General features: G+C 33.1%; 47 protein-coding genes, 1 tRNA gene, 1 other RNA gene and 1 pseudogene (1 of these 50 running past the window's edge). 17 read left to right on the top strand and 33 right to left on the bottom strand.

From position 1 onward, the window contains the following. Positions 1 to 100 (top strand): annotated as a pseudogene (locus AC1DCD_RS02075) (IS256 family transposase, variant Zn-binding type); the annotation flags it as partial. A gap of 409 nt (positions 101 to 509) precedes the next feature. Here the strand turns inward: AC1DCD_RS02075 and AC1DCD_RS02080 are convergent. The 3 genes from AC1DCD_RS02080 to hemW all read right to left on the bottom strand — a co-directional run bounded on the left by AC1DCD_RS02080 (position 510) and on the right by hemW (position 2,604). Beyond that, positions 510 to 896, bottom strand: coding sequence for a DUF1573 domain-containing protein (locus AC1DCD_RS02080; protein ID WP_060932393.1), 387 nt, complete (start codon positions 894 to 896; stop codon positions 510 to 512). 195 nt (positions 897 to 1,091) lie between these two features. Beyond that, positions 1,092 to 1,424, bottom strand: a complete 333-nt coding sequence (locus AC1DCD_RS02085; RefSeq protein ID WP_019035518.1) for a positive regulator of sigma(E), RseC/MucC domain protein — start codon at positions 1,422 to 1,424, stop codon at positions 1,092 to 1,094. A 34-nt stretch (positions 1,425 to 1,458) separates the two neighbouring features. Beyond that, on the bottom strand, positions 1,459 to 2,604 hold the full coding sequence (hemW, locus tag AC1DCD_RS02090) for a radical SAM family heme chaperone HemW (protein ID WP_464640040.1): 1,146 nt from the start codon (positions 2,602 to 2,604) through the stop codon (positions 1,459 to 1,461). A 216-nt stretch (positions 2,605 to 2,820) separates the two neighbouring features. On the opposite strand from hemW, the gene AC1DCD_RS02095 reads away from it, so the two are divergent. Further along, positions 2,821 to 4,977 (top strand): elongation factor G, encoded by a 2,157-nt coding sequence (locus AC1DCD_RS02095; protein ID WP_464640038.1) that lies wholly within the window; start codon positions 2,821 to 2,823, stop codon positions 4,975 to 4,977. Between the two features lie 112 nt (positions 4,978 to 5,089). On the opposite strand, the gene AC1DCD_RS02100 is transcribed toward AC1DCD_RS02095, so the two are convergent. Beyond that, on the bottom strand, positions 5,090 to 6,127 hold the full coding sequence (locus AC1DCD_RS02100; protein ID WP_464640036.1) for an asparaginase: 1,038 nt from the start codon (positions 6,125 to 6,127) through the stop codon (positions 5,090 to 5,092). 153 nt (positions 6,128 to 6,280) lie between these two features. Between AC1DCD_RS02100 and AC1DCD_RS02105 the strand changes: the two genes are divergently transcribed. From AC1DCD_RS02105 to carB, 5 genes are read left to right on the top strand one after another with little or no spacing between them, the layout of a single operon-like run. Next, positions 6,281 to 7,066 carry a polysaccharide biosynthesis/export family protein gene (locus AC1DCD_RS02105; protein ID WP_464640034.1) on the top strand — a complete coding sequence of 262 codons (786 nt, stop codon included), beginning with the start codon at positions 6,281 to 6,283 and terminating at the stop codon, positions 7,064 to 7,066. A 23-nt stretch (positions 7,067 to 7,089) separates the two neighbouring features. Continuing rightward, a complete protein-coding gene (glmS, locus tag AC1DCD_RS02110; RefSeq protein ID WP_464640032.1) occupies positions 7,090 to 8,937 on the top strand; it encodes a glutamine--fructose-6-phosphate transaminase (isomerizing) in 1,848 nt (615 codons plus the stop codon). A gap of 57 nt (positions 8,938 to 8,994) precedes the next feature. Then, positions 8,995 to 10,908, top strand: a complete 1,914-nt coding sequence (locus AC1DCD_RS02115) for an amidophosphoribosyltransferase (RefSeq protein ID WP_008448616.1) — start codon at positions 8,995 to 8,997, stop codon at positions 10,906 to 10,908. 29 nt (positions 10,909 to 10,937) lie between these two features. Beyond that, positions 10,938 to 12,014 carry a glutamine-hydrolyzing carbamoyl-phosphate synthase small subunit gene (carA, locus tag AC1DCD_RS02120; RefSeq protein ID WP_008448807.1) on the top strand — a complete coding sequence of 359 codons (1,077 nt, stop codon included), beginning with the start codon at positions 10,938 to 10,940 and terminating at the stop codon, positions 12,012 to 12,014. Continuing rightward, the gene (carB, locus tag AC1DCD_RS02125; RefSeq protein WP_464640030.1) at positions 12,014 to 15,238 is read left to right on the top strand and encodes a carbamoyl-phosphate synthase (glutamine-hydrolyzing) large subunit; all 3,225 of its coding nucleotides are present in this window, start codon (positions 12,014 to 12,016) and stop codon (positions 15,236 to 15,238) included. Before carA ends, carB begins: the two co-directional genes overlap by 1 nt. A 239-nt stretch (positions 15,239 to 15,477) precedes the next feature. Here the strand turns inward: carB and AC1DCD_RS02130 are convergent, their stop codons facing one another. The 11 genes from AC1DCD_RS02130 to AC1DCD_RS02180 form a co-directional block, all read right to left on the bottom strand. After that, on the bottom strand, positions 15,478 to 15,993 hold the full coding sequence (locus AC1DCD_RS02130; protein WP_008448773.1) for a 30S ribosomal protein S16: 516 nt from the start codon (positions 15,991 to 15,993) through the stop codon (positions 15,478 to 15,480). 128 nt (positions 15,994 to 16,121) lie between these two features. After that, positions 16,122 to 16,709: an aminotransferase class IV gene (locus AC1DCD_RS02135; protein ID WP_008448671.1), complete on the bottom strand. Its 588-nt coding sequence runs from the start codon at positions 16,707 to 16,709 to the stop codon at positions 16,122 to 16,124. 22 nt (positions 16,710 to 16,731) lie between these two features. After that, positions 16,732 to 17,208, bottom strand: a complete 477-nt coding sequence (locus AC1DCD_RS02140) for a hypothetical protein (RefSeq protein ID WP_008448829.1) — start codon at positions 17,206 to 17,208, stop codon at positions 16,732 to 16,734. A 53-nt stretch (positions 17,209 to 17,261) separates the two neighbouring features. Then, positions 17,262 to 19,028, bottom strand: coding sequence for an AAA family ATPase (locus tag AC1DCD_RS02145; protein WP_464640027.1), 1,767 nt, complete (start codon positions 19,026 to 19,028; stop codon positions 17,262 to 17,264). Positions 19,029 to 19,205: 177 nt separating this feature from the next. Next, positions 19,206 to 21,734 (bottom strand): transglycosylase domain-containing protein, encoded by a 2,529-nt coding sequence (locus AC1DCD_RS02150; protein WP_464640025.1) that lies wholly within the window; start codon positions 21,732 to 21,734, stop codon positions 19,206 to 19,208. A gap of 46 nt (positions 21,735 to 21,780) precedes the next feature. Beyond that, positions 21,781 to 22,689, bottom strand: coding sequence for a tRNA (adenosine(37)-N6)-dimethylallyltransferase MiaA (gene miaA, locus AC1DCD_RS02155; protein ID WP_464640023.1), 909 nt, complete (start codon positions 22,687 to 22,689; stop codon positions 21,781 to 21,783). Positions 22,690 to 22,693: 4 nt separating this feature from the next. After that, positions 22,694 to 23,467: an acyl-ACP--UDP-N-acetylglucosamine O-acyltransferase gene (lpxA, locus tag AC1DCD_RS02160; protein ID WP_353586936.1), complete on the bottom strand. Its 774-nt coding sequence runs from the start codon at positions 23,465 to 23,467 to the stop codon at positions 22,694 to 22,696. Between the two features lie 20 nt (positions 23,468 to 23,487). Then, the gene (locus AC1DCD_RS02165; protein ID WP_008448831.1) at positions 23,488 to 24,873 is read right to left on the bottom strand and encodes a bifunctional UDP-3-O-[3-hydroxymyristoyl] N-acetylglucosamine deacetylase/3-hydroxyacyl-ACP dehydratase; all 1,386 of its coding nucleotides are present in this window, start codon (positions 24,871 to 24,873) and stop codon (positions 23,488 to 23,490) included. Positions 24,874 to 24,884: 11 nt separating this feature from the next. Continuing rightward, a complete protein-coding gene (gene lpxD, locus AC1DCD_RS02170; protein ID WP_464640020.1) occupies positions 24,885 to 25,925 on the bottom strand; it encodes a UDP-3-O-(3-hydroxymyristoyl)glucosamine N-acyltransferase in 1,041 nt (346 codons plus the stop codon). A 241-nt stretch (positions 25,926 to 26,166) separates the two neighbouring features. Continuing rightward, positions 26,167 to 26,724: a hypothetical protein gene (locus AC1DCD_RS02175; protein ID WP_464640018.1), complete on the bottom strand. Its 558-nt coding sequence runs from the start codon at positions 26,722 to 26,724 to the stop codon at positions 26,167 to 26,169. Between the two features lie 275 nt (positions 26,725 to 26,999). Continuing rightward, complete coding sequence (locus tag AC1DCD_RS02180) at positions 27,000 to 27,938, bottom strand: ribose-phosphate pyrophosphokinase (protein ID WP_019035501.1); 939 nt, start codon at positions 27,936 to 27,938, stop codon at positions 27,000 to 27,002. 335 nt (positions 27,939 to 28,273) lie between these two features. Between AC1DCD_RS02180 and nspC the strand changes: the two genes are divergently transcribed. Continuing rightward, complete coding sequence (gene nspC, locus AC1DCD_RS02185; RefSeq protein ID WP_019035500.1) at positions 28,274 to 29,440, top strand: carboxynorspermidine decarboxylase; 1,167 nt, start codon at positions 28,274 to 28,276, stop codon at positions 29,438 to 29,440. A 58-nt stretch (positions 29,441 to 29,498) separates the two neighbouring features. Continuing rightward, positions 29,499 to 30,203: a DnaJ domain-containing protein gene (locus tag AC1DCD_RS02190; protein WP_464640015.1), complete on the top strand. Its 705-nt coding sequence runs from the start codon at positions 29,499 to 29,501 to the stop codon at positions 30,201 to 30,203. A 158-nt stretch (positions 30,204 to 30,361) separates the two neighbouring features. Here the strand turns inward: AC1DCD_RS02190 and AC1DCD_RS02195 are convergent, their stop codons facing one another. From AC1DCD_RS02195 to gmd, 4 genes are read right to left on the bottom strand one after another with little or no spacing between them, the layout of a single operon-like run. Beyond that, positions 30,362 to 31,144 carry a YaaA family protein gene (locus AC1DCD_RS02195; RefSeq protein WP_464640013.1) on the bottom strand — a complete coding sequence of 261 codons (783 nt, stop codon included), beginning with the start codon at positions 31,142 to 31,144 and terminating at the stop codon, positions 30,362 to 30,364. A 7-nt stretch (positions 31,145 to 31,151) separates the two neighbouring features. Next, on the bottom strand, positions 31,152 to 33,269 hold the full coding sequence (locus tag AC1DCD_RS02200; protein ID WP_464640011.1) for a prolyl oligopeptidase family serine peptidase: 2,118 nt from the start codon (positions 33,267 to 33,269) through the stop codon (positions 31,152 to 31,154). Continuing rightward, the gene (locus AC1DCD_RS02205; protein WP_008448750.1) at positions 33,266 to 34,477 is read right to left on the bottom strand and encodes a GDP-L-fucose synthase family protein; all 1,212 of its coding nucleotides are present in this window, start codon (positions 34,475 to 34,477) and stop codon (positions 33,266 to 33,268) included. The genes AC1DCD_RS02200 and AC1DCD_RS02205 overlap by 4 nt, the downstream gene beginning before the upstream one ends. 10 nt (positions 34,478 to 34,487) lie before the next feature. Continuing rightward, complete coding sequence (gene gmd / locus AC1DCD_RS02210) at positions 34,488 to 35,579, bottom strand: GDP-mannose 4,6-dehydratase (RefSeq protein WP_052044950.1); 1,092 nt, start codon at positions 35,577 to 35,579, stop codon at positions 34,488 to 34,490. 359 nt (positions 35,580 to 35,938) lie between these two features. On the opposite strand from gmd, the gene AC1DCD_RS02215 reads away from it, so the two are divergent. After that, positions 35,939 to 37,147 (top strand): L-serine ammonia-lyase, iron-sulfur-dependent, subunit alpha, encoded by a 1,209-nt coding sequence (locus AC1DCD_RS02215; RefSeq protein ID WP_024992710.1) that lies wholly within the window; start codon positions 35,939 to 35,941, stop codon positions 37,145 to 37,147. A 134-nt stretch (positions 37,148 to 37,281) separates the two neighbouring features. Here AC1DCD_RS02215 and AC1DCD_RS02220 read toward each other — a convergent pair whose 3' ends face one another. The 9 genes from AC1DCD_RS02220 to AC1DCD_RS02260 all read right to left on the bottom strand — a co-directional run bounded on the left by AC1DCD_RS02220 (position 37,282) and on the right by AC1DCD_RS02260 (position 45,959). Beyond that, complete coding sequence (locus AC1DCD_RS02220) at positions 37,282 to 38,922, bottom strand: S41 family peptidase (protein ID WP_464640008.1); 1,641 nt, start codon at positions 38,920 to 38,922, stop codon at positions 37,282 to 37,284. 29 nt (positions 38,923 to 38,951) lie between these two features. Next, entirely contained in the window at positions 38,952 to 39,389 is a 438-nt protein-coding gene (locus AC1DCD_RS02225) for a deoxycytidylate deaminase (protein WP_019035495.1), read from the bottom strand. 46 nt (positions 39,390 to 39,435) lie between these two features. Then, positions 39,436 to 41,526, bottom strand: a complete 2,091-nt coding sequence (locus AC1DCD_RS02230; RefSeq protein WP_464640006.1) for a M3 family metallopeptidase — start codon at positions 41,524 to 41,526, stop codon at positions 39,436 to 39,438. A gap of 76 nt (positions 41,527 to 41,602) precedes the next feature. Next, on the bottom strand, positions 41,603 to 42,265 hold the full coding sequence (locus AC1DCD_RS02235; RefSeq protein ID WP_060932414.1) for a Crp/Fnr family transcriptional regulator: 663 nt from the start codon (positions 42,263 to 42,265) through the stop codon (positions 41,603 to 41,605). Between the two features lie 2 nt (positions 42,266 to 42,267). Beyond that, positions 42,268 to 43,284, bottom strand: a complete 1,017-nt coding sequence (locus AC1DCD_RS02240) for an FAD:protein FMN transferase (RefSeq protein WP_464640004.1) — start codon at positions 43,282 to 43,284, stop codon at positions 42,268 to 42,270. A 19-nt stretch (positions 43,285 to 43,303) separates the two neighbouring features. Beyond that, positions 43,304 to 43,990, bottom strand: coding sequence for a DUF6048 family protein (locus tag AC1DCD_RS02245; protein ID WP_464640002.1), 687 nt, complete (start codon positions 43,988 to 43,990; stop codon positions 43,304 to 43,306). Next, a complete protein-coding gene (locus AC1DCD_RS02250) occupies positions 43,947 to 44,435 on the bottom strand; it encodes a DUF6452 family protein (protein WP_008448605.1) in 489 nt (162 codons plus the stop codon). Before AC1DCD_RS02250 ends, AC1DCD_RS02245 begins: the two co-directional genes overlap by 44 nt. 8 nt (positions 44,436 to 44,443) lie before the next feature. Then, positions 44,444 to 45,400, bottom strand: coding sequence for a glycosyltransferase family 2 protein (locus tag AC1DCD_RS02255; protein WP_008448721.1), 957 nt, complete (start codon positions 45,398 to 45,400; stop codon positions 44,444 to 44,446). 19 nt (positions 45,401 to 45,419) lie between these two features. Then, entirely contained in the window at positions 45,420 to 45,959 is a 540-nt protein-coding gene (locus AC1DCD_RS02260) for a DUF4199 domain-containing protein (RefSeq protein WP_036854005.1), read from the bottom strand. A 162-nt stretch (positions 45,960 to 46,121) separates the two neighbouring features. On the opposite strand from AC1DCD_RS02260, the gene ffs reads away from it, so the two are divergent. The 3 genes from ffs to AC1DCD_RS02275 all read left to right on the top strand — a co-directional run bounded on the left by ffs (position 46,122) and on the right by AC1DCD_RS02275 (position 47,064). After that, positions 46,122 to 46,219: signal recognition particle sRNA small type (ffs, locus tag AC1DCD_RS02265), an RNA gene on the top strand. A 2-nt stretch (positions 46,220 to 46,221) separates the two neighbouring features. Then, positions 46,222 to 46,295: transfer RNA gene (locus tag AC1DCD_RS02270), tRNA-Thr, on the top strand. A gap of 124 nt (positions 46,296 to 46,419) precedes the next feature. Next, entirely contained in the window at positions 46,420 to 47,064 is a 645-nt protein-coding gene (locus tag AC1DCD_RS02275) for a LuxR C-terminal-related transcriptional regulator (protein WP_464639999.1), read from the top strand. 528 nt (positions 47,065 to 47,592) lie between these two features. Here AC1DCD_RS02275 and AC1DCD_RS02280 read toward each other — a convergent pair. After that, a complete protein-coding gene (locus AC1DCD_RS02280) occupies positions 47,593 to 49,728 on the bottom strand; it encodes a TonB-dependent receptor (RefSeq protein WP_464639997.1) in 2,136 nt (711 codons plus the stop codon). A gap of 305 nt (positions 49,729 to 50,033) precedes the next feature. Here AC1DCD_RS02280 and crcB point away from each other — a divergent pair, with 305 nt between their 5' ends. Further along, positions 50,034 to 50,411, top strand: a complete 378-nt coding sequence (gene crcB, locus AC1DCD_RS02285; protein WP_464639995.1) for a fluoride efflux transporter CrcB — start codon at positions 50,034 to 50,036, stop codon at positions 50,409 to 50,411. Between the two features lie 86 nt (positions 50,412 to 50,497). Here crcB and purT read toward each other — a convergent pair whose 3' ends face one another. From purT to AC1DCD_RS02305, 4 genes are all read right to left on the bottom strand, one after another. Beyond that, the gene (gene purT / locus AC1DCD_RS02290) at positions 50,498 to 51,679 is read right to left on the bottom strand and encodes a formate-dependent phosphoribosylglycinamide formyltransferase (RefSeq protein ID WP_464639993.1); all 1,182 of its coding nucleotides are present in this window, start codon (positions 51,677 to 51,679) and stop codon (positions 50,498 to 50,500) included. A gap of 99 nt (positions 51,680 to 51,778) precedes the next feature. After that, on the bottom strand, positions 51,779 to 52,933 hold the full coding sequence (rfbB, locus tag AC1DCD_RS02295) for a dTDP-glucose 4,6-dehydratase (RefSeq protein ID WP_036854031.1): 1,155 nt from the start codon (positions 52,931 to 52,933) through the stop codon (positions 51,779 to 51,781). Positions 52,934 to 52,995: 62 nt separating this feature from the next. Further along, complete coding sequence (locus AC1DCD_RS02300; protein ID WP_036854033.1) at positions 52,996 to 53,619, bottom strand: cytidylate kinase-like family protein; 624 nt, start codon at positions 53,617 to 53,619, stop codon at positions 52,996 to 52,998. A 17-nt stretch (positions 53,620 to 53,636) separates the two neighbouring features. Continuing rightward, positions 53,637 to 55,007, bottom strand: coding sequence for an MATE family efflux transporter (locus AC1DCD_RS02305; RefSeq protein ID WP_464639990.1), 1,371 nt, complete (start codon positions 55,005 to 55,007; stop codon positions 53,637 to 53,639). A gap of 169 nt (positions 55,008 to 55,176) precedes the next feature. On the opposite strand from AC1DCD_RS02305, the gene xseA reads away from it, so the two are divergent. The 3 genes in view from xseA to AC1DCD_RS02320 are tightly spaced (at most 42 nt apart) and all read left to right on the top strand, a layout consistent with a single transcriptional unit that may run on beyond the window. Further along, positions 55,177 to 56,490 (top strand): exodeoxyribonuclease VII large subunit, encoded by a 1,314-nt coding sequence (gene xseA, locus AC1DCD_RS02310; protein ID WP_464639988.1) that lies wholly within the window; start codon positions 55,177 to 55,179, stop codon positions 56,488 to 56,490. Further along, a complete protein-coding gene (xseB, locus tag AC1DCD_RS02315; RefSeq protein ID WP_353586896.1) occupies positions 56,491 to 56,679 on the top strand; it encodes an exodeoxyribonuclease VII small subunit in 189 nt (62 codons plus the stop codon). A gap of 42 nt (positions 56,680 to 56,721) precedes the next feature. Further along, a protein-coding gene (locus AC1DCD_RS02320) for a ComEC/Rec2 family competence protein (RefSeq protein ID WP_353586894.1) crosses the window boundary here: on the top strand, positions 56,722 to 57,671 show its 5' portion. 622 nt of this gene lie beyond the right edge of the window; the window shows 950 of its 1,572 coding nt (coding positions 1-950); its start codon is at positions 56,722 to 56,724; its stop codon lies off the right edge, out of view.

The raw sequence follows: 57,671 nt of genomic DNA on the forward strand, positions 1-57,671 counted from the left end.
CCACAGTGGACTAACAATGGAGAACCGCAAGCGGTTCATTTCTGGGTTTTTCTTGGCATTAGCAGAATCTCTAAGTATGAAAAATCAGGAGCCGCGTTGATAGCAACTCCTGCCCATACTTGTCAATCTGCGCAGTTCTATTCCTTATGAAGTTGCTCCCCAGCAGAGCTTCACTACGCTTCAAACTGCAAACCAAAGGTACAATATGTAAGCTGCTTCAACGAAGAAACATCGGAAAAAATCATCCTGCAATTTGAGCTATAGGATACATACTTCTCAAAATCATCCTGCAAAATGAGCTATACGCCTCTTTTTACATATAAAGAGTAGCCTTTTATAAACATAAAAATAATATATTACTTCTTAAAATAACAGCTTAGGTTAGCTTTTTTAGCGTGCATCTTTTTAAAAAAGTTATTAAAGCTATTATACTTTATTAGCTACAAAAAAAGGACACAGCTAAAAAAGCTATGCCCTAAAAATGTAATTCTTAAACAAATCTTTAAATATCAGTCTCTCATAACGCCTTCTATATAAAGGCGAACCATTTCAGTTTTACCATTGGTACGTACAGTAATACTCTTTTTAAACTTACCCGGGAACCTGTCTTTACCATTATAAATAACATCTATAGTACCTTTCTGACCTGGAGCTATAGGGCGTTTGTCATATTTTGGTATAGTGCAACCACAGCTTGCAACAACCTGATTAATAACTAAAGGAGCTGTACCTACGTTAGTAAACCTAAAAGTGGTTTTATGAATAGGAACACTTGTAGCAAAAGTTCCAAAGTTATGTGAAAGCTCTTCAAACTTTATTTCAGCTTGATTTTGTTGTGCCATAGCTGCGGAGATACCTAAGACAGCAAATAGCATCATAAGGATAATTTTCTTCATTTCTATTTTCCTTTCTTAATAGATTGATAAAACTTCTCTCTTTTATTTCTTAATATGATACAAAAGTATATATAAAGTTTAGTTCTCTGCAATATTTTTACATTAATTAGTAGAAATGTGCAATTAAAGACTTAAGCCTTTATTTATTTTTAATTATTAAACATACTGATAATAAAATTATTATATCTGTTTATATTAGTCGCTATAATGCAAAGTCTTTTTATATCTTTCTTTTAGCTCTGCATCTATATCTTCTAATGTTTTGCTATTAGTAAATCTCGATTTTAAAAACCTCCATAATACCCATATAATTATCATTCCTATTATAGCAAGCAGATATTGTAATATAATGGATTTTATTATTTTATTAAATAGTGTTTCGCATATTACAAAACCTCCAATAAGCAAGGCGTAATCTATTAAACCCCAGCTATAATAAGACTTCTTAACAGCCTGATACTCTTCACTATTTAGGCGTATATGCTCTTTGTTTTCTTCCCAAAGCTTTTCAAATTCTTCTCTTGTCATTATCTTTATTTTTTAAAGGTAGTATTCTCTTATCTCATACCATAATAAGATCAGTCATTATAGCATCACTTATATATAATCCTTTTCGAGTTATAAAATAGTTATTATCATGTTTTCCCATATTACCATTTTCTATATATGGAGCAGCGTTTGTTAAGAAATATGTTTTATATTTTTCATCAAAGCCATCTATATTTAGTCCCTCTTTAGTACGTAAAGCAGTTACGATAGAGTCGTTATAATGAGTATTATCATCTATAATTTCCTCTTCATAAGCATGATTGTCATGCTCTATGGCATTAACATATTTATTAATGTCGGCATAGTTCCAGCGCCGGCATCTAAGGTTATATGAGTGGGCAGCAGCTCCAACACCAATATATGGTACATTATGCCAATAAGAGCTATTGTGTAGAGAGCGAAAACCATGTTTTGCAAAGTTGCTTATTTCATATTGCTCGTACCCAGCTATTTCTAACCTGTCTATAAGCTCTTCGTACATATTTCTATATTGTTCTTCTCCTATTTGTGTTATCTTATGGTGTTTCAGCATAGCATAAAGCGGCGTACCTTCTTCGTACATCAAGCTATAAGCCGATATATGTTCTACGTTAAGAGATATAGCTTTCTTAATATCATCTATCCATTCTTCTTGCGTTTGCTTAGGAAATCCAAACATAAGATCTATAGAGATATTATTTATTCCTATATTTCTTAACAACCTGACAGCTTCTAATATTTTGTTAGAACTATGCCTTCGGTGAATAAATTTTAACCTTTCATCATTAAAAGTTTGCACTCCCATAGATATTCTGTTTACAGGCAAGGTGCTAAGAGCCTGTACAAAATTCGGGGTAACATCTTCAGGATTACATTCTATGGTAATTTCTTTTGGCAGCGAGGGGCGTACTTCTGGTTGTTGTAAGAAAGTTTTATTTATTTGGTTAAATATCTGATTAAGCTCTTCAGGTGATAGTTGCGATGGTGTGCCACCACCTAAATAAATAGTATTTAGTATTGCCTTATGCTTACTAATTTCTTTACATACAGCATTAATATATCTTTGCCTTATTGTTTTACCATGTTCTATCTTGTTGGCATTCTGTGTAAGTGAGGAATAGAAGCCACAATATATACATCTGCTCTCACAAAAAGGTATATGGATATAAAGCCCTGTCATTTATTTCTTTTCTATATATAATATGTAATAAAGTAAGTGTTTTTGCAAATTTACTAAATTGCATTAAATTTTTATTATTTATTTCTTTTATTTTTTGGTTCTTTCATGTAAAATGTATAATTTAGACGGCGGGTATATTTTAGATTTACAATATGTAGATTTTATATATAAAACCTGATAATTTAACATTTTACTAACTACTTAAACCAATCTTTTATGCGTATTTATCAAACAAACGAAATTAAAAACATTGCTCTTGTTGGCAGTGCGGGTAGCGGCAAGACTACACTTGCCGAGAGTATGTTATTTGAGGCTTCTATTATTAAGCGTCGTGGCACTATAGAGGGCAAAAATACTGTTAGCGATTATTTTCCTGTAGAGCAGGAGTATGGATACTCTGTGTTTCCTACGATACTTCATGCAGAATGGAATAATAAGAAGCTAAATATAATAGACTGTCCGGGTAGCGACGATTTTATAGGTGGTGCTATAACAGCTTTAAACGTAACAGACGAAGCTGTTATTCTCATTAATGGGCAGTATGGCCCTGAGGTGGGTACGCAAAACATCTTCCGTTACACAGAGAAGCTAAAAAAGCCTGTAATCTTTTTGATTAATCACTTAGATTCTGATAAGTGCAACTTTGATAATATTATTACTACTATGCGTGATATTTATGGCTCAAAGTGTGTACAGATACAGTATCCAATAGAGACTGGAGATAATTTTAATAGTCTTATTGATGTGCTTACTATGAAGAGATATACTTGGAAGGCAGAAGGTGGCGAACCTACTATAGATGATATTCCTAAAGAGGAGCTGGACAAGGCATTAGAACTGCACAAGATATTAGTAGAAGCAGCTGCAGAGAATGATGAACATTTAATGGAAAAATTCTTTGAAGAAGAACAGCTTTCAGAGGACGATCTTCGTACAGGTATTCGCAAGGGGCTGGTAACACGTTCTATCTTCCCTGTTTTTTGTGTATGTGCAGGTAAGGATATGGGTGTAAGAAGACTTATGGAGTTTTTAGGCAACGTAGTACCTTTTGTAGATGAGATGCCTAAGATTCATAACACACGAGGTGAGGAAGTGCAGCCTAATTCAGCTAATGCCACCTCTATTTATTTCTTTAAAACAGGTATGGAACCTCATATTGGCGAGGTGTCTTATTTTAAAGTTATGAGTGGAAGTGTTAAGGCTGGCGACGATTTAATAAATGCTGATCGTGGTTCTAAAGAGCGTTTAGGTCAGATATATGTTTGTGCAGGAGCTAATCGTGTTGCGGTAGATAAGCTAAATGCTGGAGATATAGGTTGTACTGTAAAGCTGAAAGATGTTAAGACAGGTAACACCTTAAATGGTAAGGGCTGTGATTATCGTTTCGATTTTATTAAGTATCCTAACTCTAAATACTCTCGTGCTATAGAGGCTAAAAACTCTTCCGATACAGAGAAGCTTATGGCAGCTTTGATAAAGATGCATCAAGAAGATCCTACATGGGTAGTAGAGCAGAGCAAGGAGCTACGACAGGTTATAGTACATGGGCAAGGAGAATTTCATCTACGCACGTTAAAGTGGCGATTAGAAAATAATGAGAAGCTACATGTCGATTATAAGGAGCCACGCATTCCTTATCGTGAAACGATAACTAAGCAGGCTAAGGCTGAATATAGGCACAAGAAGCAAAGTGGTGGAGCAGGGCAGTTTGGTGAGGTTCATTTAATAATAGAGCCTTATGCTGAAGGTATGCCAGAGCCAACGGGTTATAAGTTTGACGGGCAAGAGTTTAAGCTTAATATAAAAAGTAAAGAAGAAAAGACTTTACCTTGGGGAGGAAAACTTGTCTTTATCAATTCTGTTGTAGGTGGTGCTATTGATACTCGCTTTATGCCTGCGATATTAAAAGGTGTTATGGACTGTATGGAAAAAGGTCCTTTAACAGGTAGCTATGCGCGCGATGTTCGCGTTGTAGTATATGATGGCAAGATGCACCCAGTTGATTCTAATGAGCTTTCATTTACATTAGCTGCTAAACATGCCTTTTCAGATGCCTTTAAATGTGCAGGACCTAAGATCTTAGAGCCTATAAACGATTTAGAAGTGTTTGTTCCTGACGATTATCTTGGTGATGTTATGAGCGATCTTCAAAGTCGCCGTGCTCTCATTATGGGAATGGATTCGGAGGCTGGCTATCAGAAATTGCAAGCAAAGATACCTTTAAAGGAGTTGTCTTCTTATAGCACCACGTTAAGTTCTATTACAGGAGGGCGTGCAAGTTTTATTACAAAATTCTCCAGTTACGAGCTTGTTCCTAATGACATTCAGGAACGTTTAATTTCAGCTCATGCAAAAGAAGAGTCGGAAGAATAAGACAAATATCATTAATCTTATAACTTAAAAAATAATTATAAAAAGGGTTGGATTCTTTTAATGGTAATCCAACCCTTATATAAAAATGGAAAAGAATACTTTATTCTTAAAGTTAAGGTATAGTAATTTCTCCTGCTATCGACTTGTTCATATATGCTCTTATTGTTTCTGTATCGGTACATGTTGCATATAAAAACATTAGTTTTGTCAAAGCTGCTTCCACAGTACTATCATAACCACTTATTACGCCTGCATCTTTTAGCTGATAGCCAGTATCATAACGACTCATCTCTACCTGTCCGCTAATACATTGACTGATGTTAACTATAGTAACACCTCTTGCTGTAGCTTTTTTAAAAAGTTTTATTAACCATGGCTGTTGTGGAGCATTACCACTTCCATAAGATCTCATTACTATACCATGAAGGCAAGGTAAGTCAAGAATATGATCGAAAATACCTTCTTTTATACCAGGAAATAAAGACAGAATAATAACATTATTATCTAATGTGGTATGTGGCGACATAGGTAGGTCGTAATCAGGGGTAAGAATATTATGTGTGTTGAATTTAAATTTTACTCCTGCTTCACATAGGTGTGGATAATTAAAAGAATTGAAAGCATTAAATTCTTCAGCATTTTGCTTGGTAGATCTGTTGCCACGAAGAAGATGCCCACTAAAGTATATAGCTACCTCTGGCACTATAGGTCTGCCATTAGGATAATAAGAAGATGCAAGCTCTATACTTGTCATGAGGTTTTCTTTTCCATCAGTTCTTAATTGTCCTATAGGCAATTGTGAGCCTGTTAGAATGATAGGTTTAGTAAGATTTTCAAACATATATGAAAGTGCAGATGCTGTGTATGACATTGTGTCTGTACCATGCAAGATAACAAAGCCATCATACATTTCATATTTTGTAGCAATAATACTTACCAATTTCCCCCAAAAAGCAGGATTCATATCAGAAGAGTCTATGACAGGGACAAATTGATAGGTATCAATTTCAGTAGATATTTGCTCAAATTCAGGTAAGTTTTCTACCAGATGGTTAAAGTCAAGTGGCTCTAAAGCTCCAGTTTTGGGGTTCATTCCCATTCCTATCGTTCCACCAGTGTAGATTAGTAATACTTTATTTGTCCTTTGCATAATCTTATAGTTTGTTTCTGCAAAAGTAATAATTTATTCTATAATAACATGATGAGAAGTATAAAAGTACTTTGTTAGCTTGTGGTTATGGAAAATTAATAGTATTTTTGCAACGAATTATGATTTGATATTAGATTTTGTACTACTATTAATATGAAAAAAATTATTTATACTTTAGTAATGGTTGCTGTTATTGCAATTATGTATAGTTGCGGATCGAGTAAAGGTGTAACATATTTAACTAATATAGATTCTATAAGTTTGGCACCATCAAGAGGTCTTTATGATGCAAAGATAATGCCAAAAGACTTATTATCTATAGGAGTCTTTACTATAAATCCTGCGGCTTCAGCTCCTTTTAATATAAGTGGACAGCAGGGTACGGGTAGTTTAGGCTCTTCTTCTAATAAGGGTTCTTATTTGGTAAGTAATGAAGGCTTTATTAATTTTCCTATTATAGGCAAAGTGCATGTTTCAGGCCTCACTAAGACGGAGTGTGAAGATCTTCTTAAAAGCAAGATACAGCCTTATTTAGCTCGTACAGAGAATCCTGTAGTTACGGTAATGATGGCAAGTTATCATGTTACAGTAACAGGAGAAGTTGGTAGTCCGGGTGTTATTCCTGTTGCAACAGAAAAGATAAATATAATGGAAGCATTGGCTCAAGCTGGCGATTTAACATTATATGGCAAGCGCGATAATATTATGCTTATTCGTGAAGATGCTGCTGGTGAAAAGCATGTGGTACGTTTAAATTTGAATGATGCTAATATTATAAACTCTCCTTATTATTATCTTCAGCAAAATGATATTGTTTATGTAGAGCCAAATAAGGCTAAGGCTAAGGGGTCTAACCAAGGTCCTACATCAAAGGAATGGATGACATATACGGGTTTTGGTTTAGGTCTGCTAACAACGGTTATAGCTTTACTAAAATAAATAATTATATTTAGAATAATTTTATGTGTGGTATTGTAGGATACTTAGGGAAAAAACGCGAGGCATATCCTATCCTTATAAAGGGTTTAAAAAGGTTAGAATATAGAGGATATGATAGTGCAGGTGTAGCTTTGATAAATAGTCATGATGATCTTAATGTTTTTAAAACAAAAGGAAAGGTATCTGATCTTGAAGCGTTTTGTGAGGATAAGGATATTTCAGGTTCTATAGGTATTGCTCATACTCGTTGGGCTACTCATGGCGAGCCGTCTTCTAAAAATGCACACCCACATTATTCCCAATCGAAAAATTTGGCTATTATTCATAATGGAATCATTGAAAATTATGCAGAGATAAAGCACAATCTTCAAGATAAAGGTGTAAAGTTTCGCTCAGATACTGATACGGAAGTGCTTATACAGCTTATAGAGTACATTCAGATAAAAAAGAAGTTAGATCTTCTTACTTCAGTACAAATAGCTTTACGTCAGGTAATAGGCGCATATGCTATAGCTATTATAGACAAATCGCATCCAGATGTTATTATAGCTGCTCGCAAACAAAGTCCTTTAGTAATAGGAATGGGTGAAGACGAGTTCTTTTTAGGTTCTGATGCCAGTCCTATAATAGAGTATACCGACAAGGTTGTCTACCTTGATGATGAGAACATAGCAGTGATGAAGCTTGGTGAACCTTTAAAAGTAGTAAGTATTCTTAACGAAAAGCTTTCACCAGAGATAAAGACAGTAGATATAGAGTTAGGTCAAATAGAAAAGGGTGGCTATTCCCACTTTATGCTTAAAGAGATTTTTGAGCAACCTGCATGCTTGACTAACTGTATGCGTGGTCGCATAAATATTGAGCATAATAATGTTACTTTAAGTGCTTTGATAGATCATCGAGAGCAGTTGCTCAGTGCAAAGAGGATAATAATAGTAGCTTGTGGTACAAGTTGGCACGCAGGTCTGATAGGTAAACAAACTATAGAAACATTTTGCAGAATTCCTGTTGATGTGGAATATGCAAGTGAGTTTCGTTATCGTAATCCTGTTGTTACTTCTGATGATGTTGTCATAGCCCTTTCACAAAGTGGAGAAACAGCTGATACGTTAGCAGCTGTAGAATTAGCAAAGTCGAAAGGAGCTTTTATATATGGCATTTGTAATGCTATAGGTTCAAGTATAGCGCGTGCAACTGATACCGGTACTTATATACATGTAGGCCCTGAGATAGGGGTAGCCTCTACAAAGGCTTTTACAGGGCAGGTAACAGTGTTAACAATGTTTGCACTATCATTGGCTTATATAAAAGGGTCTATGAAATGTACTGAATATGTAAAGATAGTTGAAGAGCTATCTAATATACCTTCAAAAATAGAAGAAGTATTAAAAGTAAATGATCAGGTGGCTGATTTAGCACGCATCTTCACTTATGCAAGAAATTTTCTTTACCTTGGGCGAGGTTTTACTTATCCTGTAGCCTTAGAAGGAGCTTTGAAGTTGAAGGAAATTTCATACATTCATGCAGAGGGGTATCCTGCTGCAGAAATGAAACATGGCCCTATAGCTTTAATAGATTCTGACATGCCTGTAGTTACCATTGCTACTCATAATGTAATGTATGAAAAAGTTCGCAGCAATATCCAAGAAATAAAAGCGCGGCAGGGTTATGTTATAGCTTTGGTCTCTAAAGGAGATACTACTATATCTAAGATAGCTGACGCTGTTATAGAGCTTCCTGATACTTTAGAGTGTTTAGAGCCTTTAGTAGCAACAATACCCTTACAGTTGTTAGCTTATCACATAGCAGTCTGTAAAGGAAAGGATGTAGATCAGCCAAGAAACTTAGCAAAGTCGGTTACCGTTGAATAACGGTTTACTGACTTTTATTTTATATATAATTATAAATAAAGAATATTATTTTTTTAGATGGACAAAAACATTCATGAAGACTGTGGTGTTGCGGTAATACGGCTGCTTAAACCTCTAAAGTACTATCAAAAGAAATATGGTACATGGATGTATGCGCTTAACAAGCTTTACCTTATGATGGAAAAGCAGCATAATCGTGGACAAGAAGGAGCAGGTATTGCTTCTGTAAAGCTTTCATCTCTTCCGGGTAGTGAATATATGTTTAGAGAGAGGGCAGAGGGGAAAAACGCTGTAAGCAATATTTTTAAGAATTTACATAATCTTTATAAGGACTATTCTCATGATGAACTAAATGATATTCCTTTTGTTGAAAAGAATATTCCCTTTGCAGGTGAATTGTATATGGGTCATCTTAGATATTCTACTACAGGTAAGAGTGGGCTTTCTTATGTTCATCCTTTTTTGCGTAGAAATAATTGGAAAGCAAAGAATTTAAGTATGTGTGGCAATTTCAATATGACCAATATTGAAGAGGTTTTTCAAAAACTTACAGCTCAGGGACAATGTCCACGCATTTATAGCGATACTTATATTCTTTTAGAGCTGATGGGGCATAGATTAGACAGGGAAGTAGAGCGAAATTTTGTTATAGCTAAAGAGAACGGTTTAGAAGGACAGGATATTACTAATTATATAGAAGACAACTTAGATGTAAGTAATGTCCTTAAAACTACAATGAAACATTTTGATGGAGGTTATGTTATTTGCGGTATGACAGGTTCTGGTGAGATGTTCTCTATGCGCGATCCGTGGGGAATACGACCTGCCTTCTATTATAAAAACGACGAGATAGTAGTACTTGCAAGTGAGCGTCCTGTGCTCCAAACAACCTTCGACTTAGAATGTGAGAATATAAAAGAATTAATGCCCGGACAAGCTTTAATAGTAAATAGGGTAGGAGAGTGTTCTTTACAACAAATTATTGAATCAAAGAATATTTCAGCATGTTCTTTTGAACGCATATATTTTTCTCGTGGATCAGATAGAGATATTTATAATGAACGTGAAAAATTAGGTCAGCAATTAGCTCCTAAAGTGTTAGAAAAAGTAGATTATGATTATGAGCATGCAGTTCTTTCATATATTCCTAATACTGCAGAAGTAGCTTTCTATGGCTTATTACATGGCTGTAAGCAATGGTTAAATAAGGAAAAAGTAAAGCAATTAGCTAACATGAAGCCTTATGCACCATTAGAAGATTATATAAAAATAGTAAATCAAGATATACGTACCGAAAAAGTAGCTTGGAAAGATATTAAGTTGCGCACCTTTATTACAGAAGGTAATTCTCGTAAAGATCTTGCTTCTCATGTTTATGATGTTACCTATTCGTGTATAGTACCATATATTGACAACTTAGTAGTAATAGACGATTCTATTGTGCGAGGCACTACTCTTAAAGAAAGCATTCTTAGGATGTTAGATCGTATTCATCCAAAGAAGATAGTAATAGTATCGAGTGCTCCACAGATACGATACCCTGACTATTATGGTATAGATATGCCACATTTGGAAGAGTTTTGTGTGTTTCAGGCAACAATAAAACTTATAAAAGAGCAAAAAATGGAGCATATATTAAAAGAAGTATATGAGGCTTGTAAAGTAGAAGTAAAAAAAGAACTTACTGACGAAATACAAAACCCTGTTCGTGCTATCTATGCTCCTTTTACAGTAGAAGAGATTAATCAAAAACTTGTGGAAATGCTTCGACCTGAAGGTATGACAACTCCTGTAGAACTTATTTTTCAAAGTATAGAGGGATTACATAAAGCAATACCTAACCATAAAGGTGATTGGTATTTTACTGGTAATTATCCTACATCAGGTGGAATGCGGTTAGTAAACCATTCTTTTATTAAATTTTATGAGAATAATTATTCTATAAGTAAAGAAGACAACAAGTTGTTATAAAACTATAAAAAATTATACTATAATAAATAATGAGGAAAGTAACTTTAGTTTTAAGTGATGGCTCTAAATTTCACGGAGAGTCTTTTGGTTATGAAGCTCCTGTAGCTGGTGAGGTTGTTTTCAATACAGCTATGATGGGGTATCCTGAAAGTTTGACAGATCCATCTTATGCAGGACAGTTATTAACTATGACGTTCCCACTTGTAGGTAATTATGGTGTACCTGCTTTTACTTTTGAAAAAAATGGTTTACCCACTTTTATGGAAAGTAATAAAATATATGTATCCGCTATTATAGTTTCTAATTATAGTGAGCAGCCATCACACTGGAACTCATCTGAAAGTCTTTCAGATTGGTTAAAGCGTGAGAAAGTGCCAGGTATAACAGGAATAGATACTCGTGAACTTACAAAAGTATTGCGTGAGCATGGAGTTATGATGGGAAAAATTTTGTTTGACGACGAACCTAATAATATTCCAGAAGCCGATTATGAAGGAGTAAATTTTGTAGATCGTGTGTCTACTAAAAAGATAATCCATTATAATGAAGGAGCTGGTAAGAAAGTTGTTTTAGTAGATTGTGGCGTAAAAGCAAATATTATTAGAAGTCTTATTAATCGTGGAGTAGAGGTTATACGAGTACCTTGGAATTATGATTATAGTAATATGGAATATGATGGCCTTTTCTTAGGTAATGGTCCTGGTGATCCTGACATGTGTAATGATGCAGTGAATATAATTCGCAAGCATATTAATAATAGTACAAAACCTATTTGTGGAATCTGTATGGGTAACCAGCTACTTTCTAAGGCTGCAGGAGCAACTATTTATAAATTAAAATATGGGCATCGTGGTCATAACCAACCTGTAAGAATGGTTGGTACAAACAAGTGTTATATAACTTCTCAAAATCATGGTTATGCTGTAGATGCATCTACTCTTGATAAAGAATGGGAAGAACTATTTGTAAATATGAATGATGGTAGTAATGAAGGTATACGTCATACTAAAAACCCATGGTTCACAGCACAATTTCACCCAGAGGCTTGTTCTGGCCCTGTAGATACTTATTTTATGTTTGATAAATTTGTAGAAACTTTGAAGTAATGAAAGACGAATCAATAAAAAAAGTCCTGCTACTTGGCTCAGGCGCATTAAAGATTGGTGAGGCTGGAGAGTTTGACTATTCTGGCTCACAAGCATTAAAAGCATTGCGTGAAGAAGGTATTTCTACAGTGCTTATAAATCCTAATATAGCAACAGTGCAAACATCAGAAGGTGTTGCCGACCAGATTTATTACCTACCTGTTCAGCCTTATTTTGTAGAGCGTGTAATAGAAAAGGAAAAGCCTGATGGGATACTTTTGTCATTCGGAGGGCAAACAGCTCTGAATTGTGGTGTAGAATTAGAGCGTTCTGGCATTCTTAAAAAACATAATGTACGTGTCTTAGGTACACCAGTAGGTGCAATAATGAACACAGAAGATCGTGAGCTTTTTGTAGAACGACTTGATGAGATAGAAGTAAAAACTATTAAAAGTGAAGCTTGCGAAAATATCAATCAGGCGCGTCATGCTGCTACGATATTAGGTTATCCTGTTATAGTGCGTGCAGCATATGCCTTAGGAGGCTTAGGTAGTGGTTTTGCTGATAATGAGCAAGAACTCAATAAATTATGCGAAAAGGCTTTTTCTTTTTCTCCTCAGGTTTTGGTAGAAAAAAGCTTAAAAGGCTGGAAAGAGATAGAATATGAAGTGGTACGAGATCGTTATGATAACTGTATTACTGTTTGCAATATGGAAAATTTTGATCCGCTTGGTATTCATACAGGAGAATCTATTGTTGTAGCTCCTTCGCAAACTCTTACCAATACGGAATATCATAAACTTCGTGCCTTATCTATTAAGATAGTTCGTCATATAGGTATAGTGGGAGAGTGTAATGTGCAATATGCTTTTGATCCGGAAAGTGAAGATTACAGAGTTATCGAGGTTAACGCACGTCTTTCTCGTTCATCAGCCCTTGCTAGTAAAGCTACAGGTTATCCGTTAGCTTTTGTAGCAGCAAAATTAGGTTTAGGATATGGTTTGTTCGAACTTAAAAACTCTGTTACTAAGACAACATCAGCTTTCTTTGAACCAGCACTTGACTATGTAGTATGTAAAATACCACGATGGGATTTAAGTAAATTCCGAGGAGTAGATAAGGAATTAGGCTCGAGTATGAAGTCGGTAGGTGAAGTTATGTCTATAGGTCGCAACTTTGAAGAAGCTATTCAAAAAGGTCTTCGTATGATAGGGCAGGGCATGCATGGCTTTGTAGAAAATAAAGAATTACAGATAGATGATATAGCTGCAGCTCTTCATGAACCTACAGATAAACGTATATTTGTTATATCAAAAGCCTTTCATAAGGGGTATACTGTAGATAAAATACATGATCTTACTAAAATAGATAAATGGTTTCTTTACAAATTAAAGCATATTATAGATATTGATGAAAAACTTAAAAAGAGTAATATCAATACTATTGACAAAGAACTACTTTTAGAGGCAAAAATAAACGGATTTACCGATTTTCAAATAGCCCGAGCTATTGGTTTAGAGAATGATAGTCCAAATATGCATAAAGCTATGATGATAGTACGTCGTCATAGAAAAGCTCTTGGAATAATACCTGTAGTAAAACAAATTGATACTTTAGCTGCAGAATATCCTGCTCAAACCAATTATCTTTATGTAACTTATTCTGGCGTAGCTTCTGATATAACTTTTGACGATAAACGTAAAAGTATCATTGTACTTGGTTCTGGGGCTTATCGTATAGGTAGTTCTGTAGAATTTGATTGGTGTGGAGTACAAGCTCTAAATACTATTCGTAAACAAAACTATCGCTCTATAATGATCAATTATAATCCAGAAACAGTATCTACTGATTATGATATGTGCGATCGCCTTTATTTCGATGAGCTAACATTTGAACGTGTTATGGATATCATAGACATGGAAATGCCTTATGGTATTATAGTATCGACTGGTGGACAGATACCTAATAATCTTGCAATGTATTTAGATGAGGAAAATGTCCCTATTCTTGGAACCTCTGCTCATGATATTGATAATGCAGAAGATCGTGCAAAGTTCTCATCTATGCTTACTAACTATGGTATAAATCAGCCAGAATGGAGTGCACTTAACAGTATGGATGATATTCAGAAGTTTGTAGATCGTGTAGGTTTTCCTGTACTTGTTCGTCCATCGTATGTACTATCTGGTGCAGCTATGAATATATGTTCAAATAATGATGAACTTGTACGCTTTTTACAATTAGCAGCGAATGTTAGTGAAGATCACCCCGTGGTAGTTAGCAAGTTTATAGAAAATGCAAAAGAAATAGAAATGGATGCTGTGGCTAAAGATGGTGAAATTTTAGCCTATGCTATTTCAGAACATATAGAATTTGCTGGAGTTCACTCTGGTGATGCTACTATACAATTCCCTCCTCAGAAACTATATGTAGAAACAGTGCGACGCATAAAACGCGTAAGTAAGCAAATAGCTAAAGCTTTACATATCAATGGTCCTTTTAACATTCAGTTTATGGCACGTGATAATGATATATTAGTTATTGAATGTAACTTGCGAGCAAGTCGTTCTTTTCCTTTTGTAAGTAAAGTGTTAAAAATAAATCTCATAGATCTTGCTACAAAAGTAATGCTTGGAGTTCCTGTCGAAAAACCAAATAAAAATCTTTTCGATCTCGATTACGTAGGTATCAAAGCCTCACAATTCTCGTTTAACAGACTTCAAAAGGCAGATCCTGTATTAGGCGTTGATATGAGCTCTACAGGAGAGGTTGGCTGCATTGGAGAAGATACATCTACAGCTCTTCTTAAGAGTATGCTTTCCGTAGGTCATCGTATACCTAAAAAGACTGTATTGTTATCTACAGGTGGAGCTAAACAAAAAGCTGAAATGCTTGATGCTGCGAAAATTTTAATTCAAAATGGGTATAAATTATATGCTACCAGTGGTACTTCCAAGTATCTTACAGAAAATAATATACCTAACACCCTTGTGTATTGGCCTTCTGATAAGGGAGCATATCCGCAAGCTCTAGACCTTTTGCATGAAAAGAAAATAGATATGGTAGTTAATATCCCCAAGGATCTAACTCCTCGAGAACTTACAAATGGATATAAAATACGACGTGCAGCTATTGATCTTAATGTTCCACTTATAACAAATAGTCGTCTTGCAAGTGCATTTATTCAAGCTTTTTGCACTGTAAAACTTGAAGATATAGATATAAAAGCATGGGGAGAGTATTAAATATTAATTTTAACTTGTTTAAGTGTAATGGATAATTTGGTAAGCAGAAAAAGCTCCAAATATTTATAATAGACAAATTGATAGGCTGGCTATTTTACCAGCCTATTTTGTTATATATTTTACTAATTGTACTATTTCTAAGGGAGTTGGTATAATAAGTATGTAAAAAAAAAGGAGGTAAACATCTATTATTAGTGTTTACCTCCTACTTTTAATAGTAAGCCTAAGCTTTATGCTTTTTATTCAGCAGCTTGCTCCTCTGTGGGAGCTGACTCTTCAGCTGCAGCTTGTGCAGCTTGAGCCTTTTTCTCTGCTACCTTTTTAGCAATTGCTTCTTTGACTTTCTTTTCTTCTTCAAGGTTCTTTGCTGCAGCAGCCTTTTTCTCTTCAGCTGCTTTCTTTTCTGCAGCTTCAGTAGCATTAGTCTTAGCTTGCTTCCAAGCATCAAACTTCTTTTCAGCAGTAGCTTCATCAAAAGCACCTTTCTTTACTCCACCGCGCAAATGTTTCATTAAATAAACACCTTCTCCTTTGAGAATGTTACGAACAGTGTCTGTAGGCTGAGCACCTGTTTCTACCCAATAAAGAGCCCGTTCGAAATTCAAATCTACAGTAGCAGGATTGGTGTTAGGATTATAAGTACCAATCTTTTCAGTAAATTTACCATCACGTGGTGCACGAACGTCAGCGATAACAATACTATAAAAAGCATAGCTTTTACGACCGCCACGTTGCAATCTGATTTTTGTTGCCATTTAATTTTTATTTTAAAGGTTTGAATTTTTAATGCTATTAGCCCGTAATAGCTCTGCAAAATTACAATAATTTAGCTGAATAAACAAGAAGATCAATATTTTAATTAATATAAAATCATATTTTCATTCTATAGTATAATATCTTTAACGTATATAGGCGGTTGGCTTCCAAAAGGCTGCATAGCATTTATAAAATAAATATATTGAAAATATGATAGACTATTTATATGAATATCTTTACTAATAATAAAATTATTATTAAGTAGATATTGACGCATTGTGCCATATAAAAGCGGATGAGCTGGTGTAAAAAGTCCATTACTGTTTTGCAATATTATATTAGCATAAGCACTATCTGTAAGAAACCCATTCTTTATTATAATAATATCATCAGTATTTGCATTGTGCAATAATGAATCCAGTTCTGTACGATTAGCATACTTATATTGGTAATTTATATTATTATTAATAATTAATTTTACAGTTTTGCGAATCTTAATAGTATATGGTATGAATTTAATTTCTTGTATCTTTTTATCATATACTATCCTGCATTTGAATACACCTTCTTTATAAGGATATGGTATTTTTATAGAAGAAAGATCTATTTTTTCATTATAATATGCTCTTAAAGTATTATTTACACGTTGTTGATGTAAATCTATATGTTGTAAAACCCCATTAACAAGACGTATTGTTTCTAAGAATTGTATCATATGATTGTAAGATATTATACTTTCATTCTATATGAGTTACTGTAATCTGCCTACCTTTAGTAGAAAAACTAATGTTATATTTTCCTCCTTTTTTATCTTTGTGAATATATGAGATATAAGCATCTTTTATTTTCCAACAAGTATCTTTTAGTGCATTTTTTTGTATTTGAGCTATAAATTTTTTATTTAGTATAGTATCAAGAGTAAGTATTGCTGTATAATTACCACTAGCAATATTTTCTTCATCTTCAGCAAGACTTAGAGTATCAGGTATAAAAACATTCTCTTTAGTAATACTATATTTGGGAAAATCCAATGAAGTAATATTTTTTAAATTTATATTAATATGATTTTTCGTTTTAATAGGAATAAATTTTGAAGCTTCTACGGTATCAGACAGAGGTATAGATGAAGTTATTTTTTTACGATTAAATATAATAATCAGTAATATAAAAATAACTAAAATAAGTAGTGATGAACTTATAGATTTTTTCTTCATGTCATAATTGTATATTTGAAATATTTAATGATAGATAAAATAGATATTTTTATCTAAGTTTTTTTAGTTAATTCATAAAGTTTTCTTTTAGCCTCAGGGTTATCTGGATATAATTCAAGTGCTTTTTTATAATTGTTTATAGCAGCTTCTTTAACACCCTCATACTCACAATCTTTCCCCATAAGTACATATTCCATAGAAAGCTTTTTAAGCAGTATTTCCTTATTCTGACGCTCTTTCTTTAACAATTCAAGCTCATTGTGCAAAAGGTTTATTATATTTAATTTTCTTCGTATATATCTTTGGATATTAGGACGCTCTATATCATATCTACTATGAATAGCCTTAAAAAAATTTTTAAGAAAGCTATCAAAATCCCTTTTATTAAAATCTTTTATAGCATCAACATATTCACGATCAGCTTTACTTTGCTTTAAAACCTGTGATATAATTTTGTTATTATTGAAATGACTTGCAAAATTGGAAACTTCGTTACATACAAAAACTTCATTACGACTAAGTGGCGTTTTAAGAGTAATACCTTCTAAAGAAGTACAACGTGAAAGGGCAACATATGCTTGTCCGCCAGCAAATACTCCATCACTAAAATCAATATTAACGTTATTAAAGGTGAGTCCTTGACTTTTATGAATAGTTATAGCCCAAGCCAGTTTAATAGGGAACTGTTTATAAGTGCCTATTTGCTCTTCTTCTATTTTTCTCTCTTTCTCATTAAACGTATAATGTACATTTTCCCATAGCTCACGTTGAACTTGTACTTCCTTTCCTTCTTCAACTATAACATATATTAACCCTTCTTCCTTATTAATGCCACTTATTATGCCTAATGTACCATTAACCCATTGATGATCTATATCATTTTTTATAAACATAATATGAGCTCCCTCTTTAATATTAAGCTCTATAGGAGTTGGAAGACTATTATCAGGAAACTCTCCTTTTATTTCACCAATAAAACTTGTAGGTAAACCAGAAAGCTTATTTAATTCCTCTTTGTTAATCCAATCTACTGTATCTCTTTTAGAAGAAAGAGTGATGGTAAAAGAAGATTTATTTTTAGAAGAATGTGAAAATGAAAAAGTTTTAACTCTTGAATTAATTATTTTAAAATCGTTTTCTGTGGCATTATTTGTTCGAAAATGATCAAGAATGGATATAAACTTCGGATCTGATTGACGATACACCTTATTAAGTTCGATACTTATTAGAGGATATTCACGAAAAATCTTAGCGTTGAAAAAGAAATTATTCGAGTAATAAGATTGCAAAAGGCGACGATCTTCTTCTTTAACAACAGGCTCAAGTTGATAAATATCACCCACTAGAAGAAGTTGCTTACCCCCAAAAGGTTCACGCATATTATGTGTATATACACGAAGCACTTTATCAATAAAATCTATTATATCTGCACGAACCATACTTATTTCATCAATAATAATAAGTTCTATCTCACGCAGAAGTTTTACTTTATCACTATTATATTTTAAAGTATTACGCAGCTGACTAATAGAATAACGCTGATCGTTAGGAAGAAGAGGATGAAAAGGTAATTTAAAAAAGCTATGTAAAGTACTCCCACCAACATTTATAGCCGCAATGCCTGTAGGCGCAAGTATAATACATTTTTTTTTAGTAGTTTGAGCAATATAGCGTAAGAATGTGGATTTACCTGTACCTGCTCTTCCTGTTAAAAATAAAGAGTTATGCGTAAATTGAATAATTTGAAGAGCATTTTGCAGTTCAGGATTATCCAAATCAATATCCAACATTGTTTTGCTTTTTAAATGTTCTTTACCCATTTTCTTTTTATATAATTATTAGGTCATAAAGAAAAAGTAAAATAAACAGATATATTTCTTTTTGTCGCCTTACCATTTATTTTTCTAACTCATATAATATTTATTAATTGTTTACAATAGATAGATTGACTTTTAAAACAAAGATTATAATAATATATATATTGTTACTATCCAAATTTAAAGTTTCTCTACTTTTGGTTTTTTAAGTTGTTTTATATTCGATTCTTCTATTGTTGATGAATTTTGCCTTTCTGGTGATGAGTTATGTTGTTCACCTTTAGAAGAAGTGGGCGACTCTGAAGTATTAGGATTATCTTCTATTTTATCTATATTATCCTCATCTTCTTCGTCTTGATTTTGCCGTTGCAAACGAGTAGTTCTAAGACTATCATAATCTACTTTTTTATGCTTTGGAATATAACGGGTACAAAAATATGCGGTAGAATCAATTCCCTCATCAGGATCAAGGTGCCATTTTGTATGATACTTTAGGAAACGTCTATCACGCATAAGGCTATAAATAAATTCTCCACAAATAGGTAATGCTGTTTTTGATCCTTGTCCAAGTGCACCTGTACGGAAATGTATACTACGATATTCTCCTCCTACCCAAGCACCTATTACGAGTTTCGGACTTACTGCCATATACCAGGCATCAGAGTGATTATTAGTTGTTCCAGTTTTACCTCCCCAGTCTGTATCATTAAAAATATAATTCTTAAGCGTCCGACTTGTTCCATTAGGATCAGTTAAAGTAGCCTTAAGCATTAATTGCATTAAATAGGCACTTTTATATGGAATAGCCTGAGTATGATTGCGCGGAGCCACATAAACTTCATTACCATCTTTATCTAAAATACGTGTAATGACAATAGGATCTCTATGTTCACCATAATTAGCTACAGTACTATAAGCATCTGTCATCTCTAATAAGTTAACATCACTTGCTCCTAAAGCTAATGAAGGCTCATCATCTAAAGGACTCTTAATACCCATATCCTGAGCAGTATGAATAATATTCTTTATACCCATTTCTTGTCCAAGACGAACAGCTATGGAATTAATGCTTTTAGCAAAAGCAAGATGAAGCGGTATTGAATCACCCGAAAAACGTCCATTAGCATTTGAAGGCCTCCACGTTTGCATCAACCCTGTTTTCTTATCTATTACTTGCATTGATATATATTCATCTCGACGTTTATCACAAGGAGTTAATCCTTGATTCATAGCTTCAGAATAAACAAATAATTTAAAAGTAGAACCAGGTTGTCGCTCTGCTATCACTTTATCATACTTCCATGTATTAAAGTCAACATCACCAACCCATGCCCGAACAGCTCTTGTATCTGGTTCCATTGCTACCATAGAACAATGCATAAAACGAACCATATATCTGATAGAATCCATTGAAGACATTCGTTTTTCTATTACACCTTTATCATAATCAAATAATTTTACATTATGAGGCTTATTGAGGTAATATAAGACACTATCCCTATTATTAGGATATTTTTGAACAAGATGTTTATAAAAAGGCTGCCGCTCTGCAATACTTTCTATAAAACCAGGAATGACATTTCCTTTCTCATCTCTCCATGGATCTTGATTTCCCCAATGCTGTTCAAACTCCTTTTGAATACGTTTCATCTGCTTACGGACAGCATCTTCTGCCATTTTTTGCATACGCGTATCAATAGTTGTATATATTTTCAACCCACTACTATATAGATCATAACCATTATCTTTACACCAATTTTCAAGATAATGAGCAACATAACCTCTAAAATACTGTGCTTTCCCAGCATAATTTTCTTCTACATGTATGTTAAGTTTTATAGGAAGTTTTATAAGTGCAGCATATTTATCACGACTCAACACATTATGTGTAACCATGTTATATAAAACAGTGTTGCGTCGCTTTAACGATTTTTTAGGATGGAGTAGTGGGCTATAATATGTAGTAGCCTTTAGCATTCCTACTAATGTAGCCACTTGGTCTGTAGTAAGATTAGCAGGATTAGTATCATAATAAGTGCGTGCAGCAGTTTTGATACCATAAGCATTATTACCAAAATCAACAGTATTAGCGTACATTGTAAGAATCTCTTTCTTGGAATATATCATTTCAAGCTTAATCGCTATTATCCACTCCTTGCTCTTCATGATGAGCATACGAATACCAGGTATATGCCCTAAAAGTCCTGTGGAATATTGTGTACGTACGCGAAACATATTCTTAGCTAATTGTTGCGTAATGGTAGAAGCACCACGTGCATCACTACGAGTAATGGCATCTTTTAAAGCACCACCAATACCCATAAAATCAATACCATGATGGCTATAAAAACGTTCATCTTCAGTACTTATAAGTGCTTTCCAAAAAATAGGATTAACATCTTTATATTTAACAGGGGTTCTGTTTTCTTTAAAATATTTACCTATTAGTACAGAGTCGGCACTATATATTTCAGAAGCAGCATATGTAGGTGGAGTTCTTATTTCAAAAAAACCTGGAGATTTGCCAAATAAACCTAAGAAATTTATATCTACCATTCCTAAAAATAAGAAAATGGAGACAATTAGTGTCATAAAAACTAATGCTATTTTTGTATACCAAGCCCTATTTTTATATAGGTGCGCATACCATGAAAAAAAGATCAAAAATCCTCTGATAGTTTTTTTTATAAAAATAAAAAATCTCTTCATATTATAAAGTGTAACACTATAAGTTTATTAATAACAAAGGTAATTATTATCTTAGTGTATTTAGTTTTTGGGTAATATAATTTAAGATTCCTTCAATATTATATGGAGTAAACCATTGTATTTCATTATCTTTATTAAACCATGTTAGCTGTTTTCGTGCATATCGTCGACTATTACTTTGTATTTTAAATATAGTTTCATCAAGTGTTGTTAGTCCATCTGCATATTGAAACATTTCTTTATATCCAACAGTATTGAGCGAATTTAAATATCGATAAGGATAAACTCTTAATACTTCTTTTTCTAATCCATCATCTATCATCTTTAAAACACGTTGATTAATACGGTTGTAAAGCTCTTCACGCTCTCTTTTTAATCCTATCTTAATAATATTAAAAGATCTTTTTTTTATAACATTTGTACGAAATGAAGAATAAGGTTTCCCCGTTTGAAAACATATTTCTAAAGCATGAAGTACGCGACGTTGATTTTTTTTATCAACAATAGAATAATATTCTGGGTCTAAATAATATAATTCTTTACAAAGATTATCAAGTCCTTCTTGAGCTAAACGAACAGTTAAAGATTTACGTATTTGTGGTAATACTGTAGGGATTTCATCTATTCCTTTACATACAGCATCTATATACATCATAGACCCTCCTGATAAAATAGTAATAGGGTCTAATGTTTGCTTCATATATTGAATAACATCATGTTCATATTTACTTGCAGAATAATAATCTGTTAGTTTTAAGTTTCCTACAAAGAGATGTTTAACTCTTGCTTGCTGAATAGGAGTAGGAGCCGCTGTACCTATTGGTATTTCGGAAAATAGTTGACGAGAATCAGCATTAAGAATGATAGCTTTAAAATATTCTGCTATCTGAATAGTTGTTTCTGTTTTACCAACTCCTGTGGGACCAGTAATTACTATTAATGTCTTTTTTTTCAAGTTTCTATTGCCGAATTATTCCACGTTCTGAATTAATTACAAAATCGATAATATACTGTATCTCATCTGTTATATCCATAGTATCCTTTATTTTTTGAATATTTTCATATTTGGTGCCAGTACTATATATTAAGCGATAAGCATTATGAATAGCTGTTATTTCATCATTACTATACCCTCTACGACGCAACCCTATGAGATTGATACCACAATATCTTACGGGGTCTTTACCTGCAATAATAAAAGGAGGAATATCTTGAGAGAAACGACTACCTCCTTGCACCATTACCCCACCACCAATATGACAAAATTGATGACAAAGAACAGCAGCCGAAATTATAGCACCATCATCAATTGTAACTTCTCCTGCAAATTTAGTGGAATTTCCTATTATACAATTAGATCCTATCTGACAATCATGGGCAATATGCATATTTTCCATTAAAAGATTATTACTACCAACAATTGTAGTTCCTTTAGAAGCTGTTCCTCTTGAAATAGTTACATTTTCGCGTATAGAATTATTATCCCCTATTTCACAAATGGTGTCTTCACCATTAAACTTTAAATCTTGTGGTTTAGTAGAAATACTTGCTCCGGCAAGTATCTCATTACCATTGCCTATACGTGCTCCATAATTAATAGTTACACTGTTTTGTAAATTGTTATTATTACCAATTATTGTATTACTATCAATATAACAAAACGGACCAATTATATTGTTATCACCAAGTTTTGCATCTGGGTGTATAAAAGCTAATGGACTAATTTTATTCATAGTAAGTATATAAAATTTAATTACTTGTTTTTTATAATTTGAGCTGTAAAAGATGCCTCTGTTACGACATTATCTCCAACAAAGGCATATCCTTTCATAGAACTTATACCATGCCTAACTGGTGCTAAAAGTTCAACTTTAAAAAGTAAAGTATCTCCAGGAACTACTTTTTGACGGAATTTAACATCATTTATTCTTAAGAAATATGTAGACCAACGTTCAGGCTCTTCTAATTGTGAAAGAACCAATAGTCCGCCACATTGCGCCATAGCTTCGACCTGTAAAACTCCAGGCATAACAGGTTCACTTGGGAAATGACCTTGAAAGAAAGGTTCATCACTTGATATATTCTTTAATCCAACAATAGTAGTGGACCCCATTGAAATGATTTTATCTATAAGCTGCATTGGATATCTATGAGGCAGTAACTCTTTTATACGTATATTATCCATTAACGGCTCTTTAGTTTGGTCATAATCAGGGGCTTGAATATCATGCTTTCTAAGCTCTTTACGCATGAGACGAGCAAACTTATTGTTTACAGTATGACCTGGACGCGTTGCTATTATCCTACCTTTAAGTGGTTTGCCTATTAAAGCCAAATCTCCTATTATATCAAGTAATTTATGGCGAGTACATTCATTATCCCATTTTAAAGGTTTATGTTGAATATAACCAATATTATTAGCATCGATATGAGGAACATGAAGCAAATCAGCTAACTGGTCCAATTTTTCCTGTTCCAAATGTTGTTCGTATATAACAATAGCATTATCTAAATCTCCTCCTTTTATTAGATTAGCTTGAAGTAAAGGTAAAATATCACGTACAAATACAAAAGTACGAGCCGATGATATTTCTTCTTCAAACTGGGAAATACTATCCAGTGTAGCAAATTGGCTACTAATAAATTTCGATTTAAATGAACACATTGTTGTTATAGAGAAGTCGTTGTCTGGAAGAATAGTGATAATAGAATCACCATCTTTTATCTCTATTTTCTTACGAATAATATAATAGTCTTTTGCTGCATTTTGTTCACTTAAGCCAACTTCCTTAATTTTCTGAACATACATAGCCGCAGAACCATCAAGTATAGGAAACTCAGGACCATTAACTTGTATTAAGCAGTTATCAACACCCATTGCATATATAGCAGCCATAGCATGTTCTATTGTACTAATACGCATATTTCCTTTAACTAGAACAGTACCACGTTGAGTTTCTTCTACATATTCTGCGACTGCATTAATAATAGGGTGACCTTCTAAATCAATACGTTGTATTTTATATCCAGTATTTTCAGGAGCAGGATTGAAAGTTACTGTAAGATTTAAACCTGTGTGAAGCCCCTTTCCAAATAAGGAAAAACTACCTTTAAGAGTTTTCTGCTTTACTGTTTCCATTTATAAGTGTGTTATTTCTGTTTTTTTAATTTTTCTATTTCCTTTTGTAAAGCACTTAATTGCTTATACATTTCAGGTAACTGTTTAAAAATAGCTTGAGACTTAAAGTAATTACGTTGTGGCATAGGTGGAGTGCCTATTAATTGTTGATTATCTTTTAATTTGCCAGGTACTCCTGATTGTGCTCCTAAAAAGACTTTATTTCCTATAGTTATATGTCCAGAGATACCTACCTGTCCACCAAACATACACCATTCTCCTACTTTTGTAGAACCAGCAATACCTACCTGCGCACTCATTACAGTATTTGCACCTATATCATTATTATGAGCTATTTGTATAAGATTATCAAGCTTTACACCTTTATGAATATACGTACTTCCCATGGTTGCTCTATCTATACAAGTATTTGCACCTATTTCTACATCATCTTCAATAGTTACTATACCAATTTGTGGTATCTTATCATAGCAATTATTATCAAAATTAGGAGCAAAACCAAACCCATCAGCTCCTATAACGCTCCCAGAATGAATAATAATATTATTACTTAATTTACAATTATTGTAAATAGTAACATTAGGATATATAATACAATTATCACCCAAAGATGTTTCATCCATTATTGTTACATGTGGATATATCATTGTATTATCCCCTAACACAACATTATCACCAATATAAGCAAAAGCACCTATGTATACATTTTTACCAACTTTTGCTGTAGGAGATACAAAAGCCAAAGGATCAATACCTTTCTTTTTAGGCTTCATCTTATCATATAGTTGTAAAAGCTTTGCGATGCAATCACGGGCATTATCTACTTTTATTAATGTAACATCAAATGGCTTATTTATTTCAATAGATTTATCTATTAAAACTACAGATGCCTTTGTTGTATAAAGATAATGAGTATATTTTGGATTAGATAAAAAAGAAATACTTCCCTTTTTACCTTCTTCTATTTTGCAGAAATCATTGATGATAACATTTTCATCTCCTTCAACCTGTCCTTGAATAAACTGTGCTATTTGTTTTGCAGAAAATTCCATGCTATATATTATAATTATTTATAATGCAAAGATAGATAAATTTTATTAAAATCATTGATAACATAAATAATATTTCATTATTTTTCTTAGAAATAGAATTAAGAATATAGTCGTCCAAAGTCAACTTTTTTTGTGATATAATTCTATTTTATTATTATAAATGTTACTACTATTATATTCATAAGAAGTACTCAAAATATTTAAATAACAGTTCCTTAAACTATATATATATACAATATATTCAAATCATATTTCTTAATTCTATATAATGCTTAAAGATCCATGAGTGACCTTTTGCTAAAAAATTAGTAAGTTCAGCAAAAATTAAAAGAAAAGCTATAGTCAAAATAATAAATATAAAACTAAAAATAAAAAAAATCCACAAATCTCCATTCTTATATTTTTCTTGTATCTTAATTAAAAAGAAAGAGGATCTAGCTACAATTTTTGATGTAGTTTTAGCTGCTTCTTTTATTATCAAACTAGTTTGAGAAGATGTATTGGACATTTGTTTAGAAATGTAAATTGATTTATCTTGCTTAGTTTGTGATAAATCTTTAGAAGCCATAGCAAGTAATTTACTTTTTACTTCTGGGATGTTTTCTTTTTGAGATTCTATATTAGTAATATTTACCAATGGAACGACCTCTCTTGCTGTTGTATAAAAAGGAGCAGGTTTGTCGAAACTATATTCTAAGATAACCCCACAATATGGACATCGAAATTTATTTTTACCATATTTTTGGGTTTCTGCAGCAAATATATTGCCACATGTTGAGCATTTTACTTTACATTTCATAATACTTACAAAAGTATAAAAAATAAATGAAAATTTAATCTGAACTATAAAAAATAGCATTCTTTATTAATATGTACCTTCCATTATAGTTTTTTTTAGAATATAGAATAAATAATAAAAAGAACCATATTCTTATATATTAAGAATACAGTTCTATTTCTTATAAAATAGCAAAACCTTAGCTTAACTTAAAATAAAGGCAATAAAAATAAAAGTAGAACTTAAAATACTTATCCCAATACCACTTAAGCCAAAATTATATATGATAATATATTTTATATAAGATATTGATTTGAAATACTTTCATTATTTACTACACGGCGTATTGTCTCAGCAAACATATCTGCAACAGAAATCTGCTTTACCTTGGAACAGCGATCAGTATAAGGTATAGAATCTGTAAAAACTATTTCGTCTAGAGAAGATGCTTCTACACGCTCAGTAGCAGGTCCTGACATTACACAATGAGAGGCAAGAGCACGAACGCTCGTAGCACCAGCTTCTTTCATTATATCTGCAGCTTTAGTAATGGTACCAGCAGTATCTACCATATCATCAACAATAACTACATTTTTATCCTTAACATCACCAATTATTTGCATAGTAGCAATAACATTTGCTCGTGCTCGTGTTTTGTTGCATAACACTAGTGGGCAACCTAAATATTTAGCATAAGTATTAGCACGTTTAGAACCACCCACATCAGGGCTTGCTATAACCAAATTATCAAGCTTTAAACTTTGTACATAAGGCAATAATACTCCACTAGCATAGAGATGATCTACTGGAACGTTAAAGAAACCTTGAATTTGATCTGCATGAAGATCCATAGTTATTAAACGATCAATACCTGAAACACTTAGAAGGTCAGCTATTAACTTTGCACCAATACTTACACGTGGCTTATCCTTCCTATCTTGACGAGCCCAACCAAAATAAGGTATTACTGCTATAATCTGACGGGCAGAAGCACGCTTAGCTGCATCTATCATTAACAAGAGTTCCATAAGATTATCAGAATTAGGAAAAGTGCTTTGTACTAAAAAAACATCCTTACCACGAATGCTTTGCTCATACGAAACAACAAACTCACCATCAGAGAAGCGAGTCATAACTAAGTTTCCTAATGGACAACCTAAACTTGTGCATATTTTCTCTGCGAGATATCTCGTTTTTGTACCAGAGAAGACCAAAAAAGAGTTATTTTTACTCATTTTATTTATATTATATAAATGTAAAAGATTTGTTCTATATGTGATTTCTTTATATACTCATAAAAAGTTAAACAAAAAATATAATAATATAAAGAAAAGGAATGATATGTTTTGAGAAAAGAATATATTCATAAATCTCATCAAAGGAAAAATAATTCCCCATTTTTTCTCAATATAATATGTGGATATAGTCATTACGACTAGCTTCATACCTTGATAATTTATTATACTAAAAATATAAACAATAGCAATATATATTTACTAAAAACTATTTTTATAATGCAAAGGTAAATATATTTTCCTGAAATTACAAATAAATGAGTATTTTTGCAAGCATGAAGATAAACTCAACTACTTTTAAAGAGCTGACTAAACCTATGTATGTGCTCGAAGAAGATAAATTACGCAAGAATTTATCACTTATTGCAAATATTGCAAATAAAGCATCTGTGGAAATTATTTTAGCTTTTAAAGCATACGCTTTATGGAAAACTTTTCCTATTTTCAGAGAATATATTAATGCTACTACAGCTTCATCTTTAAACGAGGCTCGTTTAGGTTTAGAAGAATTTGGAACCCCTTGTCATACTTTTTCTCCTGCGTACACAGATTATGAGATAAAAGACATTGTAAAATGCTCCTCTCATCTTACTTTTAATTCTTTTCAGCAGTATGAACGCTATCATTTAAAAGCAAGAGTTTATAATAAAAAAATCAGTCTTGGGATTCGAGTTAATCCTGAATATTCTGAAATAAAGACATTATTATATAACCCTTGCGCTCCTGGTACAAGATTTGGAATATTAGCAAAAAATATTCCTGAAAAATTGCCTTCAGATATAGAAGGATTTCACATTCATTGTCACTGTGAAAATGGAAGTGATGTTTTTGAACGAACATTAGCACACATAGAAGAAAAATTTGCTATTTGGTTTTCACAATTAAAATGGATAAATTTTGGTGGTGGACATCTTATGACACGCGCAAATTACGATATAGATAAGCTGATAGACATATTACAAGGCTTTCATAATCGTTATCCATGGTTAAAAGTAATTTTAGAGCCTGGTAGTGCTTTTGGTTGGCAAGTAGGTACACTTGTATCGCAAGTAGTAGATATTATAGAAGATAGAGGATATCGTACTGCAATTCTTAATGTTAGTTTTACTGCCCATATGCCTGATTGCTTAGAAATGCCTTATAATCCTATTGTGCGTGGTGCAGAGACGCAACCTAATAGCGGAAAGACAACAGATCCTTTTACTTATAGATTAGGTGGAAATAGCTGCCTTAGTGGTGATTGGATGGGTAATTGGAAATTTGATCATAAACTACAAATCGGAGAAAATATTATTTTTGAAGATATGCTTCATTATACTACTGTAAAAACAAATACATTTAATGGAATTTCACACCCAGCAATAGCCTTACTTCACAGTAATAAAGATTTAGAAATACTTCGTACATATAGCTATGAAGATTATAGAGACAGAATGGATTAATGGCATATCTTTTGCTATAATATGATATGAGAATATTAATATACAAATATAGATTATTATGGCATTTATAGATTATTACAAAATACTTGGTGTAGATAAAAATATACCACAACAAGATGTTAGAGCTGCTTATCGTAAACGTGCTAAACAATTTCATCCTGATCTACACCCCAACGATCCAAAGGCTAAAGCTAAATTTCAAGCCTTAAACGAGGCATATGAAGTAATTGGAGATCCACAAAAAAGAGCACAATACGATAAATATGGAGAACAATGGAAAGATGTCGGCGGATTTTCAAATAGTAAAGATTCTGGATTTAATGAGTCTAGCAAAGATTATAGTAATCCTTTTGCTAACTTTGATTTTAGCACCTTTAACACTAGTAGGGGAGGGGGCTTTAGTAGCTTCTTTCAAGATCTATTTGGCAGTGGACGAATTAAGCAAGAAAACTATAGCTCTTCTATGTTTAATGAAAATATGGCAAAACCAATTAATGGAAATATAGAACAACAAGTTAACATTGATTTATTTACTGCTCTTTTAGGAGGTGATGTTATTATCAGGTTACCAAATGGTAGGAAGGCTAAACTAAAGATAAAAGAAAGTACACAGAATGGGACTAAAGTACGACTACGTGGAAAAGGAAAAAATATAGGTAATGGAATTATAGGAGATTTTATTATAACTTACCACGTTAAGTTGCCTGAAAATCTTACAGAACATCAGAAAGAATTATTTTTGCGCGCTAAAAATGAAAAATAATAAATTCTCTTTTGAAACAAAATAGTTATTATACAATATATTTAATAATAGATTAATAATAACTATTTCATTTATGTAAAAGAGATTTTATTAGAGAGAAGTATAAATTGTTTATCTTTATTTAAGTAATAAAATTATATTTTTCAACTTTTTATATATCATATATACGTTTTAATTGGTGAATCTAATATAAAATGTGGATTATCTTTGTCACCATAATGTCTTTCATAAACAAATCCATTGTATTCGAATTTTAAAAGTTGAGAGATTGTATTTATTTTATTTTTAATAATATAATTAGTCATAGCACCACGACAACTTTTAGCATACATACTTATTATTTTAAGTTTAGAGCCTTTATTTATCATAAATAAAGGCTTAATTACATGCACTTCGCTTAATATTCGTTTCCAATCAAAAAGATGTTGGAATTCTTCTGTAGCCAGATGTAAGAGAATGCCATCATCTTTTTTTACTTTGTCTATTAAAAAGTCTGTAAGTAAAGGCTTCCAATATGCAAAAATATTAGAAAAATTAGTTGATTTTAAAACAACATTACCCTCTAAACGATAAGGATGAATATTATCTAAAGGGCGTAGTATACCATATAAAAAGCTTAATATAAATAAGTGCTTCTGTGCGTATATCAAGTTATCTGTAGTTAGAGAGTCAACCTTAAGACATTTATATACCTGTCCATAATAAGCAAAAATTGCTGGGAGACATGCATATTGGTTCATAAAGTCTTGATAACGCAATTTATTTTCTAAAGCTATATTTACACTACATTTTAATAAATTTGTTAATTCTTCTATAGTATATTCACTTAATTCTCTAGCAAGAGTTTGAGCCTCCTTTAAAAATATAGGAATAGAATTTATTGAAGCGGCTAAAGATGTTTCACTCTTCATAATTTTAGCTGAAGCTAATAGTATTTGCATAAAATTTTCAGTATTTTAGTCCCATATTATAAAGTATAAAGCTATAAATATCTGCTTGTTCTTCTAATTGTTTTGACAAAGGTTTACCGCCTCCATGACCTGCATTTGTATCTATACGTATAAGAGTAGGTGTGCTACCAGCATTTGCAGCCTGTAAAGCTGCAGCAAACTTGAAAGAATGAGCTGGTACAACACGATCGTCATGATCAGCTGTAGTTATAAGAGTAGCTGGATATGATATACCTTTTTTAATATTATGAAGAGGAGAGTATGATTTTAGGTATAAAAACATTTCTTTGGAGTCTGCACTTGTTCCATAATCGGAAGCCCAATTCCAACCTATAGTAAATTTATGATATCTAAGCATATCCATTACACCTACTTGCGGGATACATACTTTATAAAGCTCTGGACGTTGTGTCATACAAGCACCTATGAGTAATCCTCCATTAGAGCCTCCTTGAATAGCAAGTAAATCCTTATTAGTATATTTAGCTTTAATAAGATATTCTGCTGCAGATATAAAATCATTAAAGACATTTTGTTTATTCATCTTTGTGCCTGCAAGGTGCCATGCTTCGCCAAATTCATTTCCACCACGTAAACATGCCATAGCATATATCCCCCCATTCTCAATAAAAGGCAGTCGAACAAAAGAAAATGAAGGAGTCAAAGAAATGCCAAAACCACCATATGCATAAAGAAGAAGAGGATTTTTAGCATTGCGTTTTAATCCTTTTTTATAAGTTAAAAAAACGGGTACTTTTGTCCCATCCTTACTTGTAATATATATTTGTTCTGTAATAAATTTAGTCTTATTAAACTTTATATTAGGTGCAGTATATATTTTGCTTGTATTTTTATTAATATCGTATTTGTAAATACTTGTAGGCTCTGTAAAAGATGTAAAAGAATAAAATATCTCTGGTCGATAAAAATCGCCACTAAAACTAACACTTCCTAAACTAGGAAATTTTATTTCTCTAAGCAGCTTTCCATCGATTGAATATAAATATGAATGACTACAGGCATCTTGTATATATGTGATAATTAATTGTTTATCTGCAAAAGTAACATCTTCTAAAACATTCTTACTTGCAGGGATAATAGTTTTCCACTCCGTTTTACTAAGATGATGAATATCAGTAACAACCAATTTGTTAGTTGGAGCTTTTTCATCTGTTAGTATATATATATTATCTCCAATTGTTTTAATAGGATTACATTGCACATCTAAATTAGCATTAATCTGAATAAATTGACTATCTTTTTGTTTAAGATTACGTACATAGAGCCCATTTCCCTGTCCAGCACCACTCTCTGTTAAAAACATCATCGTTTCATCTTCATTAATACTTACTGTATAAAAACGCATTGGATGTTCTGGATTTTGATAAAACAAAACATCATCAGATTGTGGAGTACCTATTTTGTGATAAAAAATCTTTTGAACAGAATTTATATTGCTTAAACCATTACCTTGTTTAGGACTATCATAAGCAGAATAATAAAATCCATCACCAAGCCATGAAGCATTAGAAAACTTTGACCACTTTATATGATCCTTAAGAAGTTTACCTGTATTAGTATCTATAACATAAAATTCTTGCCAATCACTGCCATTACGAGAAATAGCATATGCTACATATTTTCCATTATTGGAAAAGTTGACGCTTTTTAAAGCAACAGTACCATCTGTAGAAAATTTATTTGGATCAATAAATACTTGAGCTTTTTTTTCATCACCTAACTTATCCATAACGTATAATACGCTTTGATTTTGTAGCCCATTATTAAGATAAAAGTACCATTTTTTTGTATGTTTATTATACCATGGAAAGGAATATTTCTCATAATTAGCAAGTTCTTTCATCCTTTTTAATATTTTTCCACGAAATGGTATCTTAGACAGATATCTTGATGTTATACTATTTTCAGCCTTTACCCAATTAATAGTAGCTTTAGCAGTATCATTCTCTAATGGACGATAAGGATCTAATACTTCGATGCCAAAATATTTATCCATAGTTTTATCAGATGGAGGTGTAGGATAATTAATCTTCTGAGCCATAAGAAAAGTAGGTGATATTAATGCTATCATACCTATGATTATTTGTTTTTTCATAATATACTTTCTTTATACCATTTAAAAATATTATTTATGCCTTGTTCTATTTCTATTTTATGAGTCCACCCCAAACTATGCAATTTCGTTACATCTATAAGTTTTCGTGGAGTCCCATTTGGCTTTTTTATATCCCAAACTATATCTCCTTCAAACTTAATAACCTTTTTAATAAGATAAGCTAAAGACTTAATAGATATTTCTTTACCTGTACCTACATTTATATGGCAATTTCTAATTTCACCAAGAGAAAGAATAGCACCTCCACGATTAGAACTATTGTTTCTATCTATAGCTCCATTTGTTTTTGTCCCATAAAAAGTACTTGAATATTTTTCTATTCCTATAATATCTTTAAAATCTACATTTAATAATATATGTACACTGGCATCTGCCATATCCTCACTCCAAAGAAATTCACGCAGCGGACTGCCATCTCCCCAAAGTGTTACTTTATTATTTTCTATACCATAAAAAGATAATGCTTTTATTATACGCTCTTCAGAATTATTTCCATCTATATTTTCTTTACCTATAATATTTTCTAAGCTATTAACAGGTGTGATAGGACGTTTATCCATATCTTTACGAATGGCTTCCCAGTTATTATCATAAAGTAATTTTGCTAAATATATTTTACGTATAATTCCTGGAATGACATGTGAATTTTCAAGATGAAAATTGTCATTAGGACCATATAAATTAGTTGGCATTACTGCTATATAATTAGTTCCATATTGCAAATTATAGCTTTCACACATTTTTAGTCCTGCTATTTTAGCAATAGCATATTCTTCATTAGTATATTCTAATGGAGAAGTAAGCAGACTTTCCTCTTTAATAGGCTGTGGAGCATTTTTAGGATATATACATGTGCTACCTAGAAATAATAATTTCTTAACTTTGTTAATATAGGAACTTTCTATAACATTACATTGTATCTTCATGTTTTGCATGATGAAATCAGCTCTATACAATGAATTTGCAATAATACCGCCAACAAAAGCTGCAGCAAGAACTACAGCATCAGGCTTTTCTTTTTCAAAAAATTGAGCTACTGCTGATTGATTTGTTAGATCAAGCTCTTTATGACTTCGCCCTATAAGATTATTATATCCACGTGCTTTGAGATTTTTCCATATTGCTGATCCTACTAAGCCTTTGTGCCCAGCAATATAGATTTTTGCACTTTTATCCAACTCTGACATTTATTATATCTTACTTTACAATTCCCTTTTCCAAATATTCCTCTAAATTCGTACGCACTCTTTCTGCTACTCCTTCTGAAGCTACTTTTGCCATATCGCTATCTACCATAATATTTACAAGCTCCTCAAAAGAAGTACTATTAGGATTCCAACCCAATCTGTTTTTTGCTTTAGTTGGATCTCCTAAAAGATTAACAACGTCTGTAGGACGATAAAAATCTGGACTAACTTCTACTAATACTTTACCCGTATTTTTATCTATTCCTTTCTCTTCTAAACCTTTACCTTCAAATTTTAATTCTATGCCAACACGTTTAAAAGCATAATAACAAAACTCTCGTACACTATGCTGAACACCCGTTGCTATAACAAAGTCTTCTGGCTGTTTTTGTTGTAATATTAGCCACATACACTCAACATAATCTTTAGCATATCCCCAATCGCGAAGAGAACTAAGATTCCCTAAAAGCAGCTTATCTTGTTTGCCTTGTTTTATTCTAGCTGCAGCAAGTGTTATCTTTCTTGTTACAAAAGTTTCACCTCTACGTTCACTTTCATGATTAAATAAAATACCAGAACAACAATACATATTATAAGCTTCACGATATTCTCTTACTATCCAAAAACCATACAACTTAGCTACTGCATATGGGCTATAAGGATGAAATGGAGTATTTTCATTTTGTGGTATTTCCTCAACTTTACCATAAAGCTCAGACGTAGAAGCTTGATAAATTTTACATCGTTGTGTAAGTCCTAATTGACGAACAGCTTCTAATATTCTTAAAACACCAACAGCATCCACATCTGCGGTAAACTCTGGTGAATCAAAACTAACCTGGACATGACTTTGGGCAGCCAAATTATATATTTCGGTAGGCTTAACCTTACCTATAACCATTAATATACTCATTGAGTCGCTAAGGTCTGCATAATGTAGATGAAAATGAGGTTTACCTTCTAAATGGGCAATTCTTTCTCGAAAATCGACAGACGATCTGCGGATTGTGCCATGAACATCATAACCTTTAGACAATAATAATTCAGCTAAATATGATCCATCTTGTCCTGTTATACCAGCTATGAGAGCTACTTTATCCATAAATATACCTTAATTAAAAGTTTAAAATAATCTTTACTTCATGCAAAAATACAAAAGCTTTCCCGATTATACAAATAAAAAGGATATGAGATATATAGCGCGTAGTCAGCCAGCAAGGTAAAATTACAAAATGTGTTTAAAGAATTAGCACTTAGGTGTAGAAAAGCTTAATTTTTCTCTCCTTTTGTTTATTTCCAAAAGTTGCATTTCTTAATTGAACTTACGACTGACGGTTGAATCTACGGCTTTAGTTTTAAAACTATAAAAGTGCTATATTTAAAAAAAATAGCGTAATTTTGCATTCATAGATTTTCGTTTGGGATAAATATTTTTTAGAAGGCTTAATATATATAAAAAGAGTGGATTCATTAAGAAGAATTTTCAGAATAGGCATTGGTCCATCAAGTAGTCACACGATGGGACCAAGACGTGCTGCTAAGATTTTTAGTAAAAAACATACTGATGCACATCGTTTTGAAGTAACATTATATGGTAGTTTGGCTGCAACAGGTAAAGGGCATATGACGGATATTGCTGTTATAAAGCCTTTAGAGGTTATAGCTCCTGTAGACCTTAAATGGCTTCCTAAGACATTTTTACCTTATCACCCTAATGGCCTGTTATTTCGTTCATATGACGAGAACGATAATATTACCGATGAATGGACGGTGTATAGTGTAGGGGGAGGAGCTCTTTCGGAAGGTAAGGGCGAGAATGATATGTTTAAAAACAGTCCTGTTTACAAGCTCAATACTATAAAGGAAATTCAGCGATGGTGTGAATCTACCGGTAGAGGATATTGGGAATATGTAGACCAATGTGAGGATGAAGGCTTTTGGGATTATTTACGTGAGGTTTGGGCAGCTATGAAAGATTCTGTGGAAAGGGGGTTGGATACAGAAGGAGCTTTACCCGGTCCATTAAAATTAGCACGTAAAGCATCTACTTATTATGTTAAAGCTCGCTCTTATAAAGCATCATTGCAGAGTAGGGGATTGGTGTATTCTTATGCATTAGCTGTCAGTGAGGAAAATGCGAGTGGAGGCACTATTGTTACAGCTCCCACTTGTGGTGCTTCAGGTGTGCTTCCTGCAGTATTGTACCATTTATCAAATGGTCATAATTTTACAGAAACTAAGATATTACATGCTTTAGCCACTGCGGGAATATTTGGTAATGTTGCCAAATATAATGCTTCTATCTCAGGTGCAGAGGTGGGTTGTCAAGGCGAGGTAGGTGTAGCTTGTGCCATGGCATCGGCAGCATCGTGTCAGCTTTTTGGAGGAAGTCCGGCACAGATAGAGTATGCAGCAGAAATGGGGTTAGAACATCATTTAGGAATGACCTGCGACCCTGTGTGTGGATTGGTGCAAATACCTTGTATAGAGCGTAATGCCTTTGCTGCTTGTCGTGCTTTAGATGCTCAGCTATATGCTACCTTTAGTGATGGAATGCATCATGTGTCATACGACCGTGTAATAGAGGTCATGAAGCAGACAGGTCATGATATACCATCTTTATATAAAGAAACAAGTACAGGAGGGTTAGCAAAAAATTATGAATATTAGTTTAAGCAAAAAGCTTAATAAGTAGTAAAAGAAAAGTGTCAAGCTTGTTTGTTATTCTCAAGTTTGACACTTTTCTTTTCTCTTTATATATAATAAAACTTATGCTAACATGTTATAGAGATATTTTATATATCTCATTTAGGTTTTTGCATGTATTTTTTTGCTGGAAACAGATGTCCTTTTTTAAAAACTTCTAACGATCTTTTTATAGTAGGATCATTTAAGTTGATAAACTGTATCCACGCTGTTTCGTCTAACATATTATATATTATGCGACTATTTATATAGTTTTCTAATAGCGAATGCGATTTTTTTATCATACGATTTCTACGCTTTAACCCATTTTTGTTAGCGTATGAAGCAAAATCCTCTACTAAGTTTTGTTTGTTAAGATAGTTAGCAAGTGAATGCATATTATTATATTTAGCCAGTATAGGGCGATATTTATCTGTATATTTGAAAGTATACTGAAGTATTAATCCGCTTGTAGCAGCCTCTTTATAATAAGATGTAAAATTAAGAGTATCTTCAGGCACAAAAATATCGGGTGTTATTCCTCCACCTCCATACACTTTTCTGCCAAGGAAAGTGTGATATACTGGCCCAACATGCTTTATGCTATCTTGTGAGAAGAACTCTCCATGTAGGTAACGTGAAAGTATATCCTGCTGGTAATCGGCATTATCTCCCGGCTTAAATGGCTTTTGAATGCATCTTCCAGATGGTGAATAGTATCGAGCTATGGTCAGACGAATCATGCTTCCATCAGGGAATTGGATTTGTTGTTGTACTAAGCCTTTTCCAAACGAGCGACGCCCCACGATTGTTGCGCGGTCATTATCTTGCATAGCTCCGGCAAAAATTTCTGCAGCAGAGGCTGTACCTTCGTTAATAAGCACAACCATTGGCGTTTTTTGATATGCTCCCTTACCATTACTTCTATATTCCTGTCGTGGGCTTTTCCTACCTTGTGTATATACTATTAAGCGGTTTTTAGGTAGAAACTCATTTGCCATTTGCACAGCAGTTTCTAACAATCCTCCACCATTATCGCGCAGATCTATAACAATGTTTTTTGCGCCCATAATATATAAGTTTTGTAAAGCTGCAAGCATCTCGGCGTAAGTGCGTTCGCCAAAGCTTTTTATACGAAGATAACCTATAGAGTCGTTAAGCATATAAAAGGAAGAAACACTTTTCACTGAAATATCTCCACGCGTTACGGTAATATATTTTATATTATTACTACCATAACGCTTTATTCCTAATCTCACTTTAGAGTTTTTAGGACCCTTTAAGCGATGCATAGCTTCTTCATTGGTAACAACTTTTCCCACAAAACTTTTTCCGTCGATATTAACTATTTTATCGCCAGAGAGAACACCTGCTTTGTCAGCAGGACCATCTTTTATTACATTTTGGACACGAATGGTATCTTGCCGAATAGTAAACTCTATACCTACGCCTGAAAACGATCCTTTTAAGTCGTCTGTGGCTGTTTGTACGTCTTTTGCACTTATGTATACGGAATGAGGGTCAAGCTCTGCAAGTATTTGTGGTATGGCCTTGTCCACAAGGTCATTTATATTTACAGAGTCTACATACTGATCGTCTATAATATGTAGTAGGTTGTTCAATCGATTGCTACCACTGTTTATTATATTAAGACGATTACCAGCAAAGTGATTTGTGTAAAAAGTTCCAATAAGTATTCCTATTACTACACAAAGTGCCAGCCAAAGTGGCATAAATCGGTTGTTTTTGTGTTGCCCCATAACTAATACTAATGATATATATAATGTTGTTATTCTTCTTTATTTTTCTCAAAATCTATTTTTACGACCTCTATATTTGCACGTTGTAAAAGGTCTATACCGTCAGTAAGACGATATTTTTCAGCGTACACTATTCGTTTTATTCCTGCCTGAATAATGAGCTTAGCACACTCTATGCATGGGGCATCTGTAACATAAATAGTAGCTCCTTCGCTGTTATTACCACTTCGTGCTAACTTTGTAATAGCATTAGCTTCAGCGTGTAACACATAAGGCTTTGTAACATTGTTGTTATCCTCACATACGTTTTCAAACCCACTTGGTGTGCCATTGTATCCATCGCTGATAATCATCTTGTTTTTAACTACTAACGTACCCACTTTGCGACGTTGACAATACGAGTTTTCTGCCCAAATGCGAGCCATGCGTAAATATCTGCAGTCAAGACTATGTTGTTTTTTATCCATATTTTTTGTGATATAGCTTTTATAAGAAGTGTAAATAATATTTTAGTTATACATTATTTATCTTAATGCCATTGCGCTTTAGAAGAGCTTTTATTGTAGGCTCTTGCCCACGAAATCTTTTATAAAGAGTCATGGGGTGTTCTGTTCCTCCTTTTGAGAGAATATTATCTCTAAAGCTTTTTGCTACATCTTTATTAAATATCCCATGTTCTTTAAACATACTAAAAGCATCAGCATCTAATACCTCTGCCCACTTATAGCTATAATATCCAGCAGAATAACCACCTGCCATAATATGAGAAAACTGTACGGTCATACAAGTTTCAGGTAGCTGTTTACCGATAATAGCTTTTTCCCAAGCTTTCTTTTCAAAGGGGATAATGTCCTCACAGAAAGGCTCTTCTTGGGTGTAGTAAGCCATATCTAAAAGCCCAAAGCTAACTTGTCTAAGGCAAGCAGAGGCAACATTATAATTGCGGCTTGCTGTTATCTTTTCTATTAAGCTGTCAGGTATAGGTTCACCTGTTTGGTAATGGAAGGCAAAAGTGCGAAGAAAATCTTTTTCAACAGCAAAGTTTTCCATAAATTGTGATGGCAATTCTACAAAGTCCCACCAAACATTAGTGCCTGATAAGCTTTCAAAACGGGTATTAGCAAACATTCCGTGAAGCGAATGCCCAAACTCGTGTAGGAACGTTTCCACCTCACTTAGGCGAAGAAGAGCAGGCTTTTCTTTAGTAGGTTTGCTAAGATTCATTACCAAAGAGGCGTGTGGGCGATGATTTTTCCCATTTTTATCTATCCACTGTCCTTGATATTCTGTCATCCAAGCACCATCACGTTTTCCTTTGCGAGGAAAGAAGTCTACATAAAGAACGGCAAGATAAGACCCATCTTCATCATAAACTTCATATGGCTTAACATCGGGGTGATAAACAGGTATGTTTTTGTTTTCTTTAAAGGTTATGCCGTAAAGCTTAGTAGCAAGATTAAAAACTCCTTTGATAACGTTATTTATCTCGAAATATGGTCTAAGCTCTTCAGGGTCAAAGTTGTATTTTTTCAGCTGTAGCTGATGAGAATAGTAAGCAACGTCCCATGGCTGCATTTCAAAGGATTGCCCTTCTTTTTCTTTTGCAAGCGCTGTAATTTCAGCTTCTTCTTTAATAGCCGTAGGCTTATAAGCCTCTATTAAGTCGTTAAGCATTTTATAAACGTTTTCTACTTTTGCTGCCATGCGATATTTCATGACATAGTCGGCATAAGTCTTATAACCTAAAAGCTGTGCCATCTCTCTACGCACGTTTACCAATTGTTTGCAGACGTCAAAGTTGTTTTCTTTATTATCTTTAGTACAAATGGTATTTCGTGCCATGTATATTTCTTTTCTAAGCTCTCTATCTTTGCAATATGTTATAAAAGGGCTATAACTTGGCATATCTAAGGTAAACACCCAGCCATCAAGGTTGCGCTCTTTAGCTGCTTCTAAGGCTGTTTCTAAGGCTGTTTCAGGAAGTCCATGCAGCTTGTTTTTATCTGTAATATGCAAGGAGTAAGCTTTGTTTTCCTTTAAGACGTTTTGTGAAAACTGCAATGATAGCATGCTGGCTTTTTCTGTTAGCTTACGAAGGGTTTCTTTGTCTTTATCATTTAACAAAGCACCACTTCTTACAAGCCCGTCATAGCTGTTTTCTAATACTCTCTGTTCTTCAGAGGTAAGTGTTCCATGATGGTCGTAAACGTATTTTATACGTTCAAATATTTTAGGATTAAGGCTAATATCGTTAGAGTGCTTAGTAAGCATCGGACTTATCTTTTGTGCTAAAGCGTCCATCTCGTCATTGGTTTCTGCGCTTAAAAGATTAAAAAACACACTTGTTACTCTGTCTAATAAGTCGTAATAGTGTTTGCGCTGTTCGTCTTCATCTTCATGCACTATAGTGTTATAGAAGGTAGGCTCTTCTGGGTTATTAAGCATTTTTTCTATCTGCTCATTATCTCTTCTTATGCCTTCTATAATGGCTTCTTCATAGTCGTCAATTGTTATCTTATCGAAAGGTGCTGTTTCGTGTGGAGTACCATAGGGTAAAAAGAAAGGATTTACGTGTTTTCCTTTCTCTTTTATATTATTATTCATATTCTCTTCTTTTTATATTATTATTTCTACAAAGTTAAAAAGAAAAAGAGAAACACCTTAATATAATGGTTTGTTTTTAACGCAATTTTTCTAATAAAGGTATACTTATCACGCCACGTGTGTTGTTTAATAAGCCTTTTGCTTTAAGCCGACTAAGCATTTTTGATATGTTTAGTCTGCTTTCGTGTATTTCACAAGCTAAATCTGTCATTTTAATGTGTATAACCTTATGCCCTGACTGTATGATGCAACGGTTTCTCACAAACTGTATAAAGGCCTTTTCTATCGTTTCTGGTTTACGTCCCCAAGGCAATTTACCTGAATGTTGCGCTTTTATAGAAATCAAATTAATAAAATTAAGGCGAAAGATTAAAGATTTTTCTAATAGCTTTAGCACCTCTACTTTATCTAAAGATATTAGGTTACATTTTGTAATAGTCTTAAAATCTTTTGTATAATGAGCTGTTAAGCCAAAAAGGTGAGAAGGTTGTAGTATCATAGGAGTGTTAACTTCTTCTTCTATGCTATAATGATGATCATTAGAATAGGAAGTAACAGAAAAAGTTCCGTTAGTTACTATTAAGAGCTTGTCACACTTATGATTTTCTTTGCATATATATTTTCCTGCTTCTATCTTATGAAATCCAATTCTTATATGTGCTATAATTTGAGATAACTCCTCGTTGCCAATACCTATAAAAAGAGGTAATGTGATAAGTTTATCATATATATTTAGCATGTTTATTTTACTATTTTATCTTTTAACGAAGGGCTATACCATGTTTTTAATTTTCCGTTTTCATCAGAATATATAAAATATGCCATTAGCTCGGGGTGTTTTTCTAATAAAACTTTAGCTTTTTCTATTCCCATTACCATAAAAGACGTAGCGTAGGCATCGGCTATGGCACATTTTTTAGTTATAACAGTAGATGATAAAAGTGAATGTTGCACAGGATAGCCTGTTTTAGGGTCTATAGTGTGAGCGTATTTTTTACCGTTTTTGTAATAAAAGTTACGATAATTCCCACTTGTAGCAAGTGCCTTATCAGTAATGTTTAATATTACCTCTATTTCTTGATTGACACTTGTTTTATTATTTAAAGGTTTAGTTACTCCTATCTTCCAAGGTAATCTGTTTTCATTTACTCCGCTTGTAACTATTTCTCCACCTATTTCTATCATAAAGTTTTTAATGCCCTGTTCACGAAGATAACGTGCAACGACATCTACTCCATATCCTTTTGCTATGCCAGAGCAGTCGAGCATTATGTTTTTATTTTTTTTCTTTACCACATCTCCATCAAGCTCTACCTTGTTATAGCCTATGAGTGGACGTAGGCGGTCTATCTTTTCCTTTGTAGGTTTCTGTTCGCTTTTAAAGCCAAACCCCCATAGGTTTACTATAGGAGCTACGGTTATATCGAAAGCTCCATCGGTCTCTTTTGAAACTTGTTCAGAAAGGTCGAAGACTTCAGCAAACATATCATTAACTTTCACAGGCTTATTCTGATTGATTAAAGATATTATAGACGTGCTATCAAAGGTAGAGAAAGTTTTGTTTACTTTGTTAAGCTCTGTTTCTATTTCGTTTTGTATGTCTTTATCGTTCTGATAAGTGATATGGTACACTGTGCCAAAAATGAAGCCTTCGTCTTGATGATAAGGGGCAGACCTCTGTTGTATGATAATATAGATGCTACCTAGTATAAGTATTAGTAGGAAGGGTATTTGCCAATATAGTTTTTTCTTGTTCATCTTTATTATTTTTTTTTGTTTAAAACTCTGCTAAGATCTGAAATGTAGCACTTATGAGCGACTCTGCTCCATCTCCATATCCTGGTACATACCATGCAGAGCCGTTTTCTCCTGTTTTTTTATGAAGTTGTTTTTTATATCTAATAGTCCAACCCATTCTTATAGGACCCCATATTTTTGCGTCTAATCCTGCCACGAGTTCTACCCATAGCAGCTTGCTGCTAACATCAGAAGCATAACATAAACTTTGGCTTTTCCATATAGGGTCAATAGCAGTTTTACTATAAAAGCTATATTTAAACGATGTATAGGCTAATCGTCCTCCCACCAAAGCCCGATAATCATCATGCTTGTTTTTTAACACGTTAAGATCTATACCTACCCTAAAATATGGAGCTTTAGTGATGTAATGAATATTAGTAGTTTCATCTGTTTTATTAGATTTTCCAAAGCCTAACTCTAAAACAGGGAAATATTTGTCTTTTAAGTTTAGCCTCGCTATACCCTCATATTGTCCATAACCTCTTATAAACATCATAGCAGGGCCTACTATATCTGTACCCAATGCTATACCTCTATAAAAAGGTATTGTATCAGGCTGGTCTTTTGTTACAACAACCTTTCTCTGTGCATAAAGTGAAGAGGTGAAAAGTGTGAGAAAACTAATTATCAGACTTAAAATAAATGTAAAGGTTCTCTTTTCCATCTAAATTTACATTAGCATTATTAATATCAATGTGGTCTATACGATTAGTAGTGTTTTCTACTTTAGTAATCTTATGTAAGAAATAAGCAGGGCAGCTTATGTTTTCAAAATAGCTTACATTAGTCTTTGTTATTTTCACTATATCCGTTATTTTCTTACCCGATTTTGTGTTAAAAACAAATTTTAGCTTATCCTGCTCATTATTATAGCTTAATGGTAAAGAAAATGTTTTAATGTCTTGCAGCTTATATAATATAGTGGTATCTGCCAAACCTTCTCTTACGGCTAACACAGTGAGAGTGTCGGTAGTAGGTTCACCTTTAGCTACATATTTACTTCTAACCCCATCAAGCATAGAGCAATCTGCTTCCGAGCAAGATGTTAAGATGATATAAGATAAAAGCAAAAAGGAAGATGTTGCTAATGTAAATTTCTTTTTCCACATGTTTTTTTTTATAAACCTAATTCTTTTTCTATCTGGTAATCGTTACGATGAGGGTTACTACGACTAATTAAGTCGCCTATGAAACCTGCTAAAAACAGTTGTGTACCTATAACCATAGCTATTAACGCTATGAAAAAAGAAGCATGATTAACGAGCAAGTCGCCATACTCTCCATTTATAAGCATATAACATTTGTCTAAGATAAGACAAAGAAAAGCTATAAAGCCTATAAGGAAAACAAAAGACCCCATAAGCCCAAAGACATGCATGGGCTTCTTACCAAAGTTAGTTAAAAACCAAAGTGTAAGCAAATCGAGGTAACCATTAAAGAAACGGTTTATACCAAACTTAGATACGCCATACTTACGAGCCTGATGGTGTACTATCTTTTCTTTTATTTTTGTAAATCCGGCTTCTTTGGCAAGGTAAGGAATATAACGATGCATCTCGCCATATACCTCTATGTTTTTCACAACATCAAGGCGATATGCTTTTAAACCACAATTAAAATCATGTAGATTATGCACTCCGCTAATCTTTCGCGCAGTGGCATTGAACAGCTTGGTAGGCACTGTTTTTGTTATAGGGTCATAACGCTTTTGTTTATATCCACTGACGAGGTCGTTGCCGTCTTTTACTATCATATCGTATAAGGCTGGAATCTCGTCGGGAGAGTCTTGCAAGTCGGCATCCATTGTAATAACAACATCGCCTTGAGCAGCTTTGAAACCGCAAAAAAGAGCAGGGCTCTTTCCGTAGTTTCTTCTAAACTTTATACCTTTAACATGGCTGTCTTTAAGGCGTAGACTTTCTATAATGTCCCAACTATTATCAGTAGAGCCATCATTGATAAAGATTATCTCGTAAGAGTAATTGTGTTCTTTCATTACCTTACTAATCCATGCGTGCAGCTCAGAGAGGCTCTCGGCTTCGTTATATAGTGGAATAACAACTGAAATATCCATATTTTTATCTTTTTATTTTCTAAACTTTATTCTTAGGTATAGAGCGTTTTAAGATTAAGCAAGTGATAATGCTTAGGAAAAAACCTAATATCATTTCATATATAAAACTTCCAAAAACAATGTTTTGAGGCGTAAAAACCTGTGGCAATATGCTTATAGCTTCTTCTATTTTGTAGCCATAGCTTTTTATAATTTCACCACCTTCTTTAGATTGTATTACAGCTATCATGCTCTGTAGCATTCTGCCATTATCTAAAAACTTAAAATATAGGTATTGTATTATTCCTAATATTAGTGCTCCAGTGAAATATACTCTAAAACAATATAGCATACCTTGCTTAAAACTAATGAAACCTTCCAAACTTTTATCACGCATCAAACGCATACGATAAGCTACAAAGAAAGGGGTACACAATATTAGCATTGTGTTAAATTGTGCAAGGAAAGCAAAATATGCTGCACCTAAGAAGCAAACAAAAGCACCTGTCCATATTACACCTAAGTATATACCATCATATAAAGCATAGGTGTTTAAAATCTTATAATCTTCTAATTTCATGTGTGCAAATTTACAATTTAATTGTCATACTTGGAAGGTATTGCTTCATTTAAAATGAGCATTTTTGTTAAAATGAAAAAAAAGTATAAATATATGTCTTGCTAATTCAAACAAAATGTTTAACTTTGCACTCGCAAAAGCTAAAACGCTTTTTGTAAAAATGAGCAAGTCTCTTACGACCAGCTCCCTTTAAATCCCCCAGGATGGGAACATAGCAAGGGTAGGAGGTTGTAGCGGTGCGATAAGAATAGCTTGCTCACCCGCCTCTTTAGCTCAGTTGGCCAGAGCACGTGATTTGTAATCTCGGGGTCGTTGGTTCGAATCCGACAAGAGGCTCTCATAAGAAGCACACTTTTATAGGTGTGTTTCTTATTTTTTTCTGTAATATGGTTCTTCTTTTTTTTATTATATTCTTCTTTTTTTGCTGTATATACTATTTTTAATTTATAACTTTGGGGCTATGGTAAATATTATTTTAGCAGACAATCAGGACATAACACAGGCAGGAATGATGTATATTCTTTCTAAAATGGGATATACAAAAAATGTTATTGTGCAAAACAAAACAGAGCTTATTAATATGCTAAAAGACAGCCCTAAAAGTGTTGTTATTATAGATTACACGCTTTTTGATATTTCGAGTTTTAACGATTTATATATCATGGGGCTGCGTTTTGCTGACGTGATTTTTATACTTTGGAGCGAAGAGCTTAGCCTAAGGCTTTTAAGGAAAGTTGTTAATGTAGGTCTTAAGATGAGCATACTTTTTAAAGATTCTACAAAAAGCGAAATACAAGAATGTATAAAAAAAGCCGTCAATGGTAGTTTATTTGTTTGTAAGCAGGCTAAAGAGATGCTCTTTGAAAAAGGGACTTCTATATGTGTTGAACAAAAAAGATTAACTAAGACAGAAACAGAAATACTTATAGATATAGCACAAGGGCTTACTACTAAGGAAATAGCAAATAAGCGTTACTCATCTTTTCATACTATTAACACACATCGTAAAAATATTTTTCGTAAGCTTAGTGTAAATACAGCTCATGAAGCTACACGCTATGCTTTAAGAGCAGGATTATTAGACATTACAGATTATTCTATTTAATGTCTTTAGAAGATGTTGCTATGTTAGGAGAATGTTAGTATGTTTTATTTATTGTTATTCGTACTATTAACACATTACGAAGTGTAGCTATTATATTATTGTAGCATAAAGGAGTGATTATATGAAAAAGAATAGCTATGAAAAGCATATAAAAAGTATCTTTACATAGCAAAAGAGCATTACCTTTTAAGTAAGTAATGCTAATGTTTGGTAGTGAAAAAGCAGATGCAAATATTAGAAAAATAATCTATTTTTATACTAAAAATAGATTAAAAATAAAGTAAAAATAATCTATTTTTCTTTCTCCACTGTTGTTTTTATATGTTTTAAAGATAATATTTTAGTATCAAAAGTGTTTATCCTTCTAATGTGATAAATGAAGTATTTTGCTTTTATCTTTTAGCATATATATTTTTTATGTATTATAAATAAAAGTAAGGAGCAATAAAAAAAGGCTGCCCCCATTATATAACTGGGTTCAGCCTTTTACTGAATTAATTAATTGTTTTATGTTTAATGAAAAGTTTTTTAATACTTAAATGTTACTGTTAATGATATTTTGCGTCCATCAGCATGTGCGTATTCTGCATCTCTTGCCATAAGCATAGAGGTTGTAGTATAGTAAGTATTGTTAAGTAAGTTAGAGATACCCAAATTAATATCCCAAGAGTTAAACTTGTATCCTGCTGTAAAGTTGAGCAGATTAAAGCTGCTAATCTTACCTTCACCTTCGTTATATTTTCCGTCATCAATAGGTTGAAAGCGTTCGCGGTTTCCTGAGTGGATATAATGTAGCTGTAAATAAGCATTTTTCACAGGAGAATAATCTATATACATTGCGAATTTAGCTGCAGGTATAGAAATATTAGACATATAACTTCTCCATTGACCATAAGAATCTTTTATCTTACCTTCAAACCATGTAAAGTTAGCCCCAGCTTTTAGGTTATTAAGAAGCTGTGCATCTGCGTTGAGTTCTATACCATATACCTTTTGAGGAGTGCGGTTTACTTCCCAAAAACCTGCTTTATTAATCTTAAGGTCGCTACCTAATTTTGAGTATGTGTAGAAGAATGCACCATTTAGCTGTAACCAACGATTGATATCAGAGTAAGCTCCAATTTCATAGTTATCGGTCTTTACAGGTTCTGTTGATATTTTAGATAAAACATCTTCTTTAGCAGCACGTAGTGTACGTCCTAAATCGAAAATAGAGAAACCTTGAGAATAAGCTATGAAAGGTTGGAACGCACGATATTTATTGTAAGATATACCAGCATTAAATGATAAGTTGTTATATTTGAGATTTCCGCCTTTTACATGTACCTCTGGAGCACTTTTCTTTGTGCGTAATATGTCGTAGTTAGGAACATTAACATCTATAATATCATAACGAGCACCTATCTTGATGTTAAGATCTTTAGAAAGAGTAGTTTTTGTTTGCAAGAATATTGCTTCGTTATTACTTGTAAGGTTAGGTACCCAGTAACGCCCATCAACAAGAGGTTGTGAAGTCTTATCTAACAGATAATCAAATCCATATACAAGACGTGTAAAGGAGTTGTCAGAGAATGTTAGTAAGGTGTTAAATTGGGAACGGAACCCAAACTTTTGATCCTTTATAGTGGCCTGACCGCTTGTTTCTTCCCAGCGTGGTTTTTTAGGGTTATGTTTTCTAAAATCGAATATAGTGTATAGACTTGTGCCGTAAAGAGAAGCCTCAAAGTCGGTGTTTGCAAACAGTTTTCGAGAGGTAAACTTTAAATATGCATTATGGTTATATCGTGTACCTTCATCAGATGCTTGAGGATCCTTATCGCCAAAAACACCTATTGCAGGAGTTTTGAGATATTCTCCTGCTTGCTGAATTAAAGAAGTATGTTGCAAACTTCTATAAAAATTATACATAAACTCTATACTGTTCTTAGGTGAAAAAGCATAACCTAATTTTACAAGAGCATTTGATGTATAAGTATCTCCAAGCCCATAACGTGGCGATATATATTCGCCATCTCCATCTATGCTGCTACCTGTTTTAGAAAGAGTCCCACTAACTAAATAGCTAAGCTTATTGATAGAACCATAAAACTGCTGATTAAAACGATAACCCATACCATCGCTACCATGATAGAAATTATATGTAGAACCAGATAAAGACGACTGACCAGCAAATGTTTTCTTTGTTGTATTCTTTTTTGTAATGATGTTTATTACACCACCTATAGCACCATTACCGTATAAAGAGGTAGCACCCTTTATTATTTCTATATGGTCAATGGCAGAAACATCTAAAGAGCGAATGTCTCTATCGGTAGATCTTAAAGGGGTAGATTGTGGTATTCCATCTATTAAAACAAGGGCACTTCTACCTCTAAGAGTCTGAGTTCGTGAGCTTGTAGTGTTGCTTGCTAAAGCCATACCCGGAGTAAGCAAACCTAATAAATGAGATATATCAGATTCTGCTTTGCTCATTTGTGCTATTTGTTTTTGATCTATAATAGTAACAGTTGTAGCAGCATTAGACTTTATTTCAGGAATGCGTGTTGTACTGATAACTACCTCTTTTAAAAGAAGTGTAGAATCGACCTTGGTAACATCATTAGCGTAGCTGTTAGTGTATGCTAATGCAGCTATACCAAGAAGTAAATAATTCTTTTTTGTCATGTTAAATTATATTTGTTAATACTAAAAGGAAGCGTTCAGCTTTAAATTATTTAACGAACGCTAAAAATCTTTTGCAAAGATATATAAATAGCTTGGAAGCGGCAATACCTAAAAATAATGACAAGTATGATGATATTTTTTATATGGTCATATTTGCTATAAATAAATATTTATTACTATCTTTGTATGTGTAATATTAATATTTGTAAAATGAAAGTAAGATATTCTGTTTATATAAAATTATATAAATATACATTATTAAGGAATGTGGCTTTAGAGGATAAACAAAAGTAGCAAAAAGGTAGATGATAAAAGGTTTTATAATAGTAGGAATAGGTAGTTTTTTAGGGGGAGGATTACGTTATCTTTTTTCTCAGTTTTTAAAATTTTCCATATTAGGAAGTTTTCCTTTAGGTACTTTTTTTGTAAATGTTTTAGGCTGTTTTCTTATAGGTCTTTTCTCCTCATTACCAGAGGGGCATGGTATTAATGCTTCTACAAAGCTTCTTCTCACAACAGGTCTTTGTGGAGGTTTTACTACTTTTTCTACTTTTATTTATGAAAACGCTTCTATTATAAAGGATAACAATTATAGCTTTGCTTTTATGTATGTATGTCTTAGCTTTGTTTTAGGCTTTTTAGCACTTTTAGCAGGTAGACAATTAGTACTTTTTTTAAAGTAGTTGTGCTTATAAAAACATATATATAAAAGGTGTTTTATAAAAGCAGAATGCTTAAAACTATACTGTTCTAAGCATTCTGCGGTATTTTATTTATCCATATAAGGATCAGTGCCAAGAACCTTTTTTGCCACTTCTTTAGTACGTTTCCTTAAATTATTAATATCAGCACTAACATCATCATAACATAGAGCTACTCCCATGCGTCTACCTATAGTAGCTGTAGGCTTACCAAATATGCGTATATAGGTTTTATCCTCTTTATATGCTTCCTCAAGATTGTATTTTAGAGGTATGTTGCTACTAATAGGAGATAGAATTACAGCAGAGCAACCAGCATGTTCTGTATGTATAGCAGGAATAGGAAAGCCCATAGCTGCACGGAAATGCAGCTCAAATTCGTTAATATTAGTGGTATGGGCAAGTGTTACCATTCCTGTATCATGAGGGCGAGGAGATAGTTCAGAGAATATAACTTCGCCATCTGTAGTATAAAAAAACTCTACTCCCCAAACTCCATTTCCTGTTAAAGTCTTTGTTATTTTATCTGCAATATTTTGTGCTTCTTGTAGAGCTGTATTGGGAAGAGTAAAAGGTAGCCAACTTTCACGATAATCACCATTCTTTTGTACATGACCTATAGGAGGACAAAAAAGAGTTTTACCATTTTGTTGTGTTACAGTAAGTAGCGTAAACTCGCTATCAAAGTGTATAAATTCTTCAACGATTATTTCTTTAACATCACCCCTTGCACCCTCCATGGCTGTAGAGAAGGCACTGTCTATATCTTTTTTATCGTGTATATAGCTTTGACCGTGCCCACTTGAGCTCATTAAAGGCTTTACTACACAGGGTATGCCAATCTCTTTTACTGCTGAAATAAACTCCTCGTAAGTGCTGGCGTAACAATATTTTGCAGTGCGTAAGCCTAATTTTTGCGAAGCAAGATCTCTTATGGCACGGCGGTTCATAGTATAGTTTACTGCTTTAGCTGATGGTACTACTTTTATGCCTTGTGCCTCAAAGTCGAAAAGCTTTTCTGTTCTGATAGCTTCTATCTCACAAAAGATGATGTTTGGCTGGTGTTTATCAACAACAGATTGAAGCTCATGGCTATCTAACATATTTATTATTTCACTCTCATCAGCTACTTGCATAGCAGGGGCATTGTTATAATTATCGCAAGCTATAACATACTCTCCTGCACGCTTAGCAGCTATAGTTAGTTCTTTTCCTAACTCGCCAGAGCCAAGTAATAAGATTTTTGTCATTATAAAAACAAATTTATATTATGGCGTAAAAAATTTTATTTCTCTCTTTATTCTTATATCTAAAGATAAAAGGTAATATTTATTGATACATCCTTTTTATTAACGTCCTTTTTGCGTGTACATCATATCATAATATTTTTGATAATCTCCAGAGGTAACATCTTCTATCCATTGTTGGTTTTCAAGATTCCATTTAATGGTTTTTATAATACCTTCTGCAAACATGGTTTCAGGATACCACCCAAGCTCTTTCTTTATTTTAGTGGCATCTATTGCATAGCGTGCATCATGCCCTAAACGATCGGGTACAAATGTTATGAGTTCGTCATTTATCCAGTCAATGGAAATATTACCATTTGCGTCTTTCTCTTGTTTTTTAAGTATAGAGCGTAAGTTTTTATTACTTTCCATCATATCATGAATAGACTTAATAGTTAGCTTAACAATATCAATGTTTTTCATTTCATTGTGTCCACCAATGTTGTAAACTTCGCCATTACGTCCTTTGCGTATAACCATGTCAATAGCTTTACAATGATCTTCTACAAAAAGCCAGTCGCGTATGTTAAGCCCTTTTCCATATACAGGGAGAGATTTCCCTTTTAGAATATTATTGATAATAAGTGGTATTAATTTCTCTGGGAAGTGATAAGGACCATAGTTGTTTGAGCATCGTGTAATGGTTACGGGCATATGATAAGTATCATGATAAGCCTTTACAATATGATCGGCACTTGTTTTAGAGGCAGAATAAGGGCTATGAGGGCATAGGGGAGATGTTTCTGTGAAAAATCCTTCATTTCCTAACGAGCCATATACTTCATCTGTTGATACTTGATGATAACGCTTTCCTTCTTTCCATGTAGGGTATCCTTGTGCGTCTTTTCCTGTAACCCATGCATGCTTAGCTGCGTCCATTAAGCACTGTGTTCCTAAAATGTTTACAGAGAGAAACAGTTGAGGGTCTTCAATTGAGCGGTCGACATGACTTTCTGCTGCAAAATTGACAACATAATCGATATCATTTTGTGAAAAAATATTATTTAGTAATTTTCTATCACGAATATCTCCTTTTATAAAAAAGCAGCGTTTGTTATCAATATCATCTTTTATAGTGCCTAAATTTCCGGCATATGTCAGCGCATCAAGAATTATAAGTTTTATGTTTTCGTCTTTATATTTTTTGTAAAGCAGGTATTTTACGAAGTTAGCTCCTATAAAACCTGCAGCTCCTGTTACTAAATAAGTTTTCATATTTTTATAGTTTTATGTTGTTGAATATATTTTATAGTAGTGGTATATGTAAAAAAAAACTATTATAACTGAAATCGTTTTTTTATAAGAATAGCGATGATGTTAGCAGATTCTTCTATACCTAAAACACTAGCATCAATGCATAGATCATAACTTGTGGCATGTCCCCATTCCTTACCTGTATAGTAATTGTAGTATTTTGATCTAATTTCATCACCTTTCTCTATAATGTTTTTTGCTTTTTCTTTCGTGCAAGCAGTGCGCTGTATAATGTTTTCTATGCGTTTATTTATAGGAGCAGTAATAAAAATATTTAAAATATTCTTTTTTTCGCGAAGAATATAATCTGCAGTTCTTCCCACAAAGACACATCGTGAAGATTTGTTAGCTGCTTCCATAATAGCCTCACTTTGTAGCTGATATAAGCTTTCTTGAGAAAAAGTATTATTATAGAAGTGGTCTTCGCTCATCATAGGTAAGCGAAAATTATATAAAGATTTAAAGAAACCTTTTTGTTCATCGTTTTGTTCGAAGAATTTTTCTGAGAATCCGCTCTCTTTAGCAGCTATGTTTAGGATCTCTTTGTCATAGAATTGGCAATTGAAACGTTTAGCAAGCATTTCTGCAATAGCTCTTCCGCCACTTCCTAATTGTCTGCCTACATTTATAATCAATTCGTTGTCCATAAGATTTTTATTAGTTCTTAGAGTTGGTTTGTTGTATTATTCTGATTAGCTTTTATCTTTTTTATATACCAAACAAGTATGCTTATAGCTATAACCCATGCAGTAAAATCGCTTACAGGAAGTGAATACCAAACACCATTAACATGGAAAAATTGTGGTAAAATATAAAGCGCAGGAAGCAATACTAATAGTTGTCTTGATAGCGATAGAAATATACTTGTTTTTACTTTCCCTACACATAGAAAGAAAAAAGTAGTAACCATTTGTGAGCCAATGAACAAATACATCATCATATTTATACGAATGGCCTTAATGGACAGCTTAATAAGCTCAGCATCTGTGGTGAAGAGCCGAGCACAATAATAAGGTGCGAATATGCTTAATAGCCACCCTATGGTCATTACTATAGTTGCTGCAATGATAGTGAGTTTTAAGACATGGAGCAAGCGGCTTATGTTTTGAGCTCCATAGTTGTACCCAGCAATAGGTTGCATGCCCTGATTTAGCCCTATGACGAACATTATAAAGATAGTAGCAATGCTGTTTGCTATACCATAAGCTCCTACAGCCATATCACCACCATATCTCACAAGCTGATTATTCATAAATATAACAATAATACACGCACAAAGGTTTATAAAGAAAGGGGATATTCCTACGCTAATAATATTATTTACCAATTGCTTCTTTAAGCGATAAATGCCTTTTTTAAAATGTAGTATTTGTGATTTATCTGCAAATAAAGACATTTGCCAACATAAAGCAAGAGCTTGAGATATAATAGTAGCTATGGCTGCACCCTCTATTCCCCAACCTAACCAACAGATAAATATGGCATCTAAGATAATATTCATAACTACAGTAAAAATAGTAGCTAACATAGCCTGACGAGGCTTAGAAGAAGCGCGTAGTACCGCATTCATACCTAAATACATGTGTGAAACAACATTTCCTGATAATATTATTTGCATGAAGCTTTTAGCATAAGGTAATGTTGTGTGGCTGGCTCCGAAGAAATGTAAGATAGGATTAAGGAATATTAAAGAAATAATGCCAAAACTTAAACCTACGATAAGATTAAGTATTATAGTATTACCTAAAAGATTTTCTGCGGTATCATAATCTCTTTGCCCCAGCTTAACACTAATAGTAGTAGAGGCACCTACACCAATTGCTGCGCCAAAGGCAGCTCCAAGATTCATGAAAGGAAAGGTTATGGCTAAGCCAGATATTGCCATAGGCCCCACATATTGACCTATAAAAACACGATCTATGATGTTATATAAAGAAGCAGCTATCATCGCAATAATAGCAGGCAACGCATATTGGAGGAGAAGCTTTCCTATAGGCTTCGTCCCTAGTTCTAATGTTGCTTTTTTATTATCCATTAATATTTAAGTATTTTTGCAAATTTACGAAAAATAAGATGTTTTATTTAATAAGCTATCATTTATTTTATATAAATAACTGCCTTTACCAAAAAATAATATAATTTTGCACAAATATAAGTGGTGTTTTAAAGTAAAATGTTTATTCTGAATAAAAACATTTTTGGCAATGATTAATAATAAGAAAGCTCTATCTTTAAAAGATTTAAACGAACTTGTAGCAGAAGTTATTCATTTACAGCTGCATAATACGTATTGGCTTGAGGCAGAATTGTCTCAAGTTAACGAGAGTAGGGGTCATTGTTATATGGAGTTTATTCAAAAAGAAGAGACATCTAATAATATTGTAGCACGAGCAGCTGGCCGTTGCTGGGCTAATAAATGGTTAAATATAAAGGCTTATTTTGAGCGTATAACAGGGCAAAATATCCATGCAGGAATGAAGATAATGGTGCAGGTGTCTGCACAGTTTCATGTTCAGTATGGTTTTTCGTGGATAATAGAAGATATTAACCCGGAATATACTCTTGGAGATATAATGCGTAGGCGCAATGAGATAATTGCTCAGCTAAGGGCTGAAGGAGTTTTTGATTTACAAAAAGAGCTTTATCTGTCTACCTTTGCATCACGCATAGCTGTAATATCTTCAAGAACAGCTGCAGGTTATGGAGATTTTTGTAACCAATTATTAAATAACGATTATGGCTTTTCTTTCCATATAGAACTTTTTCAGTCTGCTATGCAAGGTGAGAGAGTGGAGCATGACATTATTGCATGTCTTAATGATATTAATGACCGTCAATATGAGTTTGATTGTGTGGTTATTATAAGAGGTGGCGGTGCTACAGCCGATCTTAGTTGTTTTGATACTCTACTTTTAGCAGAAAACATAGCTAATTTTCCTTTACCTATAATAACAGGAATAGGTCATGAACGTGATGAGAGTGTGATAGATCTTGTATCTTTTTTAAAAGTAAAGACCCCTACAGCAGCAGCTGCTTTTTTAATAGATAGGCTAAATGGAACACTTTCTCGTATATTAAAAGCAGAAGAAAGTATACATAAAAATGTTTATGACAGGCTAAAATATGAGCATACTAGAATAAATAATTTAGCTAACAGAGTGCCTTTATTGTTTTCTTTAGTAAAGATACAGCAAGAAAAGCACCTTAACATGTTGTTGCAAAAAATAATAAATTTAATGCTTACTTATATATATGCCGAACAAAATAAAATAGATGCATATTATAGCAGTCTTTTATCTAACGTACAGCATTTTTTGCTTAATAGTAAGTATAATATAGAATTAATAGAACAAAGGCTAAAGTCGGTAGACCCTAAGAGATTATTACAACGAGGTTATAGTATTACTTTATGTAATGGTAGATTGATAACAGATATTAATCAGATAAAAGAAGATGATGTGTTAACAACTACGTTGTTTCATGGAAAAGTAAAATCTATTGTAAAAAAAAACATTTAAATGAAAAAGCTAAATTATGAAGAGGCTGTAAAGCAGCTTGAGGAAATTGTGGAGAAAATGGAAAGTGGCGAGTTAGATCTTGATTCTATGACAACTCAGCTAAAGAAAGCTCAAGAGCTTGTTAAGTTATGTAAGAATAGGTTGATGCAAACAGATAAGGATATTCAAGGACTTTTGGAAGATAAATAATTTCACGAAAGCTTATAATAAGCTTTTCACCTTTTTTTTGTTATGGATACAGAGTTTATTACTCATCAACATTCACAAGGTATTGATATACAGTTATATCCAGTATTAAGACTTGTTATATTTTTTATTCTTGGGATTATAGTGGGTTATAGCTGTAGTACTATAACGTCGTTTTACTTTTGGGGTATATTGCTTGTTGCAAGTTTTTTTCTTTGTTTATTTTTAAAGAAGAAAAAATTATGGCAAAGTGTATCTGTTTTTATACTTGTGGCTATTGTAGGTGGGTGGTATTCTTCTTTTTGTTGTTTAAGACTTAGCAAAACCTTACCAAAAGGCAAGCATTTTTATAAAGCAGTAATGCTCACAGAGCCTACAAGACATGGTAAGGTTATGATGGCTGATATGTTGATATTTCTTCAGAGAAAAACTTTAAAGGTGAAGACATCTATTTTGTGTGATACTATTAGCAAGCATTATTCTACTTTGCATTTAGCAGATGGAGTTTTGCTTTATGGAGAATTAGAAGCTCCTACTAATTTTGCCAACTCTTCTTTCGATTATGCAGAATACCTAAAGTTACATGGATATAGTGCCGAGCTATTTATTTTTGATAGTCAGTGGCAAAAGGAAAAAGTCAGTTTGTCGTTAATGAGCTATATAGACAGGACGTTATTATTTGCCAAAGTGTTGCGAACGCATTGTGTAAGTATGTTACAAAGGGTTATTCATGATAATCAGCTGGCAATAGTTTCTGCTATGATGCTTGGAGATAGATCGTATATTAATAAAAGTTTGAAGGAAGATTATTCTGTTACTGGTGCTGCTCATGTTATGGCTTTGTCAGGTTTGCATCTTAGCATTATTTATTCTATACTGTGGTTTCTTTTTTCAGGCTTAGGTAATATTTCGTTATTTTTTAGATTGAAAGAAATAAAGCATTTTTTTATTATTATCACTATTTGGGCTTATGTTTTCCTTGTTGGTTTTTCTCC

The organism is Prevotella sp. C0209C1 (assembly GCF_056583855.1).

Coding starts and splice junctions, on each gene's coding strand:
- AC1DCD_RS02080 (WP_060932393.1), bottom strand. CDS start 896: ATGAAGAAAATTATCCTTATGATGCTATTTGCTGTCTTAGGTATCTCC.
- AC1DCD_RS02085 (WP_019035518.1), bottom strand. CDS start 1,424: ATGACAAGAGAAGAATTTGAAAAGCTTTGGGAAGAAAACAAAGAGCAT.
- hemW (WP_464640040.1), bottom strand. CDS start 2,604: ATGACAGGGCTTTATATCCATATACCTTTTTGTGAGAGCAGATGTATA.
- AC1DCD_RS02095 (WP_464640038.1), top strand. CDS start 2,821: ATGCGTATTTATCAAACAAACGAAATTAAAAACATTGCTCTTGTTGGC.
- AC1DCD_RS02100 (WP_464640036.1), bottom strand. CDS start 6,127: ATGCAAAGGACAAATAAAGTATTACTAATCTACACTGGTGGAACGATA.
- AC1DCD_RS02105 (WP_464640034.1), top strand. CDS start 6,281: ATGAAAAAAATTATTTATACTTTAGTAATGGTTGCTGTTATTGCAATT.
- glmS (WP_464640032.1), top strand. CDS start 7,090: ATGTGTGGTATTGTAGGATACTTAGGGAAAAAACGCGAGGCATATCCT.
- AC1DCD_RS02115 (WP_008448616.1), top strand. CDS start 8,995: ATGGACAAAAACATTCATGAAGACTGTGGTGTTGCGGTAATACGGCTG.
- carA (WP_008448807.1), top strand. CDS start 10,938: ATGAGGAAAGTAACTTTAGTTTTAAGTGATGGCTCTAAATTTCACGGA.
- carB (WP_464640030.1), top strand. CDS start 12,014: ATGAAAGACGAATCAATAAAAAAAGTCCTGCTACTTGGCTCAGGCGCA.
- AC1DCD_RS02130 (WP_008448773.1), bottom strand. CDS start 15,993: ATGGCAACAAAAATCAGATTGCAACGTGGCGGTCGTAAAAGCTATGCT.
- AC1DCD_RS02135 (WP_008448671.1), bottom strand. CDS start 16,709: ATGATACAATTCTTAGAAACAATACGTCTTGTTAATGGGGTTTTACAA.
- AC1DCD_RS02140 (WP_008448829.1), bottom strand. CDS start 17,208: ATGAAGAAAAAATCTATAAGTTCATCACTACTTATTTTAGTTATTTTT.
- AC1DCD_RS02145 (WP_464640027.1), bottom strand. CDS start 19,028: ATGGGTAAAGAACATTTAAAAAGCAAAACAATGTTGGATATTGATTTG.
- AC1DCD_RS02150 (WP_464640025.1), bottom strand. CDS start 21,734: ATGAAGAGATTTTTTATTTTTATAAAAAAAACTATCAGAGGATTTTTG.
- lpxA (WP_353586936.1), bottom strand. CDS start 23,467: ATGAATAAAATTAGTCCATTAGCTTTTATACACCCAGATGCAAAACTT.
- AC1DCD_RS02165 (WP_008448831.1), bottom strand. CDS start 24,873: ATGGAAACAGTAAAGCAGAAAACTCTTAAAGGTAGTTTTTCCTTATTT.
- lpxD (WP_464640020.1), bottom strand. CDS start 25,925: ATGGAATTTTCTGCAAAACAAATAGCACAGTTTATTCAAGGACAGGTT.
- AC1DCD_RS02175 (WP_464640018.1), bottom strand. CDS start 26,724: ATGAAATGTAAAGTAAAATGCTCAACATGTGGCAATATATTTGCTGCA.
- AC1DCD_RS02180 (WP_019035501.1), bottom strand. CDS start 27,938: ATGAGTAAAAATAACTCTTTTTTGGTCTTCTCTGGTACAAAAACGAGA.
- nspC (WP_019035500.1), top strand. CDS start 28,274: ATGAAGATAAACTCAACTACTTTTAAAGAGCTGACTAAACCTATGTAT.
- AC1DCD_RS02190 (WP_464640015.1), top strand. CDS start 29,499: ATGGCATTTATAGATTATTACAAAATACTTGGTGTAGATAAAAATATA.
- AC1DCD_RS02195 (WP_464640013.1), bottom strand. CDS start 31,144: ATGCAAATACTATTAGCTTCAGCTAAAATTATGAAGAGTGAAACATCT.
- AC1DCD_RS02200 (WP_464640011.1), bottom strand. CDS start 33,269: ATGAAAAAACAAATAATCATAGGTATGATAGCATTAATATCACCTACT.
- AC1DCD_RS02205 (WP_008448750.1), bottom strand. CDS start 34,477: ATGTCAGAGTTGGATAAAAGTGCAAAAATCTATATTGCTGGGCACAAA.
- gmd (WP_052044950.1), bottom strand. CDS start 35,579: ATGGATAAAGTAGCTCTCATAGCTGGTATAACAGGACAAGATGGATCA.
- AC1DCD_RS02220 (WP_464640008.1), bottom strand. CDS start 38,922: ATGGGGCAACACAAAAACAACCGATTTATGCCACTTTGGCTGGCACTT.
- AC1DCD_RS02225 (WP_019035495.1), bottom strand. CDS start 39,389: ATGGATAAAAAACAACATAGTCTTGACTGCAGATATTTACGCATGGCT.
- AC1DCD_RS02230 (WP_464640006.1), bottom strand. CDS start 41,526: ATGAATAATAATATAAAAGAGAAAGGAAAACACGTAAATCCTTTCTTT.
- AC1DCD_RS02235 (WP_060932414.1), bottom strand. CDS start 42,265: ATGCTAAATATATATGATAAACTTATCACATTACCTCTTTTTATAGGT.
- AC1DCD_RS02240 (WP_464640004.1), bottom strand. CDS start 43,284: ATGAACAAGAAAAAACTATATTGGCAAATACCCTTCCTACTAATACTT.
- AC1DCD_RS02245 (WP_464640002.1), bottom strand. CDS start 43,990: ATGGAAAAGAGAACCTTTACATTTATTTTAAGTCTGATAATTAGTTTT.
- AC1DCD_RS02250 (WP_008448605.1), bottom strand. CDS start 44,435: ATGTGGAAAAAGAAATTTACATTAGCAACATCTTCCTTTTTGCTTTTA.
- AC1DCD_RS02255 (WP_008448721.1), bottom strand. CDS start 45,400: ATGGATATTTCAGTTGTTATTCCACTATATAACGAAGCCGAGAGCCTC.
- AC1DCD_RS02260 (WP_036854005.1), bottom strand. CDS start 45,959: ATGAAATTAGAAGATTATAAGATTTTAAACACCTATGCTTTATATGAT.
- AC1DCD_RS02275 (WP_464639999.1), top strand. CDS start 46,420: ATGGTAAATATTATTTTAGCAGACAATCAGGACATAACACAGGCAGGA.
- AC1DCD_RS02280 (WP_464639997.1), bottom strand. CDS start 49,728: ATGACAAAAAAGAATTATTTACTTCTTGGTATAGCTGCATTAGCATAC.
- crcB (WP_464639995.1), top strand. CDS start 50,034: ATGATAAAAGGTTTTATAATAGTAGGAATAGGTAGTTTTTTAGGGGGA.
- purT (WP_464639993.1), bottom strand. CDS start 51,679: ATGACAAAAATCTTATTACTTGGCTCTGGCGAGTTAGGAAAAGAACTA.
- rfbB (WP_036854031.1), bottom strand. CDS start 52,933: ATGAAAACTTATTTAGTAACAGGAGCTGCAGGTTTTATAGGAGCTAAC.
- AC1DCD_RS02300 (WP_036854033.1), bottom strand. CDS start 53,619: ATGGACAACGAATTGATTATAAATGTAGGCAGACAATTAGGAAGTGGC.
- AC1DCD_RS02305 (WP_464639990.1), bottom strand. CDS start 55,007: ATGGATAATAAAAAAGCAACATTAGAACTAGGGACGAAGCCTATAGGA.
- xseA (WP_464639988.1), top strand. CDS start 55,177: ATGATTAATAATAAGAAAGCTCTATCTTTAAAAGATTTAAACGAACTT.
- xseB (WP_353586896.1), top strand. CDS start 56,491: ATGAAAAAGCTAAATTATGAAGAGGCTGTAAAGCAGCTTGAGGAAATT.